Raw genomic sequence first — 43,040 nt, forward strand, 5'->3', positions numbered from 1 at the left:
GAAGGGACCGTCGACGACGTCGTCGGCTTCTTCGTCAACATGGTGGTCCTGCGGACGGACGCCTCGGGCGACCCGACGGTACGGGAACTGGTGCAGCGCGTGCGGGACGTGGACCTCGCGGCGTACGCCCACCAGGATGTGCCGTTCGAGCAGGTCGTGAACGACCTCAATCCAAGACGCCGGCCGGGCCGGCATCCGTTCACGGACGTCGTCCTGGCCCTGCAGAACAACGCCCGCGCGGAGGTCACGCTGCCGGGTGCGGACGCCCAGGTCGAGGTCGTCCGTACCGGCGCGGCCCGCTTCGACCTCCTGGTCGACGTGACCGACGACTACGGCCCGGGCGGCACGCCGGAGGGCATCGCCGTGACCCTGGAGTACCGGACGCGCACGGTGGACGCCCCGTTCACGCGGTGGCTCGCGGACGCGCTCGTCCAGACACTGCGGGCGGCGGCGGACAGCCCGGAGCTGCGGCTGTCCGAGCTCGGCCTCAGCGAGCCGCCACGGCGCGCAAACCCATCGACGACCGAGCCGGCCGAGCCGGGCGAGCCGGCCGGCGCCGACCACACGGCCCGTACCGCCGGTCCCGGAACCGGCCGGACCGGACCGGCAGAACCCGCCGAGCCCGCCGAGCCCGCCGAGCCCGCGACGGGCATGCAGCAGCTCGTCGCGGGCGTCTGGGCCGATGTCCTCGGCGTGGAACGCATCGGCGCGCAGGACGACTTCTTCATGCTCGGCGGGAACTCGCTGCGCGCCGTGCGGGTCGCGTCGCGGCTCACGGAGCGCACGGGGCGGGGAGTGACGGTGGCGACGGTGTTCGCGGCGCCCACCGTGGCCGGGCTGGCGGCGGCGATCGAGCAGGCGCCCGTCGAGACCACGGGGCCGATCATGCGCCGTCCCCGTATTCCGCGGGCGCGGGGAGAGGAGGCTCCGGCATGGAGCTGAGCGTGATGTTCTTCGGTGCTGACGGCGCTGACCGGGCTGCTGACGCCGGTGGAGCCGGTGGTGCGGGCGGGGCGGGCGGCGGGGTCCGGCATGTGGAGAAGTACGAGGAGCTGCTGGAGATCGCCCGCGTCGCCGACCGGCTCGGGTTCCACGCGATCTGGACACCCGAGCGGCACTTCCAGCAGGTGGGCCAGATGTTCCCCAGTCCGCCCGTGCTCAGCGCGGCGCTCGCCGTCGCGACCGAGCGGATCGGTATACGGGCCGGGAGCGTCGTCCTGCCGCTGCACCACCCGCTGCGCGTGGTCGAGGACTGGGCGGTCGTCGACAATCTGTCGCACGGCCGCGTCGGGCTCTCCGTCGCCACCGGCTGGCACTCCACGGACTTCGTCCTGTCCCCCGGCGCCTACGCCGACCGCCGTGAGCGGACCGTGCGCGACATTCCCCTGCTGCGCCGCCTCTGGGCGGGCGAGGCGGCCGAGTTCCCCGACGGCACGGGCGAGTTGAGCGCGGTGCGGCCGCAGCCCCGGCCGGTGCAGGAGACCCTGCCGCTGTGGATGACCACGTCCGGCAACCCGGAGACGTGGGAGACCGCGGGCCGGCTGCGCACCGGTGTGCTCGGGGCGACCGTCGGACAGAGCAGGGACGAGCTCGCCGAGAAGATCCGCCGGTACCGGGACGCCTGCGCCGCCGCACCCGAACAGGGCGGGACGGGACCGCACGGACGGGTCACGCTCATGGCGCACACCTACGTCGGCGCCGACGACGAAGAGGTACGGCGGCTGGCCGCGGCGCCGCTGAAGGCGTACCTGAAGTCGTATGTGCGCCAGACGACGGCCAACCGCACCGCCGACCGCCGCACCGCGGAACTCACCGAGGCACAGACCGGCATGCTCGCCGACTTCGCCTTCGAGCGCTATCTGACCTGGGGCAGCCTGCTGGGCTCGCCGGAGACCTGCCGCAAGATGCTCGCCGGTCTGCGGGAGCTGGGCTGCGACGAGGTCGCCTGCTTCGTCGACTTCGGCCTCGGCCGGGACGCCGTGCTCGCCGGGCTGCACCGGCTGGCCGCACTCCGAAAGGACTTCTGAGAGCTGATGAGTACGGGGGAAGGGCGGCAGCCGTCGCCGGTCGAGCGGTTCAGCGCGCTCAGCGGTGAGCAGCGGATACGGCTCATGCGCCGGCTCGTCGAGGCCGGACGGGCGGGGTCCGTACCCGCCGTCGTACCGCCGCGCGACGACGAGGGACCGGTGCGGCTGGGCCCTGCGCAGGAGGATCTGTGGGTGTACGACTCGCTGTATCCGGGCACTCCCGCGCTCAATCTCTGCTCGGCGTACCACTTCGACGGGCCGGTCGATCCGGCCCACCTGGAGGCCGCGCTCACGCAGCTCCAGGAGCAGCACGACGTGCTCAGGAGCCGGATCAGCGGTACGGCCGGCGATCTGAGCGTCGGCTTCCCGCCCGCGCCGCCGTTCGTGCTGGAGCGCTTCGAGCTCGCGGACCCGGCCGGGCTCGCGGAGGTCTTCGAGGAGTTCCGGCGCCGGCCGTTCGACCTGGCTCAGGACCGGCTGATCAGGGGCGGATTCGTCCGGGTCGGCGGCAGCCGGTCCACGCTGATGCTGAGCCTGCACCACATCATCACCGACTGGTGGTCCTTCGACGTGCTCCAGGCGGAGTTCGCGGAGGCCTACCGGTCGGTGCGGGACGGCACCGCGCCGCGGCTCGCCCGGCCCCGGATCCAGTACGCCGATTTCGCCTCCTGGCAGCACGAGCTGGAGGCGGCCGGGGTGTTCGAGGCGCGGCTCGGCTTCTGGCGCCGTCATCTGGCGGACCCGCCTGGGCCGCTGGTGGTGCCGGGCGCACCGGTGGGCGGCCGGCAGGAGGAGGGCGGCCGGCAGGAGGAGGGCGGTATCGCACAGATCCCCTTCCGGATCGACGCGGCGACCGCCGACGCGGTGCGGTCCCTCGCCCGTGAGCGCGGGGCGACCGTGTACGTGGTGCTGATGGCCGCGTTCGCGGTGCTCGCGCACCGGCTGACCGGTGCCGACGACCTCGTGCTGGGGACACCGACGGCGAACCGTGCCGCGAAGGGCCTCGACCGGGTCATCGGATACGTCATGAACGCCGTGCCCACGCGCTGGCGGATCGGCCCGGACGACTCCTTCGCGGATGTGCTCGGCCGGTTCGGCGCGGTCTTCCCCGAGCTGATGGCGAACGCCGATGTGCCGGTCGGGCGGATCGTGTCGGCCGTCGCGCCCGAGCGCAGCAGCGGGCATTCTCCGCTGTTCCAGTGGGTGTTCATGTACCTGGCGCAGCAGCGGAGCGTGGAGAACCTGCGGAGCCTGCGGGAGTTCGCGGAGCCGGAGCGCATCCACACGGGCGGTGAGCACGACTTCGTGGGCATCGTCCGGGACAGCGACGACGGCATGACCGGAAGCTTCGAGGTACGGACCGACCGTTACGACCCGGACGCCGTGCGGCACTGGGCGGACAGCTACGCCGTACTGCTGCGGCGGCTCATGGCGGAGCCGGAGGCTCTGCTGCGGGGCCACGATCTGCTGCCGGAGAACGAACGGCCGTCCGTCGGCGCGGGAGGCTGTCCGTCGGCGGAGACGCTGCCCGGGCTGGTCGCCCGGCAGGCGGCCCGCATTCCGGATGCCGTCGCGCTCGAAGGGCCCGGACTCGCCCTCACCTACGGCGCGTTGCACGACCGCGTCGAGCGCCTCGCGGCCCGGCTGGCCGGGCACGGGGCCGGGCCGGAGCGCATCGTGGCGCTGGCCCTGGGACGCAGCCCGGAGATGGTGGTGGCCGCGCTGGCCGTGCAGCGCGCGGGCGCCGCGTATCTGCCGGTCGACCCCGCCTACCCGGCCGACCATGTCCGCCGCATCCTCCAGGACGCGGCGCCGGCTCTGCTGGTCACCGGGGCGGACGTGGAACTGCCGCCCGTCGGCGACGTTCCGCGGCTGGTGCTGGACGCGCACGCGTACGGGGACGAGCCGCTGCCCAGCGCGCCGGAACCGGTCGAGCCGGGGCGCGCCGCGTACGTCATCCACACCTCCGGCTCCACCGGGCGCCCCAAGGGCGTCGTGGTCACCCACTCCGGCGTCGCGGCGTTCGCCCACAGCCTCGTGGAACGTTTCGAGCTGGGCCAGGACGACCGGATCGTGCAACTCGGCTCCCCCGCGTTCGACATTTCCGTGGCGGAGATGTGCCTCGCCTTCGGCTCGGGCGGCGCGCTGGTCGTACCGCCCGCAAGGCCGCTCGCCGGGCAGGCCCTCGCGGACGTTCTCGACCGGGAGCGCATCACGTTCACGATGCTGACGCCGTCCGTACTCGCGAGCGTCCCGCCGGGGGCGTACCCGGCGCTGCGCGGCGTGTGCGTCGGTGCGGAGGCCTGCCCGCCGGAGCTGGTCACGATGTGGGCGGCACAAGGGCGGAGCTTCCACAACGCGTACGGCCCCACCGAGTCCACGGTGGCTGCCACGGCGAGCGGCCCGCTGGCCGCGGACGGTACGGAACCGGCCATCGGCACCCCGGTCAGCGGCACCCGTGCCTACGTCCTGGACGAGTGGCTGCGCCCCCTTCCGGTGGGCGTGTGCGGCGAGCTCTATCTGGCGGGTCTCGGCCTGGCACGCGGCTATCTGGGCCGCGCGGGCCTGACCGCGGAGCGCTTCGTGCCCGACCCGTTCGGACCGCCGGGCTCGCGGATGTACCGCACCGGGGATCTGGCCCGCCGCCGCCCGGACGGCGCGCTGGACTGTCTCGGCCGTGCCGACGAGCAGATCAAGCTCCACGGCTTCCGTATCGAACCCGCCGAGATCACCTCGGTTCTCACCGGGCATCCGGCCGTCTCGGCGGCGGTGACGGTGCTCCGCGAGGACGTGCCGGGGCGCAGGCGGCTCGTGGCGTACGTGGTGCCGGGCGGCGCGGAACACGCCGGTCATCCGGACGAGGACGCGCTGCTCGGGTACGTGGGACGGCGGCTGCCCGCGCACATGGTGCCGGCGGACGTCGTGGTGCTGGACGCACTGCCGGTGGGGGCGAACGGGAAGACCGACCGGGGCGCGCTCCCCGCCCCCAGCCGCGGCGGTGAGCTGCCGCAGAAGGCGCGATCGGGCCGTGAAGAGCTGATGTGCGGGCTGTTCCGGGACGTGCTCGGGGTCGAGGTCGGGGCCGGGGACGACTTCTTCCGGCTCGGCGGGGACAGCATCATGGCGATCCAGCTCGCGGGCCGGGCGCGGGACGCCGGTCTTGTGGTGGCGCCCCGGGACGTGTTCGAGGCGCGCACTCCGGCGAATCTGGCGGCCGCCGCGCGGGAGGCGGACGGACCGGGCGCCGAGGACGGCGGTACGGGTCCGTTCCCGCCGACGCCGGTCATGCGCTGGTGGCGGGAGCAGGGCGGTGAGCGCACGGCGTTCACGCAGTCGATGCTGTTCCCGGTGCCGGCCGGCGCGGGCGCCGGGATCGTCGGCGACGCGGTGACGGCGCTCGTGGAGCGGCACGGGGCGCTGCGGATACGGGTACGGGACGACGGGGAGCCGGAGGTCGCGCCGCCGGGTGAGGCCGCGGCCGTGGAGGTCGAGCGGGTCGACGCGCGGGCGCTCACCGACGACGCGCTCCGCCCCGTCGCGGGCAAGACCGCCGAGGGCATCCGGATCGAACCGGGGGCCGGGATGGTGCGGGCCGTCTGGTTCGACCGCGGACCCGAGCTGCCGGGACGGCTGCTGCTGACCGTCCACCATCTCGCCGTCGACGGGGTGTCGTGGCGGGTGCTCGGCCCCGAGCTGGCCCGGCTTCTCGAAGGGGCGCGGCCGGGCGGCCGCGCTCCGGGGACCTCGTTCCGCCGCTGGGCCGCGCTGCTGGCCGACCGGGCCGGGGACGCCGGCCGCGCTTCGGCCGAACCCGCCTGGTGGGAGCGGACGTTGGGCGGCCCGGACGCCCGGCTCGCCGGTGGCCGGGGCGTGGGTTCCCCGCGTGCCACGGTGACCGTCGAGCTGTCCCCGGACCTCACGGAGGCGGTCGTCGTCGCCGTACCGGCCGCGTACCGCTGCCGGCCCGACGCCGTCCTGCTCGCCGGGCTGGTCCTGGCCGCCTCGCGGTGGCGCGACGGTGACGACGCTGCGGCGGGCGGGCTCCTGGTCCAGCTGGAGGGGCACGGCCGGGAGACTCCGGCCGGGGCGGAGGACGTGGACGTGTCCCGGACGGTGGGCTGGTTCACGACCCAGTACCCGGTACGGCTCGACGGCGGCGGCGAACCGGCGGCGGTGCTCCGCGGGGTCGAGGAGCGGCTGCGTGACGTGCCGGACGGGGGACTCGGCTGGGGACTGCTGCGGTACCTCAACCCGGACACGGCTCCGCGGCTCGCCGCTCTGCCCGTGCCCGATGTGCGCTTCAACTACCTGGGGCGGCTGGCCGTGGCGGACGCGGCGGGCGGCGAGCTGTTCGGCGCGGCGGCGGAGGCGTTGCCGCTCGGCCACGCCCTGGAGATCGACGCGGTGGCCGAGGAGCACGGGGACGGGCTGAGGCTGACATCCGGCTGGTCGTACGCGGAGGAGGTCTTCGACGGCCAGGGGATACTGCGGTTCGCCGGGCTGTGGCGGGAGGCTCTGGAGGAGCTGGCCGCGCTCGCCGCCGGGTCCGACGGGTCCCCCGAGTTCGCCGAGTCCGCCGGGTCCGCCGACGAATCCGGAACCGGCCGGACCGCGTCCGGGGCGGCCGGGGCGGCCGGGTACAGCGCCTCGGACTTCCCCCTCGTCGAGCTGACCCAGGATCAGCTCCTGCTCCTGGAGGAGGGGCTGTGAGCGGGAAGATCGCCGACGTACTGCCGCTCGCCCCCGCGCAGGAGGGACTGCTCTTCCATGCGCTGCGCGACACGGAGGGCCCGGACCCGTATCTGGTCCAGGCCCGCTTCCGCGCCGCACGCGCGGTGACCGCGGACGCGGCGCGGGAGGGCGTGACGGCGCTGCTGGAGCGGCATCCGAATCTGCGCGCCTGCTTCCGGCACCGCCGGCTCGACCAGCCCGTGCAGGTGATTCCGGCGCGGGTGACGGTGCCCTGGTCGGAGGCGGACCTCACCGGTCTCCCCCCGGAGGAGGTCACGGCCGGGCTGCGGCGGCTGATGGACGAGGACCGGGCCGTACGCTTCGATCCGGCCCGTCCACCGCTCGTACGGTGCCTGTGGGTACGGCACGACGAGGGCGCCGAGCTCGTACTGACCCTGCATCACATCCTGTTGGACGGCTGGTCGATGCCGGTGCTCGCACGGGATCTGGCGGCGCTGTGCTCGGGCGGGCGGCCCACCGCGCCGGCCGTCCCGTACCGGCGCTATCTGGAATGGCTGCGGCAACGGGAACCGGGTGCCGCGGAGGATGCCTGGGCGGAGGCGCTCGCGGGCCTGGAGCGCCCTGCCCTGCTGGGCGCGGCGGCGAAACCCCACGCCCGGGAGTTCGACGCACGCGAACGCGGCGCCCACGAGCTCGACGTCCGGCTCACGGAAGAGCTCACCGCCGCGCTCGGCCGGGCGGCCGCCGACGCGGGCGTCACCCTCAACACCCTCGCCCAGACCGCCTGGGCCCTCGTCCTGGCCCGGATGACCGGTTCGGACGATCTGGTCTTCGGCGCGGTCGTGTCGGGCCGCCCGCACGATCTGCCCGGTGTCGAGTCGATGGTCGGCCTCTTCATCAACACCCTTCCGGTACGGATACGGCTGCGCGCCGACGAACCGGTCGGCGCCCTGATGGCCCGGATCCAGGACGAGCAGCTGCGCCTCGTGTCCCACCACCATGTGCGACTGGCGGAGATCCAGCGGCGGGCCGGGGCGGGTGAACTCTTCGACACGGTCGTGGCCTTCGAGAACTTCCCGCGCGGCGACGCGGACCGCTCCGCCGGACAGGCCCTGAGGCTGACCGAGGTCCGCGACGCCACCCACTACCCGGTGACCGTCGCGGTCGCCGCGGGCGGCCCGCGCACCCTGCTGCGGCTGGGCTGCCGCGGCATCGACGCGCACCGGATCGCGGGGCGTCTCGTGCGCGCGCTGGAGGAGCTGACCGGGGATCCCCGCAGACCGGCCGGCAGCGTGGACGTCCTGCCGGAGCGGGAGCGCGTGGAGCTGCTCGCCGCGTCCGCGGGCGCGACGACGTCGTCGGCACCGTCGGCGCCGTCCGGGCCCGGCACCGTGACCGCGCGGTTCGCCGACCAGGTGGACCGTGCCCCGGACGCGGTTGCGGTACGGGACGGTGGACGGGACCTCACCTACACCCAACTGGACACCGCCGCACAGCAGCTGGCGGCACGGCTGACGGCCACGGGGACCGGCGCCGAGGACGTAGTCGGGGTGCTGCTGCCCCGCTCGGCGGAGCTGATCGTCGCGCAGCTGGCCGTACTCAAGTCCGGGGCCTGCTATCTGCCGCTGGACCCCGCGCAGCCCGCGGACCGGACCGCGCGGCTGCTCTCCGCTTCCGGAGCGCGGGCGGTCATCGGCGAGGACGGCGGCGTACGTACGCTCGCGCCGGGCGGGAGCGGGGCGGCCGGACCGGAGACGGCGGCCGCTTCCCCGGACTCCGCCGCCTACACCATGTTCACCTCGGGCTCGACCGGGGAGCCCAAGGCCGTCGTCGTCCCGCACCGCGCGGTCGTCGCGCTCACGGAGGACACCCGGCTGCGCGGTGGGGCCCACCGGCGTGTGCTCTTCCACAGTGCGCACACCTTCGACGCCGCCACGTACGAGGTGTGGGTACCGCTGCTGAACGGCGGCACCGTCGTCGTCGCCCCGCCCGGGCCCCTCGCGCCGGAGGTCCTCGGGCGGCTGCTGGCCGCCGAGGACGTCAGCGCGCTCTGGCTCACCGCAGAGCTGCTGCGCACGGTCGCCGACCTGGCGCCCGGGGTGCTCGGCGGACTGCGCGAGGTGTGGGCGGGGGGCGATGTCGTGTCGCCCGAGGCGGTGCGGCGGGTCCGGGAGCACTGCCCCGGCACGCGCGTCGTCAACGGCTACGGCCCCACCGAGACCACCGTGTTCGCCACGGCCGGGACGGACGACGCCGTGGCGATCGGCCGTCCCCTGGACGGTACGCGGGCGTACGTCCTGGACAGCCTGCTGCGGCCCGTGCCCGACGGCACCGCCGGGGAGTTGTATCTCGCCGGGACCGGTCTGGCCCGTGGCTACCTGGGCCGCCCGGCCGCCACCGCCTCGCGGTTCGTCCCCGATCCGTACGGCCCGCCCGGCTCCCGGATGTACCGCACCGGCGATCTGGTACGCCGTACCCCCGACGGCGTCCTCCACTTCCTCGGCCGCACCGACGACCAGGTGAAGGTGCGCGGGTTCCGGATCGAGCCGGCGGAGGTGGAGGCGGCACTGGAGACGTCCGCGGGCGTCGCGCGCGCGGTGGTGACCGCCCGGCCGGGACCGGCCGGGGGCAAGGTCCTCGCGGCGCATGTCGTCCTTTCCGAGGGCGGCCGGCTCGACGCGGTACGCGACGAACTGGCGCACAGGCTCCCCGCCCATCTGGTGCCGTCCCTCTGGAGCACCATCGACGCCGTCCCCCTCACCGCGCACGGCAAGACCGACCGCGCGGCCCTGCCGGATCCGGTGCCCGCCGCCGCGCCGTCACCGGCGCGGCCGCCCGGCACGGCGCGGGAGAAGGAGCTGTGCGCACTGTTCGCCGAGGTCCTGTTCGACGACGGCGGGGCCGCCGCGCCCGACACGGACTTCTTCGCCTCCGGCGGGCACTCCCTCCTCGCGCTCCGGCTGTGCGCCCGGATCGAGGCGACGCTGGGCGTGTCCGTGCCGGTCGCCACGCTCTTCGCCGCTCCGACTCCGGCCGCGCTGGCGGCACGGCTCGCCCGGCCCGACGAGGCGACGGAACGGCCCGTCGGCGCGGGCGGCGCGGCCACCGTCCCTCGCGCCGTCCTCGACCCGCTGCTCACCCTGCGCCCCCCGCTCGGCACGGGCGACAGCCGTATGGGCGACGCCGCCACGACCCACGGCACAAGCACCGGCACGAGCACCGCGACAGGCACCGGCACGAGCACCACCACGAACGCCGCATCGAGCGACGCATCGAGCGACGAGCGCATGAACGACAGCACCCCCCTGTTCTGTCTGCCGCCCGGCTCGGGCATCGGATGGTCGTACGCCGCGCTGCTGCCCCATCTCGCGCCCGGCCGGCCGGTGTACGCCGTGCAGACGGCGGCGTTCCCGCAGGCCGACAGCATGGGGGCCGTCGCCGAGGCCTGCCTGGAGCGGATCCGCAGCGTCCGCCCCCATGGCCCCTATCTGCTGATCGGCCGGTCGTTCGGGGGGCCGCTCGCCTACGAGGTCGCCGTGCGGCTGCGGCGGGACGGTGAGGAGCTCGGGCTGCTCTGCGTCCTCGACGCGCTGCCGCGCTACCCCGACTCGCCGTACACCCCGCCACCGGCCGCGAGCGACCGGGTCGAGCAGGAGGTCATGGAGATCCTGCTGCAGAGCCATGCACCGGGCGCGCCGGTCCCACCGGGCCGGCTCGACAGGGCCGAGGTGTTCGGGCTGGTGCGCGACGCGGGCGGGGCCCTCGCGGAACTCGGCGACGACGACCTGGGCACGCTGGCCGACCGGTGCGCCGCGCACATCCGGCTGGCCCACCGGTGGGTGCCGTCGCCCGGCCTCGACCGGTACGACGGCGCCCTGACGCTGTTCTCGGCCACCGGGGACGCCGACGGCATCCCGACGGCGGAGAAGACGGCGGCCTGGCGCCGCTGCTCGGCGGCCGTCGAAGTCCATGAACTCGCCTGTGCGCACAAGGACGTACTGACTGCCGGACCGGCGGCGCGGATCGCCGCGGTCCTCGAAACCGCACTACGGGGGAAATGAGCGCGCCATGGACATCGAGGAGTACGAGTTTCCCGTCTCCGCCGCACAGGGCCGGCTGCTGGTCCTGGACCAGCTGAACCCCGGCACCGCCCAGTACAACGTGCCCGCCGCCTTCGCCGTACGCGGACCCTTCGACGTGGCCGCGTTCCGCCGCGCGCTGGACGCGCTGGTCGCACGCCACGAGTCGCTGCGTACGGTCTTCAGGGCGGGGCCCGGCGGCGAACCGGTGCAGATCGTCGCCGCCGAGGCGCGGGCCGAGCTGCGGGTGGAGCGGGATGTGGCGGCTGCGGAGGTGGCCGGGCTGATGCGGGCGGAGGCGGGGCGGCCGTTCGACACGGCCACCGGGCCGCTGCTGCGCGGCGCGGTGTACGCGGTGGCCGACGGCAGCCACCGGGTCCTGCTGGTCGCGCACCATCTGGTGTGCGACGGCTGGTCGCTGCAGATCATGCTGCGCGGGCTGTCGACGGCGTACGAGGACGCGCTCAAGGGCCTGCCGCACTCCCCCGCCGAACTGCCGCTCCAGTACCCGGACTTCGCCGCCTGGCAGCGCGAGCGGCTCGGGCGCGGGGAGTACGCGGCGGCCGTCGCGCACTGGGCCGACGAGCTGAGCGGCGCGCCCGAGACGATGGCGCTGCCGCTGGACCGGCCGCGTACGGCGGCTCCGTCGGCGGCGGGCTCCGCGGTGCGGTTCGTGCTCGACACGGGCGTACGGGAGCGGATCGCGAAGGTGGCGGCGGAGCAGGGGGCGACGCCGTTCATGGTGCTGTTCGCCGCCTACGCCGCGTTTCTGGGACGGTTGTCCGGGCGCGAGGACCTGGTGATCGGGTTCCCGGTGTCCGGCCGGGACCGGGCGGAGCTCCAGGACATGGTCGGAATGCTGACCAACACCCTCGCGCTGCGTGTGGACCTGTCCGGGGACCCGGGGTTCGGCGAGCTGGTGGGGCGGCTGCGGGAGCGGCTGCTGGCGGGGCAGCCGTATCAGGACGCGCCGTTCGAGGCGGTCGTCGACGCGGTGGCGCCGGTGCGCGAGACGAGTCATGACCCGCTGGTGCAGGCGGTGTTCGCGTACGACGACGACACGGAACCGGTGCTCGAACTGGCCGGTGCGGAGTCGGAGCGGATCGAGCTGGCGCTGGACACGGCGAAGTTCGATCTGCATCTGCACGTGGAGCGGTGGGGCGGCGAGCTGGTGGCCCAGCTGATCCACCGCAGCGAGCTGTTCGAGCCGTCGACGGTGCGGCGCTGGGTGCGGAACTTCCGGACGCTGCTCGACGGGCTGCTGGAGCGGCCGGACGCGCCGCTGTCCACGGTGGACGCGGTCCCCGAGGACGAGCGCCGGTCCATCCTGGCGGGCGCCGACCGCTCCGCCGAGGCCGCGGCCACGGCCACGGGGCTGCTCGTCCCGGACCTGGTGGCGGCGCGGGCCGCGGAACGCCCGGACGCGGTGGCCCTGGTGTGCGGGCCGGTCGTCCTCACGTACCGCGAACTCCTCGCCCGCGCCGACACCCTCGCCGCCCACCTCCACGCCTCCGGTGCCCGTCCCGGCACCCGCGTCGGCCTGCTGCTCCCCCGCTCGGCGAACATGGCCCTGGCCGCCCTCGCCGTCCTCCGCGCGGGCGCCGCCTATGTCCCGCTGGACCCCGGCCACCCCGAAGCCCGTCTCGAGGCCATGGCCCGCGACTCGGGCATGACGCTGCTCCTCACGGACGCGGAGACGGAGGCGAAGGCGGCGGGCCTCGGCCCTCAGGTCCTGCGGATGCCGGCCGGGACCGGAACGGGCCCTGCGCCCGGCGGGCCGTCATCGCCCGCACCGGCACCGGCACCCGCACCCGCACCCGCACCCGCACCCGCACCCCAGGATCTCGCCTACGTGCTGTTCACGTCCGGCTCCACCGGTGTCCCGAAGGGCGTCGCCGTGGAACACCGTGCGCTGGCGAATCTGGCCGTGGCCGTGCGGGAGCGGTTCCCGGTCACGGGTGACGACCGGGTGCTGCAGTACGTGTCGTTCGGGTTCGACGTCGCCGTGTCCGATCTGTTCTTCGCCTGGGTCGCCGGCGCCGAGCTGCACATCGCGCAGGAGGACGAACGGCTCGGCGACGCGCTCCATGCTCGGCTGCGGGACTCGCGGATCACCTACGTCTTCCTGCCGCCGTCCGCCGCGATGCTGCTGCCCTCGCCCCTGACCGGGCTCCCCCATCTGCGCACGATCGCGGTCGGCGGCGAGGCGTGCCCGGCCGAGCTGGTCGCGCGGCTGAGCGCGCCCGGACGCAGGGTGCTGAACGCGTACGGGCCCAGCGAGGCCACCGTCTACTCGACGACCGCCGAACTGCGGCCCGGTGAGCCGGTGGTGATCGGGGATTCCGTCCCCGGCGACCGGACGTATGTGCTCGACGCGCGGCTGCGCCCGGTGCCTGCCGGGGTCGTCGGGGAGGTGTACGTCGCGGGCGCCTCGCTCGCGCGGGGCTACCTCGGGCGGCCCGGGCTGACGGCCGAGCGGTTCGTGGCCGACCCGTACGGGCCGCCGGGCTCGCGGATGTACCGCACGGGCGATCTGGGCCGGTTCGACTCGGACGGTGTGCTGCACTATCTCGGCCGCACCGACACCCAGGTGAAACTGCGTGGCTTCCGCGTCGAACTCGGCGAGATCGAGACGGCGCTGGCCGCGTGCCCCGGTGTGACGGTGGCCGCGGCCGCCGTCCGCGGCAGCGGCGGGGAGCAGCGGCTCGTTGCGTATGTCGTCGGGGCGGAGGACACGCCGGACGGCGCGCTGCGCGCCCGTCTCGCCGAGCGGCTGCCGGCGTACATGGTTCCGGAGGTCTTCGTCCGCCTGGCCGAGCTGCCGCTCAACCGCTCGGGGAAGATCGACCGCTCCCGACTGCCCGAACCGCGCTCCGTACGCCCGGAGCTGGCCGAGTCGTACGCCCCGCCGCGCACCGCGGTGGAGGAGTTCGTCGCCGGGGTCTGGGCTTCGGTCCTCGGCGTCGACCGGGTCGGCGTCCACGACAACTTCTTCGAGCTGGGCGGCAATTCGGTACGGCTGCTCGCGGTGCTCGCGGCCCTGCGTGCGGGTCTTCCCGGCCCCGGAGCGGACCGCTCCGCCGGGCGGGAGCCCTCCTCGGGGGCGGAGCGCTCCGCCGGGCCCGGCCGACCGCCGACCATCGCCGCCGAACCCGGGCCGGAACCCGACTCCCCCACCAGTGCCGACCGGGGGCCCTCCTCGGGAGCAGAGCTGTCCACCGAGCCCGGCCGACCGGCCATCGCCGCCGAACCCGGGCCGGAACCCGACTCCCCCACCAGTGCCGACCGGGGGCCCTCCTCGGGAGCAGAGCTGTCCACCGAGCCCGGCCGACCGCCGACCATCGCCGCCGAACCCGGGCCGGAACCCGAGTCCCCCACCGGTGCCGACCGGGGCCCGGACGCAGGCACGAGCCCGAGCCCGGACTCGGAGACCGGCCCGGACCCGGACACCGGCACCGGCACCCGTGTCGGCGTCGGCACCACCCGCACCACCTCCTCGATCGCCCTCGTCGATCTGTTCCGCCATCCCACCGTCTCCGCGCTCGCCGCCCGGCTCGAACGGGACGCGACACCCGGCACCGGCCCCGCCGGCCACGCGCAACGCGGCGCCGACCGACGCGCACGACAGGCCGCGGCCGCCCAGCGGCTCCGATCCAGGAAAGGCACCACGCGATGACCGAAGTGACCGCAGGCGCGATAGCGATCACCGGAATGAGCGGCCGCTTCCCCGGCGCCCCCGACCTCCGCACGTACTGGCGGAATCTGCGGGACGGCGTCTGCTCCCTCACGGACTTCACCCCCGGCGAACTCGACGCGGCAGGGGTGGACCCGGACGAGGCGCGACTGCCCGGCTACGTGCCCGCCCAGGGCCATCTCGCCGACGCGGACCGCTTCGAGGCCGAGCTGTTCGGCTTCAACCGCACCGAGGCCGCCGCGCTCGACCCCCAGCACCGGCTGCTGCTGGAGACCGCGTGGGCCGCGCTGGAGGACGCGGGTCACGGGCCGCGGGACGCGGCGCCGGTCCGTACCGGCGTGTACGTCGGCGGCAGCCCCACCGAGCACATGCTGGCCGCGCAGACCGACCGGGGGCTGGCCACGTCGATCGGCGCGATGCAGGTACGGATCCTCACCGACCGCGAGTTCCTGGCGCCCTGGGTGTCGTACCGGCTCGGGCTCGACGGCCCCAGCATGACCGTCCAGACGGCCTGTTCGACCTCTCTCACGGCCGTGCATCTCGCCGCGCAGGCACTGCTGCTCGGGGAGTGCGACACGGCGCTCGCGGGCGGCGTCGCCGTCGGCTCCGTGCACAAGCACGGGTACGTCCACCAGGAGGGCGGGATCTTCTCGCCGGACGGCCGCTGCCGGCCCTTCGACGAGCGCGCGGCCGGGACCGTACCGGGCCACGGTGTCGGTGTGGTCGTGCTGCGCAGGCTGGAGGACGCGCTGGCGGACGGCGATCCGGTGCGCGCCGTGCTGCGCGGTACGGCGGTGACCAACGACGGGGCGGCCAAGGTCGGTTTCACGGCGCCCGGTGTGGACCAGCAGACCGCGGCGATCGCCGAGGCCTGGTCCGCGGCCGGACTCGAACCGGCGCTGGCCCAGTATCTGGAGGCGCACGGCACGGGGACGCAGCTCGGCGACCGGATCGAGATCGCCGCGGCATCGGCGGCGCTGGCCGGATCGGCGGGCTGCCGGATCGGCTCGGTGAAGTCGAACATCGGGCATCTGGACGCCGCGGCCGGGGTCGCCGCACTGATCAAGACCGTGCTGATGCTGGAGCATGCCACGCTCGCGCCGACCGTGAACGTCACCCGCCCGCACCCCGATCTGCCGGCCTCGCCGTTCCGGCTGGTCGAGCGGGCGGAGAGCTGGCCACGGCCGGCGGGCGGCGGCCCGCGGCTGGCCGGGGTCAGCTCGGTGGGGATCGGCGGGACGAACGTGCACGTGGTGCTGGCGGAGGCACCTCGCCGGCCGGCCCGGCCGGAGCCGGCCGGGCACACCGTCGAGGTCCTGCCGCTCTCCGCCCGTACAGAGGACCGACTCGCCGCGCTGGCAGGCGAACTGGCCCAGGCCCTGGGGGCACCGGACGCGCCCGCCCTCGCCGACGCCGCCCACACCCTGCGCACCGGCCGCACCCCGCTCGCCGCCCGTGCGTATGTGACGGCGGCCGGTCTTCCCGAGGCGGTCGCCGAGCTGGAGCGGCTCGCCCGGGGCGCGGCACCGGTGGGCGCGCCGCACCCGCTCGGCGAGGCATGGCTGAAGGGCGAGGACGTCGACTGGCCGGAGCCGGACGCGGGCACCGGCGTGCGGAGGGTGAGCCTGCCTGCGTATCCGTTCGCCGGGGACAGCTTCGGCTCGATGCGACTCGGCCCGCCGGTCCCCGTGCCGGTCTCCGCTCCCGAGGCGCCCGGGATGTCCGGCGTGGCTGACGCACCCGCCGTACCCGGCGGACCCGAGGCGGCCGTTCCCGCGGACGGCGGGCTGCGCGCGGCCGTCTCCGCGGTGCTGCGCGAGACCCTCGGGCTCGACGGCCGGCCCGGCGATCTCGACGCGACGTATTTCGCGGTGGGCGGCGACTCCCTCACGGCCGTGCATCTGGTCGGGCGGCTGGGTGACGAGTTCGGTCTGGACGTACCCATCGAACTGTTCCTGGAGCAGCTGACGCTCAGCGAGATGGTGGACCGGATCGTCGCGGACCGCGCCACGGCCGGGTCCGAAGACCCGGGCTCGCTCGAGGCGCTCCTGGACGAGTTCGAGGCGGAGGCGGGGGCATGACGTACCCGATCGAGGACGTCGACCTGCTCGATCCCCGGCTGCACGTCCGGCAGGACCTCGGCACGCTCTGGCGCGCGCTGCGCCGCACCGATCCGGTCCGCCGCCAGCGCGTCGACCCGGCTCTCGGCGCGGCCGTCGACGCGTTCTGGGTGGTCACCCGGCACGCCGACGTCCAGCGCGCGCTGCGCGACACCCGCACGTTCAGCTCGCAGGGCGGCAACATGCTGGGCACGCTGCTGAAGGGGTACGACCACGGCGCGGGAAAGATGCTCGTGGTCACCGATCCACCGCGGCACGGTGCCCTGCGTCGCCTCCTGACCGGCGGCTTCGGCCCGCGCACCCTCGGCCCGATCACCGAGTCGATCGCCGTCTCCACACGTGAGCTGCTCGCGGAGCTGGTGGCGCGCGGCGAGGGCGACTTCGTCGCCGAGGTCGCCGCCCAGATCCCGCTGCGCGCGATCTGCGAGCTGCTGGGGGTGCCGGCGGCCGACCGGGCGCGGGTGCTGGAGCTGACGAGCGCGGCGATGCTCGGTGAGCACGGCGATGACGGTGGCGTCGCGGGCATCGAGGCGCGCATCGCGCAGAGCGAGATCATGCAGTACTACACACGGCTGGCCGCCGAGCGGCGGGAGGCGCCGGGCAGCGACATCATCAGCCTGCTGGTGAGCAGCGAAGTGGACGGGGAGCCGCTGTCCGAGGAGGAGGTCCTCTTCAACTGCTACAACCTCATCATCGGAGGCGACGAGACCGCCCGGCTCTCGATGGCGGGCGGACTGCTGGCGCTGGCCTCGCACGGCGAGCAGTGGGAACGGCTGCGCGCCGAACCGGACCTCGTCACGACGGCCACGGAGGAGATCCTGCGCTGGACGACCCCGGTCGCCCACATCGGGCGCACGGCGACGGCCGACACCGAGCTGAGCGGGGTCCGGATCGCGGCGGGCGACGCGGTGACGCTGTGGTGCGCCTCGGCGAACTTCGACGAGGAGGCCTTCGACGACCCGTACGTCCTCGACCTCACCCGCGACCCGAACCGGCACGTCACCTTCGGCCACGGCCCGCACTTCTGCCTGGGGGCGCAACTGGCCCGGGTGGAGATCCGGACGCTGCTCGGCGAACTACGGCGGCAGGTGGCCTCCTTCGCGGTGACGGGCCCGGTGACCTGGCTGGAGTCGAACTTCATCCGGGGGGTGGGGTCGCTTCCGATGTCGTTCGCACCGGCGAGCTAGGGCGTGTCCTTTAGGCGTCCGGCACAGCACAGCGCCCCTCAACCGCCATTCCTCCGCGGCAGTTGAGGGGCGCAGGCGTTCAGTGCTCGCGTGGCCGGTACGGCAGCTGTGTGGCCCTGCCCCGCCATGGCTCCGGACCGCGGCAGGAAGAAAGGTCCGGAGGGGCAACAGGCTCACCACACAGCAGGCAGACGAGCCACCCTGTCTCAGGGTCCGTCGTGCACTCGGCGCGGCAGCGCGGGCACTTCTGCATCACGGCCCTTTCAGGCGCCTAGTCGAACTCTCCGGCCTTGACGGCTGCGGCGAGCCCCGCCCAGCCATCCTCAGTCATCGTGACGATGATGTCCGGCCGCTCAGAATCCCGCAACGCCACTACGCCAGGCACGTTCCTTGCCACCTGCGGGCAGTTGTTGACCCCGGAGCGAGGCCGGCACGCGGACACTCCAACGAACTCGAATTCGGGCACTGCACCCATGGTTAATTTCCCTTCCCTACAGGTGCGGGGATTCGGTCCCCGCACCGTGTGGTATAGGCCCCCAACAGGGCTCTAGCGGCCGCCTGTTGGGGGCGCCACCCGCACCCGACAGGGGCAGGCACGAGGGTCATTCGCTGCCCTTGACGGGAGTCGGCAGCCATCCGTTCTTGATGCTGGTCGTGCGGTTTCTGAGCGTTTACTCGGGCGCTCTCTCGGGTTGGCGCGCTCCCTGGTAGGTGCGCCACAGGCGTTGACCGGTCGCACAGCCGGTATCGGCCCTGTCGGCAGTCACGCAGCCTGCGCAGCCCTGGGCGTGCACCAGCCATGCCTTGTACCCCTGTTGCATGGCGCTCTCGGCTGCCATGAGTGCGGTCACGATGCGCCCCGACCGGATCACCGTTTCTCCCTGGCCTGCCGAGTTGCCTTGCACGGCGGGCACGTGCACGGCGGGAAACCGCATCCCGCATCCGACGGCTTGTCGGGGGGACACAGGTGCGTGACCTTGTCCTGAACTTCCGTCCGGGCGCCTGTCTCGGCATTGACCCGATAGACAGCGATGGTGATTGCCACGTGATCACGCACCCTTTCCAGGGTCGTGTCCCACGACGTGGTGTAGGGGATCAAGCGCTACGCGTTCCGGTTCGAGGCCCACGGTGATCTCCGTGGATGCGGCGGCCCACGAAGCGTCCCGGTGAAGCGGGTTGGACGCCCGACAGGGTGGGGCCACCGCCACTGACGTGCGGATTCCGGCCACTTGATCCCCTACACCACCTGGCGGGACGCCATCCTTTCCAGATGCCGCATGGCGCCAGCCCTCGCCCAGCGAGGCGAGCACGTAGGGGCGAACCAGGGCGAGAGGGCGCTCCCAGGGCGCAGGCGGGAACCATTGCGTGCGCGGCTGCGGCAGCGGCACACACGGGGCGTGTCGCTCCCTGCGCTGCTCGCGCGCTGCGACCAACCGTGCGCCCCACACGACGGGGGAGAGTCCAGCGGGGGCCACGGGGGCGCCCTGGTGCGCCTGGGCGCGGTGTCTGCCGAGCGCGCGTCGTCCCAATAGAACGCGCGTCACCCAATTGAGTGCACGGGCGATAAGGTCTTTCACGTCGTCGCTCCTTCGAAGCGTCGGCCACGCCCCAGGGCCGTTACCGCGGTCGCTGGGGTCCTTGCGCTTGGCCACTCTGACGACCCATCAAGGACGTATGGGGGCACGTCTGGCGACACATGGGACGCCTGGGCGGTAGCGTGGAGAACGCCCAAATGTCCTAGGGAGGGACCTTGAACACGGCCCTAAGATCGGCTATGCAGTCCGCCAACCTGCCCCCTCGGCAACTAGCGGCCCGTGTGGGCGTTTCTGGCAAGACCATTGAAAGATGGGTGGCGAACGCCGAATTAATCCCGCACGCCAGGAACCGGGAAGACGCTTGTATGGCGTTGGGAGTTGACGAAGAAATGCTGTGGCCCAAAGCGGTGAAAGACCGACTCAAGACCGGCGGAGACCGCGAAATAATTCGCTCTTACCCCTACCGGTCTTCCTGCCCCTCAACAACTTGGGGGGAACTGATCACCAACGCCACACGAGAACTCTTCTTCGCTGGGTACACGAACTATTTCCTGTGGCTCGACCAGCCTGCATTCGTTTCCACACTGAGGCAGAAGCTCGACAGTGGCTGTCGCGTGCGCTTCCTCTTGGGCGACCCCGACGGAGAGGTGACCCGCAACCGTGAGCAGATTGAAGACGTCGCGCTCACGGTGTCCACGCGCATCCGCATCACGCTTGAGCACTTGGACAAGCTTGGGTCCCACGAGGGACTAGAGGCGCGTTTCTCGGCCCCTGACGACGCGGTGAATCACGTGTCCCTGTCGGTGTTCCGATTCGACGACGACGCGCTAGTGACTCCCCATCTTGCCCGACTGGTCGGGCACGACTCCCCGCTGTTGCACTTGCGGAAGTACGTCGATGATGGCATGTACGCCCGATTCTCCGAGCATGCCGAAGAGCTATGGTCGAGAAGCGTGCCGATCGAGCGTACGCCCTGATTCCCCAACAGGACATTGCCGTTAAGCTGCTGCCGTAGAACGCAGAAGAGGCCCCCTCCCGTCCCGCGTAACGCGGGGCAAAAGGGGGCCAATTCATGCTCGGATTAGACATCTCGGGATCTGAAGACGTCAAGCAGTGATGGAGACATTTGAATCTCCCCACCCTCTGCTCAGATGCGCCTCGCTCGGTTTGGTTCCCCAGGCCGACCCGCGCTGACCTGCGGTCTGGCAGCCTACCTCCGCGACCTTCCAGGCGGCATCCGACGCAGTGGCGGCACCACGGCGAGCTGACCTGATCACGGTGGCGTTCCGTGGTCCGATGTGCAAACTGCCGATGTCACTGGGCCCACGTACCGTTTCGGTGGACCGCCCGGCCGGGTGGCGACGGAAGGATGAGACATGGAGTGGATCGGGGACGCCCGGCTGGCGGCCGGGCCGGAGGCCACCTGGTACATCGAGACGGCGTTCACGCCCGGAGCGCATCTGGGGACGGTGTACGACGATCCGACAACGCCGGTCGTGGTCACGGGGATTGAAGAGGTGACCACCATTCGCATACCCAGCGGCCGTCTCGTCGTGGATGCGCCGTGGCATGACGACGAAACCTGGGAGTACGAGCGAGGACTGCCGACGAGCCTCCCACGGGAGCTGGCCGTGCGAATTCCGCCGGGCACCTACCAGGTGGAGATCGCGTGGACGGCGGGGCCGTACGAATTCTTTGGGGAGCACTTCGACGGCGTTGCGTGCGCCGCGACCCGCTTGCATATCAGTGACGACCCCGTGATCGGGTGGGAGATGGGCCTGGGCGTCGACGACGATATCGACCGGCTTCAGCCGGGCGAGCAGATCCGCTTTTACTCCGACGCCAATGTGGGCTGCTTCGCCGACGCCGGCGCATGGACGGCTTTGACCGCGCCGTTTCGCGCGTATGTGGACGGCAGGCCGGTGCCGCGCGACTCCGAAAAGCTGCCTGGCTGGTGCGAGCGGGTAACCGACGAGTCGCAACAAGCCGATCTGGTCACGTTCACCGCAGAGTCGGGCGGCGTCGTCTGGCTGGGCCGCACCAAGACCGGCGACGTGGCCGCGATCGTCGTAACCAGCGGCATGCCTGGTGCCAAGGCCTGACGCGGCGCCACCGGATCCGCCGATCGGCGAACTTCCCATTCACTTGAGGACTTGATCAAGTGAGACAGGAGTATTCCCGGTCGTTTTCAAGAACCCCCGTCAGCAGCTGCCATTGGTGAGGTCGCGGGCGGAGTGAAGGCACGTTCTTCCTCGAAGAGGACTCGCCTCTGGAGGCAGTGGAACAGCTGCCCGAGCAGGCGATTGAACAGGTGCCGCTGAGCTTGCGCGTGCCAGTCACCGATCTCCCGCCGGTGGCGGTAGTGAGCCTGCGCCCCGGGTGATGAGCGCAAGGAGGAGAAGGCCCAGAGGTAGCCGGCGTGGTGGAGCCGGTTGTTCTTGACCATGCGGCGTCCGACGTAGTGTTTCTTGCCGGAGGCGCGGGTGATCGGTGCGGATCCGGCGTAGGCCTTCAGGCCGCGGGCGTCGGCGAAGCGGTTGCGGTCATCGCCTGTCTCGGCGAGAACTCGTGCCGCGAGCTGGACATCGAGGCCCAGGAAGCTCAGGAGTATCTCGGCATAGGGATGTTCGCGAAAGCTGGCATCAACTGCTTCGGCGAGATCTTCACTGGCCTGACAGGCTGCTTCGAACTGCTTCAGCAAAGCAAGAAGCTGCTTGCCGAATGCGTCCTCCACAGTTGCGGGCTGGTGAGCGTCCTCAGCCCGCAGGACGCCGCGCAGGCGGTCTGCCTCCTCGTCAATGCTGCGGACACGACCGGCGCGCTTGAGTGCGGAACGCAGCTGGCTCAGCGACAGCCGCGAACCCTCTGTCGGCGTCGGCGCCTTGGTCAGGATGATGCGGGCCTCCCCACGAGCAAGCCCTCTCTGCTTGGCCAGGAAGGCATCGAGGGCAGCGGGGTAGTACTCGCGCAACAGGGAGCGGATCTGGTTGCCGATCTGCTGGCGGTTCCAGACGGCGTCCTGCTGAGCCCGAGCCAGCACCGCGATGGCCTGGGCCCGGTCCGGAGTCCGCTGGCAGCGGCCGGTGCACGGCCATGTCGGTGCGGAGGATGTTCGCCAGCACGAGGGCGTCGCCGGGGTCTGAAGCGTGCGAATTCGCGGATTCCTGGAAGGGCAAACCCGGGAACCCGCGCGGTGATGGCTGGTTCAGGACGGATTTCAGGCGGGTTGAGCGTCGTGGCGTACTGGGCCGAGGCTGGGATTCAATCGACCCAGGTCACAACCGCGAGGCGACGGCGGGATGCGGAGTGATAGAAGTCCCCTAAGGGCTGTCCCGTAATCCCCGGTGGATCAGCGCGCGGCGTCAGATGCGGTGCATCGCAAGGCGGAGGGGCGTCCTCATACTGGGCGTATTCGGGCGATCCGATAACGCAGCGAGGTGCCGTAGCTGTCGTCGTGCGCCCGCCGGGGATTACGGGACAGCCCTTAGCCTTCGGTTGGAGGAGGTTCGTGATGACGCACAGTGGCAGGCTGAGGCTGCACATGCAGCGCGTCCTCCGCGCACCGCGCTCGGTCGTATTCCGCGCCTTGACCGAGCCCCAGGAACTGGCCAAGTGGTGGGGCCCTGACGGGTTCGCCACCCCGCGTGTGGAAAGCGACCTTCGGCCAGGAGGCAGTTATCGGATCGCGATGCAGCCTCCGGAAGGCGATCTGTTCTACCTGGTGGGCGAGTTCCTTGAGGTCGACCCTCCGGAACGCCTGTCCTACACCTTCCGATGGGAGGATCCCGATCCCGAGGATCGGGAGACGGTGGTGACGCTGTCGCTTCGCGCCCTCGGCCGTACGTCGGTCGAGCTGGTTTTCACCCAGGGTGACTTCGCCACTGAGCGGCGCCGCGCTCTTCACGAGGAAGGCTGGACGCAGAGTCTCAACAGGCTGGAGGAGCTGACGTCGTCGACCGCGTCGGCCTGAGAGCTTGCCGCGACGAGGGGCCCCTGCCCCCTGCCGGTAGGACCGCGCCGCCTCACAGCGACGTCAGCCCGTGGCCCAGTCCCGGCCGGCCGGTCAGTTCCACATGGCCCGTGTCCGCCGCCGCGGCGAAGGCCTCCGGCGCGAGCGGCTCCGCCTCGACGAGAAGGGGGCCGACCAGGTCCGGCGGGACCGTCGCGTGCGGCAGCGCCGCGGAGAGGTGTGCGGCCGCCAGGGTGGCCACGCCCAGCTCCGGCATCGTGCCGATCTTCACGGCGAGGCCCGCGGCCTCCGCGAGGGCCGCGATCTGGCGGGCCCGGTAGAGGCCGCCGACCTTCAGGATCTTGATGTTGAGCACGTCGGCGGCCCCCCGGCGGACGAGTTCCAGTGCGTCGTGGAGCGACTGGAGGGACTCGTCGGCCATGACCCGCACTCCGCCGTGGGCGCGCAGGGCGGCGAGCCCGGCCAGGTCCCAGCGGGGCAGGGGCTGTTCGACCAGGTCGAGTCCGGCGTCGGCGAGGCGGCCGACGGTACGGGCCGCGCTGCCGGGTTCGTAGCCCTCGTTCGCGTCCAGGGACAGCTCGACCCCGTCGGGGATCGACTTCCGTACGGCGGTGACGAGTTCGACGTCCCGCTCCGGGTCCTCGCCGCCCTTGAGCTTGATGTGGGGGAAGCCGAGCCCGGCGTACCGGGCGGCCTCCTCGGCCGTCTCGTCGAGGCTGCCGAGGCCGACGACCCAGGTGGTGGGGACCCGGCGGGTGACGGCGCCGCCGAGGAGGAGATGCGCGGGCCAGCCGGCGGCGCGCCCGGCGAGGTCGTGGAGGGCGAGGTCGAGGGCGGCCTTGGCCAGGTGCTGGCCGCGGATGGCGGCGTCCATCGCGGTGTGCGCTCCGGCCAGGTCGCGAGGATCGCGGCCGATGAGGGCGGGTGCGGCGTGCTCGGTGACGGCGGCCCGCAGACCGGCGAGGGTCTCGCCGGTGTACGCGGTCATCGGGGAGGCCTCGCCGAAGCCGCAGGCCCCGTCGGTGGTCCGTACCTCGACGAGCAGGGTGACGAGTTCGGGGCTGGTGCCGCTGCTGATCGCGAACGGGCGGCGGTAGGGGGCACGGACGACGCGGGTGTGGAACGAGGCGATCCTCAAGCCGGCTCAGCTCCTTCGAATACTTCGTTTCGGTCCGGACCGTAACTTCCCGTGCGGCGGCCGTCCGCAAACGAGCTACAGCCGGACCCGGTACACGATCGGGGGCCTGCCCGTCTGTCCCTCCTGGCGGCTTCCGGTCGGGACGGCCACGCCCGCCCGTTCCAGCCGCTTGAGTATGCGCCGGGCCGTGCGCTGCTGTACGGAGAGGTGCTCGGCGACGAGATGGGCGGTGAGGCCCTCGCCCCGGTCCGCGGCGGCCAGTTCGCGCAGCCGGTCCAGGGTCTGGGGGTTGAGGCCGACGCGGCGGGCGAGCAGCACCGCGCTCTCGGGCGCGGCGGGCTGTGCCTCCAGGTCGCCGCTGCCGGGGTCGAGGACGATGTCGACGTCGTCGGTCATCGACACCACGGCCGCGGCGGCGCCGACCGACCGTGCCCGGTTCACGGCGCGGCGGGCGAGCGCCTCCGCCTCGGCGGCGGTGCGACCGAGCCCGAAGCCGACGTGCGCGGTGCCGTGCCGGGCGGCGAGGGCGTCGAGGAACGGGATGCGGGTGAACTGCCCGGTCGCCTTCTCCAGCACGCCGCGGGTGGTGACGACCAGCCGCTGCCCGTCCGGGAGATCGGCGAGGCTGCCGCCGAGGATCCGTACGTCCTCCGCCAGCCGGTCGTCCGCGCCCGGCAGGTCGACGATGCCGAGGGCGACCTGTGCGTCCCCGCTGTGCTGTCCGGCGGTGGCCAGGACGAGCGCCTGGAGGGTGGCCAGGATCGAGTGCCGGGACGGGGCGAGCCGTACCGCGTGGGTCTGGTGCTCCAGCACGTGGAACGCCGAGCCGAGGCAGGTGATCGCGACTCTCGACTCCTTGGTGTCCCTCGCGTCGAGGTGGAAGTCGACCAGGTCCTGCGAGGTGAGTCCGGGCCGGTACGGCAGCACCCGCACGTGCTCGGTCGGCAGCTTCGCCTCGGTGAGCGTCTCCAGCACCTCGTCGCGGCGCAGGGTGTCGATGGAGACGCGCGAGACGTCGTGACCGAGCCTGAGCAGTTCGACGAGCGCCCGCAGCAGTGTGGCGCCGCTGTACGGGACGTGCATCGCGGGGCGGTCGAGGATGCCGGCCGCCGTGGCGAGGGTGTGCGGGACCACGCCGGTGAAGAGCAGTGCGTCCGCCGCGGAACGGGCCGCGGTGACGACGTCCGCCGTCTCGTCCTCGTGGCGGTACGGAAGCGGCAGCAGCTGGGCCGCTCCCGCCTGGCCACCGGCCACGGCGACCACCTTGTGGACCAGATCCTCGGGGCCTATCACGCCGACCGTGAGCGGCATGGCCCGGTCTCCGTTCTGCTGGGGGGTTGACGCACGATCAGCTGAGGTTGACGCCCGATTGACGGCCGCTGACGGGAGTTCTACTTTCGGCCCAGGCCATAATCGCGTGCTGCCGAGAGGATAATCCCCCGATGCCGCAACGGGAAATGCCACTGCCCACAGTTCTCGATCCGCGCGGCAGGACCTTCGGCGAGGAGGAACGCGCCGCTGTGCTGCGCGTCCTCGACTCGGCGGTCCTGTGCGGGGCGTTCGGCCGGGAGGCCCGGGCGCTGGAGGCGGAGATGGCCGCGCTGTACCGGCGCTCCGAGGCCGTCTCGTCGAGCTCCGGCACGGCCGCGGTCCATCTCGCGGTCGCCGCGGCCGGCGTCGGCCCCGGTGACGAGGTCATCACCACACCGATCTCGGACTTCGGCACCGTCGCGCCGGTCGTCGCGCAGGGCGGACGGGTGGTGTTCGCGGACGTACGGGCCGAGGACGGGAATCTGGACCCGGACGCGGTGGAGGCGGCGATCACCCCGCGCACCAGGGCGGTGATCGCCGTCCATCTCTTCGGCGGGGCCGCGGACGTCGCCCGGCTGCGGGAGATCTGCGACCGGCACCGGCTGCTGCTGATCGAGGACTGCGCACAGGCGTGGCTGGGCGAGGACCCCGCCGGGCGTCTGCTCGGCACCGTCGGCGACATCGCCTGCTTCAGTCTCCAGCAGTACAAGCACATCACGGCGGGCGACGGCGGGCTCAGCATCACCGACGACCCGGAACTGGCCCGCCGTATGCGGCTGTTCATGGACAAGGGCTGGGACCGCACCGAAGGCCGCATCCACCGCACGATGGGCCTCAACTACCGGATGACGGAGCTCGTCGCGGCGGTCGCCCGCGTCCAGCTGACCCGGGTCGCCGAGGTCGTACGCGTACGACGCGAACGGGCCGAGCGGCTCGCGGCGGCGATCGACGGACGGCTGTCCGGAGCGGCACGGATGCCGTCGCGGGAGCGCCGCGCCGGGCACGCCTGGTGGGTGGTGCCGCTGCTCGTCGACGACAACTCCCGCTGGGCGAAGGGCCTTCAGACGGCGGGCGTCCCGGCTCTCCCCGGCTATCTGGAGCGGCCGCTGTACGCCAATCCGGCACTGTCCGGCCATCCGCCGGGCCTGTGTCCCCGTGCGGAGACACTGATCGACCGTACGCTGCTGGTGCTGCAGTGGAACGAGGCGTACACCGAAGGCGATGTGGACCGGATCGCCCGCGCGCTGTGCGAGGTGGGAGCACCATGAGCACCCTGACAGGCTCTGGGACAGGCCCTGGGACAGGCGCTGGGACAGGCCCTGGCACGACGGCTCGGCACGACTGGCTGCGCGCGTACGACTGGCTGACGCCGGCCCCGCAGGAGCACATCGGCTGGGACGTGGACGTGCTGTACGGGCCATGGCCCCGGCACCACCAGGACACCGGGCTCGCCGAGGTCCGCGAACGGCTCGCCCGCTCCACCGTCGCCGGGGCGCTGGCGCTGTCCACCCGCGGTCCGCTGTTCGACGACGGCGCGGGCAACGAGGAGACGCTGCGCGATCTGGCGGACTGCCCGGAGCTGCTGCCGGTCGGCACGGTCGACGTCCGGGACGCGCTGACCGCCGAGGAACGACTGGACGAGCTGACGGCCGCCGGGGTGCGCTTCCTGCGGCTGTTCACGGTCGACCAGGCCACCGATCCCGGCTTCCCCGGCTACCGGCGCGTGGTGGATCTCGCCCTCGACCGGGGGATGGTGCTGCTCCACGACGGCGACCCGCGCCGCTACGGACCGCCGCTCACGGGCCGCGGCGCCACGGTGATCTTCCTGGATCTGCATGCGTACCTGCTGGCGGACTTCCTGCTGCTGGCCCGCGAGGAGCCGGGCTTCAAGGTCACCACGCGGCTGCTGTCCGGGCCCGACTCCATCGAGCGGGTCGTGGACTCGGTGGGCGTCCGCCATCTCGTCTTCGGCTCCCGCACGCCCTTCATGGACATCTCCCCCCTGACACTGCGGCTGCGGTACGCCGCCATCTCCGCCGACGACCGCGCCGCCATCGCCACCACGAACGTCGAGGAGCTGCTCGCCTGATGCCGATCATCGATGTGCACGCCCATGTGGGGCGCTGGCAGTTCCACCTGACCTGCGGCGACGCGGACACCAATCTGCGGCAGATGGACCGCTACGGCATCGATCTGCAGCTGGTGTCGGCGTCGGAGGCGGTCGTGTACGACGCGGTCGCGGGCAACGCGGCACTGCTGAAGGAACTGGCCTCCCGGCCACGGCTGTACGGCTACGCCGTGGTGAACCCGAACCGGATCGAGGAGAGCGCGGCGGACCTGCGGCGCTGCCTGGACTCCGGGCGGTTCGCCGGGGCGAAGATCCACACCCACTACCCGGGGCGGCTGCCCGGCTCCCGTGAGATGGCCGAGGCGTTCGACGTCGTCGCCGAGGCCGGCGTACCGCTGCTGCTGCACACCTGGGGGCGCGAAGTCACCCTGCTGCCGGATCTGCTGGCGGCCCGGCCGGGACTGCGCGTGATCATGGGCCATGCGGGCGGCGACGCCTGGCGCGAGGCGGCACACGCCGCGGCCGCCTGCGACGGCCTGTACCTGGAGCACTGCCGCACGGCCGCGGACGCGGGCCGGATCGCGTACGCACGCGAGGCCGGGGTGCCGGTGGAGCGGATGCTGTTCGGTACGGACGCGACGCTGATCGACCCGTGCTGGTCGCTGGGCGTGATCCGCGACGCGCAGTTCACGGACGACGAACTGGACCGGGTGCTGTGGCGGAACGCGGCGGAGCTGTTCGACCTGAAGGTCTGACCCCGAAGCTCATTCCGAGCCCCGCTGGGGTCGCCCGCACACACGCCCGCAGAGCGTAAAGGGAGATCGAGACGCAAGGTCCGGGGCGGAGCCCCCGCGCAGGCGCCCCGCCAGAACAAGCTCAGCTTTTGAGCACGATCCACACCCCGACGCCGAGGAAGATCACGCTTCCGGCAAGCATGCTGATGTACATAGGCCGGAGGTGCCTCCGGGTGCACACCCTGGCAATCTCGGGGTGTTCGGGCAGATAGACGACTGGGACATGGGTTCCAAGGTCCAACCCCAGCCCCGTCCCCGTCGCCACGGGCGTGAACCTGACGGGTCGGCCCTGCCGGTCGGTGAATTCGATGACGGGCGTCGAATTATCGTCCGCCGGCGCCAGATACTGGTCCACCACCACCCCTCCGGCGTGGACGCCGTACCGACGCAGCCGCGCTTGCAGCCGCGCCTCCCGCACACCGCCCCACAGGCACAGCAGGCTCGCCAGGCTCGCCAACACGACACAGAACACGTCACGTGCCGTCATCGGTCCCCTTGCTCTCCCTCGCCCGGCGCCACCTGGCACAGGCCGCGTACCAGGATGACGCAGCACCCGGCCCGATGGTTCACGAGGGTGCGCGGGTACACCGGCTCCCCGGGCTTACGTGGTCGTGGCAAGGCCCCACGAAGGGCCGGTAGCCGCCTTCGCCGTCGGGCACGCGACTGCTGCCCCTGATCAGCCTTCACCGAGTCGAGCCGGCCAACGAGTCAGTGCAGTCAACTGACCAGGCACGGCGGCTCGCTGACCCATCGGACACGTCCTAAGGCCAATACCAGTGACTTTGGCGCCCGACGGAGGCCCCGTGGGCGACGTTTCCACACGTCAGAGCTTCGAGTGGCTCGTTAAGTCACTGGCATTGGTCCTAAGGCGCGTCCGGTTCCTTCGCCAGCCGTTCCAGACAGTCCACCACGGCCCGCCGCTCCGCCGACGGCAGCCGCGGCCCGTACGGATCGTGCCCCGCCTCCTCCGGAATCAGCCCCTCCCACACCGCCGCCCACAGCATGCGCTGCACATAGCCCTCGATCGGCGCCAGGAACGTCGCCTCCGCGAAGGCGTCGAGACGGCCCGAGGCACGCACGAACCCTCCGTGGTCACCCGCCCGCCACGCGTCGAGCACCGCAGTCGTCAGCGGCACCCGCGCCGCCGCGATACCGACGAGCGCCGAGTCCGCGCCCCACATCAGTGAGGGCCCGAACATCCGGTCCTCGCCGGTGATGACGAGCTTCCCGCCCGGCCGCGCCGCGCGGATCGCGTCCTGGCAGGCCATCGCCCGGTCGAGGGTGGCGAGTTTGATGCCGGCGGTGGAAGGGAGTGCGAGCAGCCGGCTCACGAGTTCCGGCGGGTACGGGTAGCCACCCGCCTCACCGTGCAGGAAGAACCCGAGCACGGGCAGTCCGCTGGCGGCGGCGACCTCCTCGTGCAGCGCCACCGCCGCGTCGCCGTCGCCGTCCAGCTGCGCCAGCGGATAGACCATGACGGCGTCGGCTCCGCCCTCGGCCGCCTGCACCGCCATCGCCACGGTGGCGTCCACCGCGTCGCGGAGCCCCGCCGCGCGCGCCGATCGTGGCACCCCCGCCCCTGCCACGACCGGTCCGTCGACCACCGCGCGCCACACTTCCAGGACGCGCCGGCGGTCCGCCTCGGAGAGATACAGCCCGCGCCCTGTGTGCGCCCATACGGCGACACCGCCGATGGGGCCCTCGGCGATGCGCTCCGCGTAACCGCGCAGCGCTTCGAAATCCACTACTGCCTGCACGTTCATGGGAGTTGCCACCGCCGGCAGTACGGTGCCGCGCAGCAGGCGCACCAGAAGGTCCGTCGCAGACATGGGCGTTCTCTCCCGTCTGTTGCGGTCGTGGCCGTTACGCTAGCCTTTACGGCCCGGACCGTAAAGGAAGGGCCTCGTCGCGATGGAACAGCGCCACATGCGCCTCGGCCTGTACGTCAACCTCTACGCGGACGAGGCCGACCGGCCGCGGCTCGCCGACGCGGTGGAGCAGGTGCGGCTCGCGGAACAGGCCGGTTTCGCCTGGGTCGTTCTGGGCGAGCGCCATCTGCACCGGCCCGGCTATCACGAGGCGCTCACCTCGCTCGCCTATCTCGCCGCACACACGGACCGGATCGGGCTGGCGACGGCCGGGCTCATCGCGCCCGTCTATCAGCCAGTGTGGCTCGCGGAGACGCTGGCACACATCGACGTGCTGTCGGGCGGGCGGCTCACGGCCGGGTTCGTGCTGGGCTACCGGCCCGAGGAGTTCACGCTGTTCGGCACGGAGCCCAAGGAGCGGGTGCCGCGTTTCGAGGAGTGTCTGGAGCTGCTCACCCGGCTGTGGACCGAGGACGAGGTGACGTACAAGGGCCGCTGGAGCGAGGTGGAGGGCGCGTACCTCTCGCCGCGGCCCGTGCAGACGCCCCGGCCGCGGATCTGGAACGGCGGGCGGGTGCCGGCCGCGCTGGAGCGCACGGCCCGGATGTGCGACGGCTGGACCACGTCGTTCAACGAGACCGACGAGGAACTGCCGGAGAAGATCGGCGCGTACCGGTCGTATCCGCAGGGGCCGCGCTCGCTGGGCGCCGAGGTCATCGTCTGCCGCGAGGGATACGCCGCGGCGACGACGCAGCAGGCGCGGGCGGCCCTGGAGAGGCCGCTGCGGGGTCTGTACGACGCGTACGGCGACTGGAAGCGCACGTCGATGGATGCCGCGCGCTACGCGCAGCAGTGGGACGACATCGTGGCGCGGTCGGTGATCGGTTCGCCCGAGGAGTGCCGGGAACGGATCGGGCGGTACGCACAGATGGGCGCGGACGGGCTGATCCTGCGGGTCCAGCCGCCGGGGATGCCTCAGGCGGACGCGCTGCGGGCGATCGAGGCGTTCGGGGACCTCAACGCCTGAGCGCGACGCCCGAAGTCAACGCCCGATCTCCCCGCTCGAACTCAACGTCCGATCTCAACGTCCGAAGTCGCGCTGGACGGTGAGCGCGGCACGGGCGATGGTCTGCAGCGCAGCATCGTCCGCCATCAGCATGGGCTGCCGGACCCACACGACGGTGTCCTCCGCTGTCTCCGCGACGGGGCAGGGCGCGGCGCTCCGGATGTACGGCATACGGGTCAGCGAGCGGTACCCGGCGTCCAGCGGGACGCCCTCGGCCGCCATCGCCGTCAGGAACGCCGGCTTGGTGTGCCCGCCGAACGCGCGGGGGTCGTAGCGCAGCATCGCCAGATGCCAGGTGTGGCGGGTGGTGCCCGGCGGGGGCGGGATCAGGTCGAGGCCCGGGACCTCGTCGAGGGCCGCTGCCAGGGTGGCCGCACCACGGGCCCGCCGGTCGTTCCAGCCGTCGAGCAGCTCCAGCTGAGGGTGCAGCAAGGCCGCCTGGAACTCCGTCATCCGCAGATTCCAGCCCAGCTCCGGATGCTCGTACCAGCCGCCGTCCAGGCTGCGGCCGACGTTGTGCAGAGCCCAGAGCCGCTCGTACGTGCCGCGGTCGTCGGTGACGACGATGCCGCCCTCCCCCGCGGTCATCGCCTTGCCCGACTGGAAGCTGAAACAGGCGGCGTCCCCGAGGGCGCCCGCCGGCCGCCCGTGCCGGGCCGCGCCGTGCGCCTGTGCGGCGTCCTCGACGACCGCGGGCCCGAGGCCGCGCAGGGCTTCGGTCTCGGCGGGCGCGCCGCCGAGATGCACGGGCATGACGGCCTTGGTGCGCGGCCCGATGAGCCCGCGTACGGCGCGGGGGTCGAGGTGCAGTGTCTCCTCCCGCACATCGGCGACGACCGGCACGGCCCCGGCCAGCACGACGGCGGTGGCACTGGCCACGAACGTGTAGGCGGGCACGATCACCTCGTCGCCGTGTCCGACCCCGAGGGCGCGCAGGGCCAGGAACAGGGCGACGGTCCCGTTGACCGTGCAGACCCCGTGGGCGGCGCCCACGCGCGCGGCGAAGGCTGCGGCGAAGTCCTCCGTCACGGTGCCGCCCGTGGCACCCCAGCGGCCGCTGTCGAGGACCCGGAGCAGTGCCTGCCGCTGCTCGTCGGTGGCGGGTGGCGGCCAGATGGGCCACTCCGGCCCGTTCACCGGCGCGTCCGGCTCATGCGTCCGGCTCATGCGTCCGTCTCATGGGCGAATCCCGTGCAGCAGGGCATCCATCGTGCCGTGCAGGATCTGCTCCCGGTCCTTCTCGTCGAGGTCGGCGAGCAGCACCCGGCCCAGCCCGACGCGCAGATCGAGGAAGACGGCGTCCGAGCCGAAGGCGATGCGGTCCGCGCCGACCTCGGCGACCAGACGGGCGAGGTGGCGGGCCGTCATCCGGGACCCGCAGGTCTCCAGGACCAGGCTGGGGCAGCGGGCGGCGGCTTCGGCGGCCGGGCCGTAGCCCTGCCGGAACAGTCCCGAGTGGCCCATGAGCAGCGGCACGTCCGGGTGGCGCGGCGCCACGGCCGTGAAGTGCCGGGCGTCGGCCCACGGGCTGCCGTGCTGGCTGTGGGCCAGGACGATACGGCCGTGGTCGCCGGCCGCTTCGAAGGCGGGGGTGTAGCCGGGGTGGTCGAGGGCGACTTCGTGGACCTCGGGATGGAGTTTGACGCCGATGACTCCGGGCACGTCGAACAGTTCGCGCAGCCGTGGGGCGGCCTCCCGGTCGTGCGGGTTGTAGACGGCGTATCCGAGGAGCCGGCCGGGGTGGGCGGCGAGGGCCTGCAGCAGGAGGGCGTTCCCGGCTCGGGCGTCGGGGCCCACGGCCAGCAGATGTGAGACGCAGGCGGTGCCGACGCCGCACCGGTCCATCATGGCGACCAGACCGCCGGCGGAGCCGTCGGGGACGGCGAAGGCGTGCCAGCGTCCGATGTGTCCGTGCGCGTCGGTGATCACGGCTCCCCGCCGAGCAGCCGCAGGGCGTTGCCGCCGGCGACGAGGGCCGCGTCGTCGCCGGGCAGATCGAGCGTGTCGAGGAGATGACGGGGGCCGGCGTCGTCCGTGACGGGGGCGCCGGTGCCGAAGAGGACGCGGTGGGCGCCGTACCGCTGCGCGAACCACTCGACCTGACGGTGTCCGGCGAGCGTGGAGGTGTCCACGTACAGCAGTTCGTGCATGTCGAGGAGTTCGGTGAGTTCGCGCAGGCTGCGGTAGCCCGTGCCGGTGAGGACGATCCGCAGCCGGGGCCGGGTGCCGGCCAGCAGATCCACGTCGGCCGCGGTGACGGCCTCCCAGTCGAGCAGCACCGCGACTCCCGCCCGGGACAACGCGGCGGTGAGGCCGAGGGCCTGCGGCCCGGTGGCGGACCAGCCGTGCCGGTCGGGGCAGAGCCGTACGAGCGGGGCCCCGCCGCCCGTCCAGTCGCCGGTGCCCAGCGGCCCGGGGACGAGCACGGGGACGGGCCGCAGCCGCTCGTCGGCGATGAGGTCCAGCGGTGCGTTGCCGTCGCGCGGGTCGCCGTACAGGGCGTGGGAGTGGACGACGCAGGCCGCGTGGATCCTCAGCCGTTCCAGCTCCTTGACGAGGCCGCTCTCGTCACGGCTGGGTACGTCGTCGTGGGGCAGCGGGCCGAGGATCCGGTTGATGTCGACGACGGCGGCCGTGGCGGCGGTCACGACTTGAGCCCGGAGGTCGCGATCGAGTCGGTCAGATACCTCTGGAGCAGTCCGAACACGAGCAGGCAGGGGATGACGGTGATGGTCGCACCGGCCATGATCTGGTTGATCGTCACGTTCTCGCCCTCCAGCGTGGCGAGTCCGACGGTGAGCGTGCGCATCTGCTCCGACTGGCCGATGACCAGCGGCCAGAGGAAGTCGTTCCAGTGCCAGAGGAAGACGAAGACGCCGAGCGTGGCGAGCACGGGCCGGATCAGCGGCACCACGATCGTGGTGTAGATGCGCCACTCCGAGGCCCCGTCGATCTTCGCGGCCTCGAACAGCTCGTCGGGCAACTGCACGATGAACTGCCGCATCAGGAACACGGCCTGGGAGTTGGCGAGCGTCGGCACGATCAGTCCCCAGTACGTGTCCACGCCGCCCAGCTCCGAGACGAGGATGTAGTACGGGATGAGGGTGGCCTGGAACGGCACCATGAGCGTCGCCAGGAACGACCAGAACAGCAGCTCGCGGCCGGGAAAGCGTTTCTTGGCGAAGGCGTATCCGGCCATGGAGGCGAAGAGCAGGATGAGCAGCACCGACACGAGCGAGTAGACCAGCGAGTTGACCGCCCAGCGCGTGATGTCGGCGTTCTCCAGAACGTCGGTGAAGTTGCTCAGCGTCGCCCGGGTGATGTCGAAGGCGCCCGGCAGGGTCTGCCCGCCGGACGGCGCGAACGCCACGAGCACCATGACCGCGAAGGGCGTGACGGTCACGAACGCGACCAGGACCAGCAGGACGGGGAGCCTGAGCCGGGCCGCGGCCTTCTGCGCGGAGGGTGCCGCCATCAGTCCGTGTCCCTTCCGATGAGCCGCCGCTGGATGAGCGAGAAGACGAGGACGACGAGGAAGAGGACCAGGCCGACGGCGCTCGCGTAGCCGAAGTCGAAGAACTTGAAGCCGGAGTCGTAGAGGAAGTAGACGAGCGAGTAGCTGGCGCGCACGGGGCCGCCGGCGGTCATGACGTACATGGCGTCGAAGACCTGGAATGCCTGGATCGCCTCGATGACGAGGACGAAGAAGAGGACGGGCCGCAGCAGCGGCAGGGTGACCCAGCAGAAGCGCTGCCAGCCGCTCGCGCCGTCGATGGTCGCGGCTTCGGTGACCTCGCGGGGGATGGACTGCAGCCCGGCGAGGAGGATCAGCATGGAGTAGCCGAAGCCCTTCCACGCGGAGGCGGCGGCGATGGACGGGAGGACCAGGGACTCGCTGCCGAGGAAGTCGACGGGGCCGAGGTCCAGGACGCCGAGGGTGGCGTTGAGCAGCCCGTCCTCGACCTCGTAGAGCCATTTCCAGATGACCGCGGCCAGCACGATGCTGGTGACGTACGGGAGGAAGAACAGCCCGCGGAAGAAGCCGCGCAGCCACAGGGTGCGATGCAGCAGGACGGCGGTGCCGAGGGCGAGGGCCACGGTCATCGGGACGTAGAGCGCGGTGTAGACGGCGGTGACGCCGAGACTCTCCCAGAACAGGTCGTCTTCCAGGAGGCGGGTGTAGTTCCCGGCCCCGATGAAGGTCCATTCGCCGCTGAGCCGGTAGTCGGTGAGCGACAGGAACGCGGCGCCGAGCGTGGGCCCGAAGCGGAACACGACGAACAGCACGAGCATGGGCGCGACGAACGCGAGGCCGGCGAGGGCCTCGCGCCGCCGTGTGATCCGGCTCCGGGTGGCGGCCGCACCGGACACGCCCTCGCGGGGCGTGCGGGACTTGCCGTTGCGCGGTGCGCCGCCCTCGCCGGGCAGGCCCTCGTCCGGTGCGACCTCGTCGGTGACGATCTTGCTCAACGCTGACGCGCCAGCAGGTCGTCGGCTTCCGCGGCGGCCGCGTCCAGCGCGGCCTTCGGGCTCTTCTTGCCGGTCAGCGCGGCCTGGATCTCCGGACTGATCAGCGCCATCAGCTGGCGGGCTGCCGGGTTGGGCTCACCCGGATAGGTGTGGTTGAGCGCCTCCTGGTACTCCTTGGCGTAGGCGCTGTCGTTGGGGACCGTCACATCCGTACGCGGGGAGAAGAAGCCGCCCGCCTTGCCCATGGACTCGATCTGCGCGGGCCGGGTCATGTACGCGATGAACTTCTCGGCCCCTGTCACGTTCTTGGACCTGGCGTTGATGCCGAGTCCGCCCGGCATGCCGAAGCAGACCTGCTTCTTGGGTCCCGTGAGGGCGGGGCCGACGATCACGTTGCCCTTCCCCCAGGTCTTCTCGGCCAGGGCGGCATCGGCCGGCGTGTTGGTGTAACCCATCGCGACCTGCTGTTTGCCGAGGGCCTGGTCGGTGAAGAGGTTGGCGTTGTTCATCGCGGACTTCGGTACGGCGCCGCCCTTGTAGAGGTCGACGAGGAAGCTGAGCGCCTCGACGCCTTCGGCGCTGTTGAACGCGGCCTTCTTGCCGCTGTCGTCGAAGACCTTGCCGCCCGCCTGCCACAGCAGCGGGTAGAAGCTCATGTTGAGCGAGGCCTCGTTGCTCGCGGAGTAGTCGAGCGTGGTCGCGCCGGCACGCTTCAGCTTGGGTGCTGCGGCCCTGATGGCGTCCCAGGTGGCGGGCGGCTCGGTGATGCCCGCCTCGTCCAGCAGCTTCTTGTTGTACAGCGTGCTGGTGACGGTGTGGTAGATCGGCGCCGCGTAGATCTTTCCGTCCTGGGTCATGGCTTCCAGGGCGGCCGGGCGGAAGGCGCTCTTCGCCTTCTCGATCGCCCGGTCGACGGGCTGGATCGCCCCGTTGGCCTGGTACTGGGGGATCTGGTCGGGGCCGAGCAGGACCACGTCGGGGCCCTTGCCGCTGCCGAAGGCGGTGGCGAGCTTCTGGTCCCTGTTCTCCCAGGGGAGCTGTTCGACGGTGAGATCGACGCCCTTCTCCGCCGCCTCGAAGCCTTTCTCGATGCCGTCCCAGTACGCGGCGTTGGCCTTCGGATCCATGATCACCGGGTACATCCAGACGGTGACCTTCTTCGATCCGGCGCCGCTGTCGCCGTCGCTGCAGCCCGCGGCGGTGAGCGTGGTGAGCGTGAGCAGTGCGAGAGGTACGGTGGCGCGCTTGAACCCTGTCTTCATGGGGGCCTCCGGAAGCCCTGGGGACCTGGGGAAACGAGCGAAGAGTCCGGCAGTTTCGGCCTGGGCCGAAAGTAGCCGGGCTGTTTTGGGCTGTCAATGCTCCCTCAACACCTGCTCCGCACTGGGGTGTTACGGCATCGCCCGAAAGGTGTAATGCCGCTCGGCGGCGGACGGAGCGCCGAGGGCGAGCCTGCGGTGCGTACGGCGCAGCATCAGCCGCGCCATGAAGGGGTGCACGCGCCGGACCAGTGCGAAGTAGAGCCTGCCGCGGAGGTTGTGGGTCTTCACGACGGTGGTGAGGGTGACGTCGCACTCGCCGATGAGGAGTGAGGCGCGGAAGTCGAGATGGCCCGCGTCCTCCCCCATCAGCAGCTCATTGCCCTCGACCGCCTTGACCGCGAAGGGCAGTACGTCGCGCCAGGCGCGCGGGTCGCGGTCCATGCCGGGGCCGAGCGGCAGCTGCCAGGCGTCTTCGAAGTCGGCCCGGTCGAAGGCGTCACGGGCGAGGCGGGCTTCCCCGGGGACGCTCACCGCCTTCGGCCGGACCCCGACGAGCCGGTGCATGAGCCGGACCCACGGGGACCATCGGACGGGCCTGCGCAGTGAGCCGGTGGCCGCGCGCTCGACGTTGTCGAGGAGCTCCTCGACGACGACGTCGTGCATGGGCCGTATCGCCAGCGCCCACACGAGGTATTTCCGGAGTGTCTGCTGTTGCTCGAGGACATGGACGACCCGGCACCGGCCGGGCCCGGCCGGCTCCACATCGACGCGGTGGCAGCCGTTCCCCGGCGGGGTGAAGTCGAAGCGGACGCTGCGGCCCGGCTCGTACGCGCCGACCTTGTACCTGACGAAGCCATGGCCGCCCTCGGCGCCGACGCCGAGCGGGCGGTCGAAGCGCATCGGGGGCCAGGCGGGGGTGGGGAAGAGCGGGTCGTCGTCGGCCGACAGCCGGTCGATCAGGGCGCCGACGACGTCGGCAGGGGCCTGGACGATCCGTTCATGGACGTTCCGTACCGTGCGCATCACACACCTCCATACGGCAGCGTATGTTTCTCCTCCATACGGTACCGTATGGAACATGGCACGACTCACCGCACGGGACTGGGCGGACGCGGCACTTACGGCAATCGGCGAGCGCGGGCTCGCCGCGGTCGCGGTGGAACCGCTCGCGGTGCGACTGGGGACCACCAAGGGCAGCTTCTACTGGCACTTCCGCAACCGGGACGCACTCGTCGAGGCGGCGCTGGAGCGCTGGGAGGAGATCTGCACGGAGGAGATCATCACGCTGGTCGACCGCGAGCCGGACCCGGAGAAGCGGCTCCGCCTGCTCTTCGCGGAGGCGACGGCCGCCGCGGCGGACGACACCCTGGAGGTCTCCCTCCTGGCCACGGCCGACCACCCCCAGGTCGCGGCAGTGCTCCGCCGCGTGACGGACCGGCGCGTCGGCTACCTCACGGCGCTCTTCGAGGAGCTCGGCTTTCCGCCGGATGCGGCCGCCTTCCGCGGTCTCCTCGCGTACACGAGCTACCTCGGGCACACCCAGCTGACGCATGCAGTCCCCGAGACGCTGCCCTCCGGGCCGGACAGGGCGGCGTATCTGGACGCGGTGCTGGACACCTTGCTGCGGCGCGACCAGGGAGTGTCCTCGCAGTAGCGTCGCCCGCAGAGCTCCTGCACGCCGCGGATGCCGGTGGCGTGATGCCGGCGCGCCGGTGCCGCCGGGGCGTCAGGCAGACGCGCGCCCGCGGGAGGTCGTCTTCTTGGCCGCTGTCTTCTTGGCCGTGGACTTGGCGGCGGACTTGGCCGCCGTCGACTTGGCCGCCGTCGACTTGGCCGCCGTCGACTTGGCCGACTTGGCCGCGGCCGTCTTCTTCGCCGTCGACGTCGACTTCTTCGCGCCCGTCTCCTTGGGGGCGGCCTTGGTGGCGCTCTTGGCCGTGGCCGTGGCCTTGGACGGCACCTTGGACGGCGCCTTGGCGGGGGCCTTCTTGGCCGGCGTCTTCTTGCGGGGCTTCAGTTCCGTGACGGCCGCGGCGCCCTCCGCCTCGTCTCCACGCGCTTCCTTCGCCGCGCGGACGCTGCTTTCGAGCGCGGCCATGAGGTCGATGACCTTGCCGCCGCCCGACGGAGCGGGCAGAGGTTCGAGTTCGACGCCTTCCGCCTTCGCGGCGATCATCTCCTCGACCGCCGCCCGGTAGTCGTCGTGCAGCGAGTCGAGGTCGACCTCACCGAGCGTGTTCATCAGGGCGTCCGCCAGGTCGAGTTCGGCGTCGCGGATCGTGACCTCGGTCTCCGGGGCGACCCCTTCCGGCCGGCGGATCTCGTCGGGCCAGAGCAGTCCGTGCATGGCGATCACATCGTCGACGACCCGCAGCATGCCGAGGCGCTCGCGGCCGCGCAGCGCGAACTTGGCGACCGCGACCTTCTTGCTCCGCTTGAGAGCCTCACGCAGCAGCGTGTACGGCTTCGCCGCGGGCACCCCGTTCGCCGAGAGGTAGTACGCCGCGTCCATCTGGAGCGGATCGATCTCCGTGGCCGGTACGAAGGCGACGATGTCGATCGTCTTCGCCGTGGGCAGCGGCAGTGCGGCGAGATCCTCGTCCGTGATCGGGATCATCGTCCCGTCGGCGTCCTCGTACGCCTTGCCGATCTCTGCCGTCGCCACTTCCTCGTCGTCCAGTTCACAGACCTTGCGGTAGCGGATCCGCCCGCCGTCCGTGGTGTGGATCTGCCGGAAGGAGACCGAGCGGCTCTCCGTGGCGTTGACGAGCTTGATCGGGATGCTGACCAGCCCGAAGGAGATCGCGCCGTTCCAGATGGATCGCACGTTTCATCCCTTTCATCAGTTATAGAGATGATTCATGGGATTCTCATCGTATGACGCCCATCACAGAGGTGGAGGGGCGGCGCCTGTCCCTCAGCAATCTGGAGAAGGTCCTCTACCCCGCCACCGGGACCACGAAGGGCGAGGTCCTGCACTACTACGCCATCACCGCAGACGCCCTGCTCGCCCATCTCCAAGGCCGCCCGCTGTCCTTCCTCCGCTACCCGGACGGCCCCGACGGCCAGCTGTTCTTCACCAAGAACCCGCCGCCCGGCACCCCCTCCTGGGTGACGGTCGCCGAGGTGCCGCGCTCCTCGCGCGAGACCGGCGAGCAGGTGGTCGTCCAGGACCTGCCGTCCTTGATGTGGGCGGCGAACCTGGTGGTGGAGTTCCACACCCCGCAGTGGCAGGTGGCCCGGCCGGCCTGGGCGGACCGGATGGTGTTCGACCTCGACCCCGGGCCGCCCGCCACCGTCGTGGAGTGCTGTGAGGTGGCCCTGTGGCTGCGCGAACGGCTGGCCGCCGACGGCCTCGACGCGTACGCCAAGACCTCCGGCTCGAAGGGCCTGCATCTGCTGGTGCCGCTGGAGCCGACCCCGTCGGAGGAGACGTCGGCGTACGCCAAGAGGCTGGCCGTCGAGGCCGAGGCCGAGCTCGGGGGGCAAGTGGTCCACCGGATGGCCCGCGCCCTGCGCCCCGGGAAGGTCTTCGTCGACCACAGCCAGAACGCCGCGGCCAAGACCACCGCCACGCCCTACACCCTGCGCGCGCGGCCCGAACCCACCGTGTCCGCGCCCGTGACCTGGGCCGAGGTCGAAGGCTGCGACTCCCCCGAGGCGCTGGTCTTCCGGCTCGGCGACATCGCGAAGCGGCTCGACCTGTACGGAGATCTCCTCGGGCCCCTGATGGACCCCGCCGCCGCGGGCACGCTGCCATGAGCACCCACGCCATGCGCACGCTGCGGCCCCCGATGAAGGTGGCGCTCGCCGAACCGGTGTCGGCCCTGCCGCGCGGGGAAGGACTGGCGTACGAACCGAAGTTCGACGGCCACCGAATGCTGATCTTCAAGCTGGACGGAGCGGCCGTACTGCAGGCCCGCTCGGGGCGGATCGTCACCGGCGCCTTCCCCGACCTGGCGGAGGCCGCGCAACCGCTGGCCGACGGCACCGTGCTCGACGGCGAGGTGGTGATCTGGACCGGTGGCCGGATCGACTTCGCGGCCGTACAGCGCCGCGCGGCCGCCACGGCGGCACGGGCCGGAATCCTCGCCCGCCGGCTGCCCGCCTCGTACGCCGCCTTCGACCTGCTCGCGGAGGGGGGCGAGGATCTGCGCTCCGCGCCGTACAGCCTGCGCAGGGAGCGGCTGGTCGGGCTGCTCGGGCCGCTGGGGCCGCCGCTCCAGCCGGTGCCGATGACGACGGACCCGGAAACCGCGGCCACCTGGTACGAGACGCTCACGGCGGCCGGGATCGAGGGGCTCGTGGTCAAGCACCTCCGGCAGCCCTACCGGGCCGGCTCCCGCGACTGGCGCAAGCTGCGGCACACGGACGTCCATGACGCCGCCGTGGTCGGCTTCACCGGTCCGGCGGACCGGCCCGCCGCCCTCGTCCTGGTCCTGGCGGACGACGACACCCCGATCGTGTCGAGCCCTCTGCCGCCTGCCCTGCGGGCTCGTGTGGGCGGCGTGCTGGCGGGCCGCGAGCCGGGCACCCCTGCGGGGACGGCGATGGCGATCGGCGTGGGCGAGGTGCCGTACCGCGCGGTCGCACCGGGGCTCCTGGCCGAGGTCGAGCGCGGGACGACGCGACACACGGTGGTGACCGTGCTGAGACTCCGGGACGATTTGATTAATCAAGTTTGACTAGCTCACGTGAAAGGGGTACATTCCTTTCGCTAGTCAAATTTGAAGAGGAGATTGCGTGACCCAGCTGCCCGACACCGGTTACACCCCGACTGCCGATGAACTCGCCGACATCGAGGCGTGGTTCGCCGACTACGACGCGGCCAGTGCGCGCCGTGACATCGAGCGGATGGCCGATCTGGCGGTCTTCCCGCTCAATCTGGTCAGCGACGACTCCGCGGGCGACGGCGCGGCCGCGCAGTGGGACCGCAAGCAGTTCGTCGACACCATGACCCAGGTGATGGGGGACGGCTCCGAGGACATCGGCTTCGAGTCGGTGCGGACGCCCGTCTTCCTCAGCCCGGCCATGGCCGTCGTCTTCACCGACTCGACCATGACGACGGGCGACACCACGCAGCAGCTGCGGTACGCCGACATCCTGATCAAGCGGGACGGGCAGTGGGCGTTCCAGACCATGCTGCAGGGCGGCTGGGGGGACAACCTCGGCTAGGGCCTGTCGTTTGGATCAGGCCGGATCAGTGAGCGGGGTCTGGCGCGTGCAGATGCAAGGCGGAGGAGGGAGCCACTGCGGAGCATTGGCGACTGACGACAACGCAGCAGATGTGCGTGCCAGGGCACGCGAGCCCGGCAAGATCCGAACGACAGGCCCTAGACCCAGCCCTCGTGTGTGGACCCGCGGGCCACGACCTCGGCCCCGGGCGTGACGATCAGCGAGTTGCCGAAGTACAGCACCCCGGCCGGGTCGGCGCCGGTGGCGCCGATGACGTAGACATGGTTGTCGTACGCGCGGGCCCGGCAGGTCAGTTCCCACAGATCCGCCGAGCGCAGCAGCGCCGAGGGCCGGCAGAGGATCTCCGCACCCTGCACCGCCTGGACCCGGCTCAGCTCGGGATAGTCGCCGTCGAAGCAGATGATCATGCCGATCCGGCCGAGTCCGGTGTCCACCACCGTCACCTGGTCGCCCGGTGTCACCCAGCCACCGCGCTCGCGCGGCTCCGGCCCGAACCGATGGGTCTTGCGGTAGACGCCGAGGATCTGCCCGTCCGGCCCGGCGAGCGCCGCGGAGTTGTGGAC

General features: G+C 72.1%; 31 protein-coding genes and 1 pseudogene. 18 read left to right on the plus strand and 14 right to left on the minus strand.

All coding sequences use genetic code 11. The features are described 5' to 3' along the window. The 9 genes from ACWGI8_RS06135 to ACWGI8_RS06175 all read left to right on the plus strand — a co-directional run. The coding region (locus ACWGI8_RS06135; RefSeq protein WP_453658919.1) for a condensation domain-containing protein at positions 1-942 on the plus strand (942 nt) is incomplete at its 5' end. Further along, entirely contained in the window at positions 933-2,027 is a 1,095-nt protein-coding gene (locus ACWGI8_RS06140; protein WP_453658920.1) for a MupA/Atu3671 family FMN-dependent luciferase-like monooxygenase, read from the plus strand. The genes ACWGI8_RS06135 and ACWGI8_RS06140, both read left to right, overlap by 10 nt. 6 nt (positions 2,028-2,033) lie before the next feature. Next, a complete protein-coding gene (locus ACWGI8_RS06145) occupies positions 2,034-6,737 on the plus strand; it encodes an amino acid adenylation domain-containing protein (RefSeq protein WP_453658921.1) in 4,704 nt (1,567 codons plus the stop codon). After that, positions 6,734-10,780: a non-ribosomal peptide synthetase gene (locus ACWGI8_RS06150; protein WP_453658922.1), complete on the plus strand. Its 4,047-nt coding sequence runs from the start codon at positions 6,734-6,736 to the stop codon at positions 10,778-10,780. Before ACWGI8_RS06145 ends, ACWGI8_RS06150 begins: the two co-directional genes overlap by 4 nt. Positions 10,781-10,787: 7 nt before the next feature. Beyond that, the gene (locus ACWGI8_RS06155) at positions 10,788-14,474 is read left to right on the plus strand and encodes a non-ribosomal peptide synthetase (protein WP_453658923.1); all 3,687 of its coding nucleotides are present in this window, start codon (positions 10,788-10,790) and stop codon (positions 14,472-14,474) included. Further along, the gene (locus ACWGI8_RS06160; protein WP_453658924.1) at positions 14,471-16,573 is read left to right on the plus strand and encodes a beta-ketoacyl synthase N-terminal-like domain-containing protein; all 2,103 of its coding nucleotides are present in this window, start codon (positions 14,471-14,473) and stop codon (positions 16,571-16,573) included. Before ACWGI8_RS06155 ends, ACWGI8_RS06160 begins: the two co-directional genes overlap by 4 nt. Next, positions 16,570-17,799 carry a cytochrome P450 gene (locus ACWGI8_RS06165; RefSeq protein WP_453658925.1) on the plus strand — a complete coding sequence of 410 codons (1,230 nt, stop codon included), beginning with the start codon at positions 16,570-16,572 and terminating at the stop codon, positions 17,797-17,799. The genes ACWGI8_RS06160 and ACWGI8_RS06165 overlap by 4 nt, the downstream gene beginning before the upstream one ends. A 1,849-nt stretch (positions 17,800-19,648) precedes the next feature. After that, on the plus strand, positions 19,649-20,311 hold the full coding sequence (locus ACWGI8_RS06170; protein ID WP_453658926.1) for an XRE family transcriptional regulator: 663 nt from the start codon (positions 19,649-19,651) through the stop codon (positions 20,309-20,311). Between the two features lie 399 nt (positions 20,312-20,710). Beyond that, positions 20,711-21,436: a DUF4241 domain-containing protein gene (locus ACWGI8_RS06175; RefSeq protein ID WP_453658927.1), complete on the plus strand. Its 726-nt coding sequence runs from the start codon at positions 20,711-20,713 to the stop codon at positions 21,434-21,436. Between the two features lie 86 nt (positions 21,437-21,522). Here the strand turns inward: ACWGI8_RS06175 and ACWGI8_RS06180 are convergent. Next, a pseudogene (locus ACWGI8_RS06180) lies at positions 21,523-22,477 on the minus strand (transposase); the annotation flags it as partial. Positions 22,478-22,875: 398 nt separating this feature from the next. On the opposite strand from ACWGI8_RS06180, the gene ACWGI8_RS06185 reads away from it, so the two are divergent. After that, positions 22,876-23,304 (plus strand): SRPBCC family protein, encoded by a 429-nt coding sequence (locus ACWGI8_RS06185; RefSeq protein ID WP_453658928.1) that lies wholly within the window; start codon positions 22,876-22,878, stop codon positions 23,302-23,304. Positions 23,305-23,356: 52 nt separating this feature from the next. Here ACWGI8_RS06185 and ACWGI8_RS06190 read toward each other — a convergent pair whose 3' ends face one another. Both ACWGI8_RS06190 and ACWGI8_RS06195 read right to left on the minus strand, forming a co-directional pair. Further along, on the minus strand, positions 23,357-24,442 hold the full coding sequence (locus ACWGI8_RS06190) for a mandelate racemase/muconate lactonizing enzyme family protein (RefSeq protein WP_453658929.1): 1,086 nt from the start codon (positions 24,440-24,442) through the stop codon (positions 23,357-23,359). Between the two features lie 75 nt (positions 24,443-24,517). Beyond that, positions 24,518-25,753, minus strand: a complete 1,236-nt coding sequence (locus tag ACWGI8_RS06195; protein ID WP_453658930.1) for a hypothetical protein — start codon at positions 25,751-25,753, stop codon at positions 24,518-24,520. A gap of 131 nt (positions 25,754-25,884) precedes the next feature. Here ACWGI8_RS06195 and ACWGI8_RS06200 point away from each other — a divergent pair, with 131 nt between their 5' ends. The 3 genes from ACWGI8_RS06200 to ACWGI8_RS06210 are packed head-to-tail and all read left to right on the plus strand — an operon-like array spanning position 25,885 to position 28,576. Further along, entirely contained in the window at positions 25,885-27,021 is a 1,137-nt protein-coding gene (locus tag ACWGI8_RS06200; RefSeq protein WP_453658931.1) for a DegT/DnrJ/EryC1/StrS family aminotransferase, read from the plus strand. Further along, the gene (locus ACWGI8_RS06205) at positions 27,018-27,842 is read left to right on the plus strand and encodes a hypothetical protein (protein WP_453658932.1); all 825 of its coding nucleotides are present in this window, start codon (positions 27,018-27,020) and stop codon (positions 27,840-27,842) included. Before ACWGI8_RS06200 ends, ACWGI8_RS06205 begins: the two co-directional genes overlap by 4 nt. Then, the gene (locus tag ACWGI8_RS06210; protein WP_453658933.1) at positions 27,842-28,576 is read left to right on the plus strand and encodes an amidohydrolase family protein; all 735 of its coding nucleotides are present in this window, start codon (positions 27,842-27,844) and stop codon (positions 28,574-28,576) included. The genes ACWGI8_RS06205 and ACWGI8_RS06210 overlap by 1 nt, the downstream gene beginning before the upstream one ends. 121 nt (positions 28,577-28,697) lie before the next feature. Here the strand turns inward: ACWGI8_RS06210 and ACWGI8_RS06215 are convergent, their stop codons facing one another. Both ACWGI8_RS06215 and ACWGI8_RS06220 read right to left on the minus strand, forming a co-directional pair. Next, entirely contained in the window at positions 28,698-29,102 is a 405-nt protein-coding gene (locus ACWGI8_RS06215; protein ID WP_453658934.1) for a DUF3592 domain-containing protein, read from the minus strand. Between the two features lie 376 nt (positions 29,103-29,478). Then, on the minus strand, positions 29,479-30,444 hold the full coding sequence (locus tag ACWGI8_RS06220; protein ID WP_453658935.1) for a dihydrodipicolinate synthase family protein: 966 nt from the start codon (positions 30,442-30,444) through the stop codon (positions 29,479-29,481). Positions 30,445-30,526: 82 nt separating this feature from the next. Between ACWGI8_RS06220 and ACWGI8_RS06225 the strand changes: the two genes are divergently transcribed. Beyond that, positions 30,527-31,510: an LLM class flavin-dependent oxidoreductase gene (locus ACWGI8_RS06225; RefSeq protein WP_453658936.1), complete on the plus strand. Its 984-nt coding sequence runs from the start codon at positions 30,527-30,529 to the stop codon at positions 31,508-31,510. 54 nt (positions 31,511-31,564) lie between these two features. On the opposite strand, the gene ACWGI8_RS06230 is transcribed toward ACWGI8_RS06225, so the two are convergent. From ACWGI8_RS06230 to ACWGI8_RS06260, 7 genes are all read right to left on the minus strand, one after another. Further along, on the minus strand, positions 31,565-32,716 hold the full coding sequence (locus tag ACWGI8_RS06230; protein ID WP_453658937.1) for a DegT/DnrJ/EryC1/StrS family aminotransferase: 1,152 nt from the start codon (positions 32,714-32,716) through the stop codon (positions 31,565-31,567). A gap of 9 nt (positions 32,717-32,725) precedes the next feature. Beyond that, positions 32,726-33,478, minus strand: a complete 753-nt coding sequence (locus ACWGI8_RS06235) for an amidohydrolase family protein (protein ID WP_453658938.1) — start codon at positions 33,476-33,478, stop codon at positions 32,726-32,728. Next, entirely contained in the window at positions 33,475-34,197 is a 723-nt protein-coding gene (locus ACWGI8_RS06240; RefSeq protein ID WP_453658939.1) for an amidohydrolase family protein, read from the minus strand. Before ACWGI8_RS06240 ends, ACWGI8_RS06235 begins: the two co-directional genes overlap by 4 nt. Beyond that, on the minus strand, positions 34,194-35,024 hold the full coding sequence (locus ACWGI8_RS06245) for a carbohydrate ABC transporter permease (protein WP_453658940.1): 831 nt from the start codon (positions 35,022-35,024) through the stop codon (positions 34,194-34,196). The genes ACWGI8_RS06240 and ACWGI8_RS06245 overlap by 4 nt, the downstream gene beginning before the upstream one ends. Next, positions 35,024-36,019 (minus strand): carbohydrate ABC transporter permease, encoded by a 996-nt coding sequence (locus tag ACWGI8_RS06250; RefSeq protein WP_453658941.1) that lies wholly within the window; start codon positions 36,017-36,019, stop codon positions 35,024-35,026. The genes ACWGI8_RS06245 and ACWGI8_RS06250 overlap by 1 nt, the downstream gene beginning before the upstream one ends. Further along, a complete protein-coding gene (locus ACWGI8_RS06255; RefSeq protein ID WP_453658942.1) occupies positions 36,016-37,281 on the minus strand; it encodes an ABC transporter substrate-binding protein in 1,266 nt (421 codons plus the stop codon). Before ACWGI8_RS06255 ends, ACWGI8_RS06250 begins: the two co-directional genes overlap by 4 nt. 129 nt (positions 37,282-37,410) lie before the next feature. After that, positions 37,411-38,304: a DUF2867 domain-containing protein gene (locus tag ACWGI8_RS06260; protein WP_453658943.1), complete on the minus strand. Its 894-nt coding sequence runs from the start codon at positions 38,302-38,304 to the stop codon at positions 37,411-37,413. Positions 38,305-38,359: 55 nt separating this feature from the next. Between ACWGI8_RS06260 and ACWGI8_RS06265 the strand changes: the two genes are divergently transcribed. Next, complete coding sequence (locus tag ACWGI8_RS06265) at positions 38,360-38,935, plus strand: TetR/AcrR family transcriptional regulator (RefSeq protein WP_453658944.1); 576 nt, start codon at positions 38,360-38,362, stop codon at positions 38,933-38,935. Positions 38,936-39,007: 72 nt separating this feature from the next. On the opposite strand, the gene ku is transcribed toward ACWGI8_RS06265, so the two are convergent. Continuing rightward, a complete protein-coding gene (ku, locus tag ACWGI8_RS06270) occupies positions 39,008-40,108 on the minus strand; it encodes a non-homologous end joining protein Ku (RefSeq protein ID WP_453658945.1) in 1,101 nt (366 codons plus the stop codon). Between the two features lie 50 nt (positions 40,109-40,158). On the opposite strand from ku, the gene ligD reads away from it, so the two are divergent. From ligD to ACWGI8_RS06285, 3 genes are read left to right on the plus strand one after another with little or no spacing between them, the layout of a single operon-like run. Beyond that, positions 40,159-41,043, plus strand: a complete 885-nt coding sequence (ligD, locus tag ACWGI8_RS06275; RefSeq protein ID WP_453658946.1) for a non-homologous end-joining DNA ligase — start codon at positions 40,159-40,161, stop codon at positions 41,041-41,043. A gap of 32 nt (positions 41,044-41,075) precedes the next feature. Next, entirely contained in the window at positions 41,076-41,966 is an 891-nt protein-coding gene (locus ACWGI8_RS06280) for an ATP-dependent DNA ligase (protein ID WP_453658949.1), read from the plus strand. Positions 41,967-42,024: 58 nt separating this feature from the next. Further along, positions 42,025-42,456, plus strand: a complete 432-nt coding sequence (locus tag ACWGI8_RS06285; RefSeq protein WP_453658947.1) for a nuclear transport factor 2 family protein — start codon at positions 42,025-42,027, stop codon at positions 42,454-42,456. Between the two features lie 158 nt (positions 42,457-42,614). Here the strand turns inward: ACWGI8_RS06285 and ACWGI8_RS06290 are convergent. Next, a partial coding sequence (locus ACWGI8_RS06290) for a carbon-nitrogen hydrolase family protein (protein WP_453658948.1) occupies positions 42,615-43,040 on the minus strand: 426 nt, incomplete at its 5' end.

This window comes from Streptomyces sp. NPDC054841 (assembly GCF_053611045.1).

Excerpts from the sequence above, each read along its gene's own strand:
- ACWGI8_RS06200 (WP_453658931.1), top strand. The coding sequence starts at position 25,885 with ATGCCGCAACGGGAAATGCCACTGCCCACAGTTCTCGATCCGCGCGGC.
- ACWGI8_RS06185 (WP_453658928.1), top strand. The coding sequence starts at position 22,876 with ATGCAGCGCGTCCTCCGCGCACCGCGCTCGGTCGTATTCCGCGCCTTG.
- ACWGI8_RS06140 (WP_453658920.1), top strand. The coding sequence starts at position 933 with ATGGAGCTGAGCGTGATGTTCTTCGGTGCTGACGGCGCTGACCGGGCT.
- ACWGI8_RS06230 (WP_453658937.1), bottom strand. The coding sequence starts at position 32,716 with ATGAGCCGGACGCATGAGCCGGACGCGCCGGTGAACGGGCCGGAGTGG.
- ACWGI8_RS06210 (WP_453658933.1), top strand. The coding sequence starts at position 27,842 with ATGCCGATCATCGATGTGCACGCCCATGTGGGGCGCTGGCAGTTCCAC.
- ACWGI8_RS06260 (WP_453658943.1), bottom strand. The coding sequence starts at position 38,304 with ATGCGCACGGTACGGAACGTCCATGAACGGATCGTCCAGGCCCCTGCC.
- ACWGI8_RS06155 (WP_453658923.1), top strand. The coding sequence starts at position 10,788 with ATGGACATCGAGGAGTACGAGTTTCCCGTCTCCGCCGCACAGGGCCGG.
- ACWGI8_RS06165 (WP_453658925.1), top strand. The coding sequence starts at position 16,570 with ATGACGTACCCGATCGAGGACGTCGACCTGCTCGATCCCCGGCTGCAC.
- ACWGI8_RS06225 (WP_453658936.1), top strand. The coding sequence starts at position 30,527 with ATGGAACAGCGCCACATGCGCCTCGGCCTGTACGTCAACCTCTACGCG.
- ACWGI8_RS06220 (WP_453658935.1), bottom strand. The coding sequence starts at position 30,444 with ATGTCTGCGACGGACCTTCTGGTGCGCCTGCTGCGCGGCACCGTACTG.
- ACWGI8_RS06265 (WP_453658944.1), top strand. The coding sequence starts at position 38,360 with ATGGCACGACTCACCGCACGGGACTGGGCGGACGCGGCACTTACGGCA.
- ACWGI8_RS06145 (WP_453658921.1), top strand. The coding sequence starts at position 2,034 with ATGAGTACGGGGGAAGGGCGGCAGCCGTCGCCGGTCGAGCGGTTCAGC.
- ACWGI8_RS06255 (WP_453658942.1), bottom strand. The coding sequence starts at position 37,281 with ATGAAGACAGGGTTCAAGCGCGCCACCGTACCTCTCGCACTGCTCACG.
- ACWGI8_RS06195 (WP_453658930.1), bottom strand. The coding sequence starts at position 25,753 with ATGCCGCTCACGGTCGGCGTGATAGGCCCCGAGGATCTGGTCCACAAG.
- ACWGI8_RS06245 (WP_453658940.1), bottom strand. The coding sequence starts at position 35,024 with ATGGCGGCACCCTCCGCGCAGAAGGCCGCGGCCCGGCTCAGGCTCCCC.
- ACWGI8_RS06160 (WP_453658924.1), top strand. The coding sequence starts at position 14,471 with ATGACCGAAGTGACCGCAGGCGCGATAGCGATCACCGGAATGAGCGGC.
- ACWGI8_RS06215 (WP_453658934.1), bottom strand. The coding sequence starts at position 29,102 with ATGACGGCACGTGACGTGTTCTGTGTCGTGTTGGCGAGCCTGGCGAGC.
- ACWGI8_RS06175 (WP_453658927.1), top strand. The coding sequence starts at position 20,711 with ATGGAGTGGATCGGGGACGCCCGGCTGGCGGCCGGGCCGGAGGCCACC.
- ligD (WP_453658946.1), top strand. The coding sequence starts at position 40,159 with ATGACGCCCATCACAGAGGTGGAGGGGCGGCGCCTGTCCCTCAGCAAT.
- ACWGI8_RS06205 (WP_453658932.1), top strand. The coding sequence starts at position 27,018 with ATGAGCACCCTGACAGGCTCTGGGACAGGCCCTGGGACAGGCGCTGGG.
- ACWGI8_RS06280 (WP_453658949.1), top strand. The coding sequence starts at position 41,076 with ATGAAGGTGGCGCTCGCCGAACCGGTGTCGGCCCTGCCGCGCGGGGAA.